This window comes from Streptomyces sp. NPDC054872, assembly GCF_053610705.1.
In genome coordinates this window covers 57,672-112,665 of record NZ_JBSGYY010000003.1, presented here as the reverse complement: position 1 = coordinate 112,665, position 54,994 = coordinate 57,672, and the positions used below count along the sequence as shown (strand labels likewise).

The window sequence follows — 54,994 nt, the reverse complement described above, 5'->3', positions numbered from 1 at the left end:
CACCGCTTTCGGTGTCGTCTTCCAGCAGCCACGCCTCTCCGCCGACCCGCGCCTCACCCTCACGGACCTGATCGCCGAGCCACTGCGAGCGACCGGGCGTGGCGGCGAGGCCGCTGTACGCGTAAGGGAGTTGGCGGCCACGGTCGGCCTCGGCGAGGACCTGCTCGGCCGCAGGCCGCACGAGGTCAGCGACGGTCAGTTGCAGCGTGCCTGCCTGGCCCGCGCCCTCGTGCTCCGCCCGCGCTGGCTGATCTGCGACGAGATGACGGCGATGCTCGACGCCTCGACGACGGCGGCACTCGTGCACGCCGTGGAGGAGTACCGGCGGGAGAGCGGCGCCGGGCTGCTCGCGGTCGGCCACGACCGGGTGCTCCTCGAGCGGTGGTGCGAGCGGACCGTCCACTGGACCGAACTGGCGGGAGAGGCCCTCGGGACGCGTGACGCGTCCGCAATGAACGAGGGGCGTCGATAGCGCCAACTCCCGTCTCCGAGGGGTTTCTTGACGCGTGCATGGCCTCATACTCACTGAGGCCCGCCCGTCGTCCCCTCGTCCCTCCGGGAGTCTCCGTGGCACTTGTCACCCGTCGTAGAGCCCTCACCATCGGTGCCGCACTGGCCGGCACCGCCGCCGTCCCCGCGTACGCCCGGGCAAGCGAGCGAGGACACCATCCCCGACCTCTCGTCCGCGCCCACGCGCACAACGACTACGAGCACCCCCGGCCGCTGCTCGACGCGCTCGACCACCGCTTCGGCAGCGTCGAGGCAGACATCTACCTCGTCGACGGACAGCTCCTGGTCGCGCACGACCCGATCGACCTCGACCCCACCCGCACCCTCGAATCGCTCTACCTGGACCCCCTGGCGGCCCGCGTCCGCGCCCACCACGGCTCCGTGTACCGCGGCTACCACCGCACCCCCTTCCAGCTCCTGATCGACATCAAGACCGAGGGCGCGGCGACGTACCTGGAACTCGACCGGCACCTGCGGCGCTACCGGCACCTGTTCACCACGTACTCCCACGGCAAGGTGCGCCGCGGTCCCGTGACCGCGGTGATCTCCGGCGACCGGGCCGCCCGCGCGCCCATGGAGGCCCAGCGCGTGCGCCGCGCCTTCTACGACGGCCGTCTCGCCGATCTGGGAAGCGCGGCGCCGGCCTCGCTCATCCCGCTGATCAGCGACAACTGGACGCTCAACTTCAGATGGCAGGGCGTGGGCGCGATCCCCGCAGTCGAGCGCGACAAGCTGCGCGGCATCGTCGGAGCCGCGCACAAGCGTGGGCAGCGCGTCCGCTTCTGGGCGACGCCCGACCTGGCGGGTCCGGCGCGCGAGGCGGTGTGGGGCGAGCTCCTCGCCGCCGGCGTCGACCACTTGAACACGGACGACCTGGCGGGGCTCGAGGCCTTCCTCGACACCCGCGAGCGGTAGGCCCCGGCCCGGCCGAAGCAACGTCCCGGCACATAACACCCGTTCGGAGGACATGCCGGTCGCCCGGACGGTCCCTCCGCTGCGCCACACTCGGCCCAAAGCCGCGATGTTGACGTGGCGGAGGAGGTTGTCCCCATGGCCGTCTCGGTCTCTGTGGTGCTGCTGCTCGTGATCCTGGCAGTGGTCTTTCTGCGCAACGGCGCGCTGAAGTTCTCGCACGCGGTGGTCTGTGCGCTGCTCGGCTTCTATCTGGCCAGTTCGAGCATGGCGCCGACCATCCACAACGGGGTCACGGCGGCCGCGGACATCGTCAGCGGCCTGCAGCCATGATCGTTGCGTGTTCATGAACAACTGTCATGTTTCCATGGACACTTCAAGGCGCTGCCCCTAGCTTCGGCCCATGCCGCGTCGCAGAACCCTCAGCAGTGCCCTCGCCCTGACCGCTCTCACCCTCTCGGCCGCGTCCTTCGCGCCTGTCGCCCAGGCGGACGACATACCGAAGGCGCCGGGGCACCGGCTCGTCGACCAGTACACCGGAACAGCCGCCGACTCCCGCCCGCTGCCCGGCGAACAGCCGCCGCAGCACCCGTATCTGGCCGCCAACGGCCGCAGCGGCATGCACGCGGACGCGGCGGGCAGCGGAACGTACCCCTGGAACGGGCCGCTGGGGAAGAAGCCTCAGGTCAGCAGCGAGAAGATGGCGGCGCTCGGCGGTGAGTGCGCCACCGTCACCTTCGACAAGGCCGGCCGCATCGTCACCGTCTGCGGCACGTTCACCGGCTTCCTGGTCAAGCTGCTCGACCCGGACACGATGGCCACGCTCGCCGAGTACAAGCTCCCGCAGCGCCCCTCCACCGTCGAGGCCATCACACGCCTGGACTTCTCGAAGATCTTCAAGGACACCTCGGGCGGCGCCTACTCCTACCTCGACAACGAGGACCGGCTCGTCCTCGCCGACTCCCGGCAGCACATCGTGAGGCTCGCGCACGAGCAGGCGGCGGACGGCAGTTGGCGCTTCGTCGTCGACAAGGACTGGGATCTGACGGCGCACGTCCCGCACGACTGCGTGACCTGGTCGAATCTCTACCCGAGCGGCGAATGTGACCCGGTCACCTCGGTGATGCCCGACTGGGAGGGCCGCATCTGGTGGGTGACCCGGCAGGGCCGCGTCGGCACGGTGGACCCCACGTCCGGGGACGTCCGCTCCATCCGACTCGACGGCGAGGAGATCCAGAACTCCTTCTCCGTCGCCGAGGAAGGTGTGTCGATCGTCTCCGACCACGCGCTCCACAGCTTCCGCGCCGCCGCGGACGGCACCCCGAAAATCGTCTGGCGCCAGACGTACGACCGGGGGACGGGCACCAAGCCCGGCTCGGTGAACCAGGGTTCGGGCACCACCCCCGACCTCTTCGGCCAGGGCGGCGACGACTACGTGGCGATCACCGACAACGCCGACGACCGCATGAACGTCCCCGTCTTCCGCTCCGGCGCGTCCACCACCGACAACTCGCTGATCAGCTGGGGCAACAGCCTCGTCGTCGAGAACAACTACGGCTACGAGAACATCACCTCGCTCACCTTCGGGCGCACTGTCGTCGGCGGCGTCAGCAGGATCGACGTACGCGAGGACGGCAGCGGCTGCGACACGGTGTGGGAGAGCGACGTCCGCGCCCCGTCGAACGTGCCCAAGCTCTCCACCGCCAACGGACTGCTGTACTTCTACACGAAGGAGCCCAACAGCCTCGGCGTCGACGCCTGGTACCTGACGGCCGTCGACTTCCGCACCGGCGAGACCAAGTGGAAGCGCCTCGCCGGCACGGGCATCGCGTACGACAACAACTGGGCCCCGGTGACCCTCGGGCCGGACGGCACCGCGTACGTGGGCGTGTTCAACGGGCTGGTGGCGGTGCGGGACACCGAGTGAATAACCGGTGCCCCCGAAGGCTCAGCCGACGCGGTCGGCCGGGCCCACCTCCAGCCAGGTGTAGCGGTCCGCCGAGCCGTTCTTGCCGTGGTTCTTGTGGGTCGTCTCCAGGAGGAGGCCGGTGTCCGGGTCGACGACGTAGCGGTCCGTCATCCGGTACTTCACGTCCTTGCCGGGACCGGTCGAGAACCCGATGGTGGACCACCTGATCTCGAAGGCGACACCCGGGCGCCCCTTGCTGTCCCTGACGTCACCGATCAGCTTCACGCCGGGGGTGTCCGCGAGGATCTGGAAGAGGGTGGCACGCAGTTCGGGGCTCGCGGGTGAGTCCTCCAGCAGGGCGGTCACCTGGTGGCGGCGGCTCTCGGCGTCCCTCGGGAAGAGCGCGCTGAGCGCCTTCTGGCCCGTGGGCAGCTTGTCGAGCGCGGGCCAGGTCAGCCACTTGTTGCCCACGGGCCACTTCTTGGTCTTGCTCCCCTTGCCCGGCCCGTGGACCGTACCGCTCGCATCCACCGTCCAGATGCGGCCTGCCCGGTCGAAGCAGGTGGTCGTCGTCGCATCCCCGTCGTCCTGGTTCACCGTCTCCATACGGACCTTCCAGTACGGGGACTTCGCCGCCGGGGCGTCCGCCGCGACATCCGCCATGTCGTTCAGGAACTGGGCCGCCGACGCGGTGGCCGCCGGCTCGCCGCCCAGGTCCAGCACCGGATAGGCGACGGCGCCCGCGGCGATCGCGGCCACCGCGGCAGCGGCGACCAGGAACCTGCGGCGGCGCGGGACTGTCCGCCCGCGCAGCGGGACGACGGTCGTATCGCGCCGCGCGGCGTCCGCCACGGCGGCCTGTGCCGCCGCCACCGCCCCGGGTGCGGGCGGCGCCACGTCGCCCGCGGCGATCAGGTCCCCGGCACCGGGAAAGTCGAGCAGGTCGCTGCGTTCGGTCATGACAGGTCTCCGGTCAGCTTGAGGGGCGCGCTCGCGCGCAGCCGGGTACGGGCTCGGTGCAGCCGTGAGCGGGCCGTCCCCGCGGGGATGCCGACGGCCGCGGCGGCCTCGCCCGGCGTGAGCTGCTCCCAGGCGACCAGGAGAAGCAACTCCCGTTCCTCCGGCGGGAGTCCGGCAAGGAGTGCGCGCAGCTGCGGACCCACCGCGGCCGCGTCGAGCCGCGCGTCCACCGCCTCCCACGGGTCGTCGTCACCGTGCGAGCCCGGTGGGCCGGTGCGCTGCTGCGCGAGCCGGCGCCAGTGCGCCGACAGCACATTGCGGGCGACGCCGAACAGCCAGGCCCGCGCGGGCCCACGGGCGGCGTCGAAGCCGCGCCGGGCCGCGTAGGCCCGCAGCCAGAGTTCGGCGAGCAGATCGTCCGCGGCCGCGGGCGCCCGGCGCGCGAAGTAGCCGTGGAGGGCCGCCGAGTGGCGCACCACCAGCGGTTCGAAGGCTGCCGGGTCCCGCGCGGTGCGGGCCAGCAGCTCGTCGTCGTCCAGGTCCGTGGTCACGGGACCTCCGTATCCGTACCGCCGGTCGGCGGTCTCACCCCCTACTTGTCGAGAACCCGCGCACGCGTTCGCGCCCCGGCACGGGTCAGCCCGCGGAGAACACGCCGATGCCGTTCGGCACAGGGCGTTCCACGCCGCCGCTGGGGTGATTGCGTACGGTCACGGCTTCGGCGCCCGGAAGCTTCGCGACCAGCGTGGCGGACGAGACCAGGGTGGAGGAGCCGCCGCCGTCCAGGCTGAAGCCGTCTTGTGCGCCCAACCCCCGCAAGGTGTCGGCGACTTCGGCGATGGTCAGTCCCGTACGGAACTCGGGGGAGCCGTCCAGGGACAGGAGCAGGAGGCGCCGGCCGTCGTCGGAGATCCCGGCAGCCGTCCGCACGGCCGAGGTGGCGGTGTCCAGGCCGGGCAGCGGGGCGCCGTCGCGCAGGACGGGGAAGCCGCCGAGCGCGAAGCGGAACGGACTGCGCGACTCGGCCGCCACCAGTCGGTGCTTGACGCCGACCCGGTCGCCGACGGAGAGCTTGCGCAGGTGCTGGGCGCCCGCCTCGCGCCCGACGAGGACCGTGGTGCCGTGGGCCACCGGTCCGCTGCCGGGTGTCGGCGCTGACGCCACGACACGGCCGCCGCGCACCGTCACCTCATGGGTGTCCGTGCTGCAGGGAGCGCCGCGGCTGGTGTCGGTGCCGCAGGTGGAGCGCACCCGCGAGGTGCTGCCCCAGTCGCTGGTGAACGCGCCGACGGAACCCACGGGGAGGGCGTACTGGTTGAGCCCGCCGAGCGGCAGCCGGGCCTGCTGGGTGCGCACTTCACCCTCGAGGCGGAGGTTGTCCAGGCGGGCCCGCCGGTCATAGCCCACGCCGAGCACGGCCTCGGTGGTCACGCCCGGCGGCATCGCGGGGCCGAAGCGCTGCCCGTTCGGCACCGCCGCCTTGAGGGCCCGGCCGCGTGCGACGGCAGGGCCGACGGGCGCACCGGTGGCCTCGACGCCCGGATGCTGGGTCTCGGAAATGTTGAAGAAGTCGCCGTTGATGCCGCCGACGGCCCCCGCCCCGTCCGCGAGCGCGGAGACGACGGAGCGGGCGCCCACCGCGCCCGGATAGAGCAGGCCGACGCTCGTGTTCTTGTTGCTCAGGTCGACGTCCAGGACGTGCGCGCGAGCCTTGCCGTGCGAGGCCGCGATGTCGAACTGCCGGTACTCCACGCCCGGCGCGATCCGCGAGGCGACCGTCCTCCCGTCCGCCTCCACGCCGCCGGCCGGTGCCGCTCCCATCAGAGCCGCACCGGCCAGCGTGCCGAATGCCGTCATGGCCGAGAGCGCCGCTCTCGCCGTTCTGAACCGTCCCAAGATGTGCCTGCGCCGTGCTGCCACCCATGCCCCCTGAAGTCTCCTGCCGACCAATCGCACCAGTCTGAGGGTCGGTCAGAAAGTGCACCAGAGGGCAGCGCCGGACGGGTGCAGGGCCGGTGGCTAGGTGCCGACCAATCGGGAACGGATGAGGAAACGTACACCTTCGGGGGCTTCGAGGGAGAAGCCGCTGCCACGGCCCGGCACGACGTCCACGATCAGCCGAGTGTGGCTCCACACGTCGTACTGACTCCTCGACATCCAGAAGGCGACCGGTTCCGCCACGCCCTCGACGGCCAGCGAGGCCAGGCACACATCGGAGCCGCCGGTGCGGAACTCGCCCTCCGGATAGCACATGGGCGCACTGCCGTCGCAGCATCCGCCGGACTGATGGAACATCAGCGGACCGTGCAGGTCCCGCAGGCGTCGCACCAGATCGGCGGCGGCAGGGGTCAGCTCCACGCGTGGAGTATCGGTCATGGGCTGCCGCTCCTTGGTCACCGTCACCGTTGCCGGGCCGCCGTCGAGGCGGTGCCTCAGTCAACTCCGGGCGACGTTGCGAGGACGTTGCGGTCGCGGATGCGGATGCGTTCGCGGTCACGGATGCGGCGTGCGGCTGTGCCCGTCGCCGTTCCGGTCGGGCGCGTGACTCACGGCGTCGTCAGGCGAGAACCGCCCGGACGGCCTTGCCGCGCCTGCCGCTGCCCACGACCTCGAGGCGCGCGGCGAGGTGACGGACCATCGCGAGGCCACGCCCGCTGTCCCGTTCGGTGCTCGGCTTGAGCACGCGTGGGCCCTCGGGGCTCGAATCGTGCACCTCGACCGTCACATGGTCATCCGACACCTCCAGGCGCAGTCGGCATGGGCTGCGGCCGTGCTGGGTGGCGTTGGCGACGAGTTCGGACACGATCAGTGTGGCATCGTCCACACGTTCGGCGTCCACGCCCGTCAGCTGCCGCCGGGGCCTGGTGAGGAACGCGGAGGTCAGCCTCCGCGCCCGGCCGGCCGATGCGGCTTCCTGCGGCAATGTGTACTCGACGCGGGCGACGTGCCGATGGGCGCGCTGGTGCGCACGCATGGCAACTCACTTCCCTCCCCTGGGACAACCGGCGTACTCGCGGCGACTTCCGCCCGCCGGGGCCACGCCCTGTCATGCGCGGCCGGTGCTGTCCCACGCTCATGCCCGCCCCTGCTGATCGCCAACCAAGTGCCTGGGAGTGAGGCCGGCACCGGGCTCTTGGAGGGCTGCCGACGGGGCTGGTGCCGGGCTCTTGCCAGGGCTGTCGGCACTCCGCTGACGAACGTGTTCGCTCCGTACATGCTCGCTCCGAACATGCTCGTAACGAACATGTTCGTTACACTGGTCGTATGACAGCTCATTCCGACGCCCCCCGAAGCCGCCGCGAGCGCCCCGCGAAGCCCGCCCTCACCCGGTCCGGGATCGTGGCCGCCGCGATGGGGATCATGCGCGTCGAGGGCCTGGGCAAGGTGACCATGCGCCGCCTCGCCCAGGAGCTCGACACCGGGCCCGCCTCCCTGTACGTCTACGTCCGCAACACCGCCGAGCTGCACGCGGCGATCCTGGACGAACTCCTCGCGGCGGTCGAGGCGCCGCAGGCGGGGGGCGACTGGCAGGAGCGTCTGGAGGGCGTTCTCACCTCCTACACCGCGGTGCTCTTCCGCCATCGCGGCCTGGCGAAGGCCGCGCTCGTGGCCCGGCCCCGGGGCGAGCACTATCTGCGCCTCATCGAGACCCTGCTCGCCCTGCTCGACGAGGGCGGGGTACCGCCCGGCCAGGCCGCATGGGGCGTCGACCTGCTGCTGCAGTACGCCACCGCGACCGCCGCCGAGCATTCCCCGGCCGATCAGGCCACTGGCGCCCAGGAGGAGTGGGACGCGCTCGCCGGAACCCTGCGGGACGCGTCTGGCCGGACGCACCCGCACGTCGCCCGGCTCGCCGCCGAGCTCGTGTCCGGCCGGCCGGAGGACCGGATCTCCTGGGGCTTCAGGACGCTGATCAACGGCATCCTGCGCACGCCCGTACCGGCTCCCGACGCCAAAGGGCTGAGCACGTCCCAAGGCTGAGCGCTTCAGGGGGGGTGAACCTCCCTGGAGCCGAGCGCAAGCCGAAAACCGGCACCCCTCCGCCCCCCCTCGGCACCACATCACCACGCCCAAGGAGCACCACCATGACCACACACCACTCCATAGCAATCATCGGCGCAGGTCTCGGAGGCCTCACTCTGGCCCGCGTTCTGCACGTCAACGGCATCGACGCCGCTGTGTACGACCTGGAGGCCTCACCGGCCGTCCGCGGCCAGGGCGGCATGCTCGACATCCACGAGGACTCCGGGCAGGCCGCCCTGCGCGCCGCCGGTCTGTACGAGGAGTTCCGCGCGCTCATCCACCCGGGCGGGGAGGCCATGCGCGTCCTCGACAAGGACGCCGTGGTCCGCATGGAGGAGGCGGACGACGGCGACGGCGGCCGCCCCGAGGTCGATCGCGGCCAACTGCGTGACCTGCTGCTCGGTTCGCTGCCCGACGGCGCCGTGCACTGGGGTGCGAAGATCACCGGGGCGCGTCCGCTCGGCGGCGGCCGCCACGAGGTGACCCTCGCCGACGGCTCCGCCTTCACCACCGACCTGCTGATCGGGGCGGACGGCGCCTGGTCACGGATCCGCCCGCTGGTCTCGGACGCCGTGCCCGCCTACACCGGCATCTCCTTCGTCGAGGTGGACCTCGTCGACGCCGACGTACGCCACCCGGACAGCGCCGCGGTCGTGGGCGGCGGCATGCTCCTCGCGCTCGGCGAGGACAAGGGCTTCCTCGCCCACCGCGAGTCCGACGGCAGCCTGCACGTCTACACCGCGCTCAGGGCTCCCGAGGACTGGATCTCGACCATCGACTTCACCGCCGACGACACCGGCCTCGCCAAGTCCTCCGTGCTGGAGCACTTCGCCGACTGGGACAAGAGTCTGCAGGCGCTGGTCGCCGACGCCGACGGAGCGCTGGTCCCCCGCCGGATCCACGCCCTGCCGATCGGCCACCGCTGGGACCGTGTCCCGGGCGTCACGCTGCTCGGCGACGCGGCGCACCTCATGTCCCCCTTCGCGGGGGAGGGCGCCAACCTCGCCATGCTCGACGGAGCCGAACTCGCGGCGGCCGTCGTGGCATGTCCCGGAGACGTCGAGGCGGCACTGGCCTCCTACGAAGAGGCGCTGTTCCCGCGCAGCGAGAAGACCGCCGCCGAGTCCGCCGACAGTCTCGTACGCTGCTTCCGCCACGACGCCCCACAGGGCTTGCTCGACCTGTTCGCCGGCAACTAGGGCCTTCTGTCAGCGGACGCGTGCCACTGCCGCGTAGATTCCGCTGTCCTCCGCCTCCGGCCGTTCGTCGCCCTTGAACCACTCCGTGGCCGTCACCAGGCCGGGGTCGACGAGGTCGAGGCCGTCGAAGAAACGGGCCACCTCGGCCCGGTTGCGGAAGCCGAGCTTGATGCCGCCCTTCGCGTACTCGGCGGTGACCTGCTCGGCCAGTTCCGGGAAGATGTCGGACGAGGCGTGCGAGAGCACCAGGTGGCTGCCGGAGGGCAGGGCATCCACCAGCGTGCGCACGATGCCGTACGGGTCCTGGTCGTCGGGCAGGAAGTGCATGAGCGCGATGAGGGAGAGGGCGATCGGGCGGTCGAAGTCGAGGAGGCCGCGGGCGTGCCCGAGGATCTCCAGCGGCTCGCGGACGTCCGCCTGGATGTAGTCGGTCAGCCCCTCGGGGCTGCTGACCAGGAGGGCCTCCGCATGGCGCAGCACGATGGGGTCGTTGTCGGTGTAGACGACCCGCGCCGACGGCACCTTCCCCTGGACGATCTGGTGCAGGTTCGGCGCGGTGGGGATACCGGTGCCGATGTCGAGGAATTGATCCACGCCTTCGCCGGCGAGCCAGGCGGTCGCACGATTCATGAACGCGCGGTTCTGCCGCGCGCCGTCCTTCGCCTCGGGCGGCAGCTTCTCGCCCACGGCCTCGTCGACGGGGTAGTTGTCCTTGCCGCCGAGCAACCAGTCGTAGACGCGCGCGGGATGCGGCTTGCTGGTGTCGATCGTCGGCTTGGGCGCACCTGCGGTCATGACGTTCTCCGTTGTTGCGAGACGCTTCGATCGCCGCAGTCTGCCACAGCAACATCACCTTGAGCATGGGGTGTTGGGGTCGGGTGCGCGAGGCGACGAGTCGGTCACACACTGTGCGGCCGTGACGGTCCGGCGCATCACCTGCGGTAGAGGTCGGACAGGAGCGCCACCGCGGCGTGCGTCATGGGGTGCGGGTCGTGGCGGCGCCAGATGAGATGGACGGCGATGGGCTCGGTGTCGCGCAGGGGGCGGAACACGATGCCGTCGCGGCGGTACTGGTTGGCGGTGCTCTCCGGGGTGAGGCCGACGCAGCGGCCCGACGCGATGATCGCCAGCCAGTCGTCGATGTCCTGGGTGTACTCCACCGGGGGGCGGGCCTCTTCGGGCCACAACTCCGCGGTGGTCGTGCCGGTGCGCCGGTCGATGAGGAGTGTGCGGTCCCGTATGTCGGCCAGGGGGACGGAGCGCCGCCTGGCCCACGGGTCGTCGCTCGCCAGGGCGCAGAAGCGCCGCTCATGACCGACGACGGCGCTGGCGAAACGGGTCTCGTCGAACGAGGTGCGGACGACGGAGAGGTCGCACAGGCCCTCGGCGAGGCCGCCTGTCGCGGAGTTCGTCCGGACCAGGTACAGCTCGACGTCGGGGTGTCCGGCGGCCCAGCGGCGCTGGAACTCCGCCGTGTGACGCCCCATCGCCGACCAGGCGTGGCCGATGCGCAGCCGCGTGTGTCCGGTGGTCGCCTCCCGGATGAGGTCGTCGGCCTCCGCGAGCAGATGTCTGGCCCTGGCCAGCACCTGGACTCCCGCGGTCGTGGGCGTGACGCTCCGGCTGGTGCGGTGCAGCAGGCGCACCCCGAGCACCTCCTCAAGGCCGCCCAGCGTGCGGGAGACGGCCGCTTGGGAGACACCCAGCTCGGCGGCGGCATCGGTGAAGCCGCCGGTGTCCACGATGGCGACCAGACAGCGCAGATGCCGCAGTTCCAGGTCCATGGCCCCAGTGTATGGATCACCTCAGTCCATGGATAACCAAAGCGTATGGATGAGTGCTCACATGCATTTTTCGTATGCGGGAAGGTGGCGCATCCTGCGGTGCATGCGAACGTCTCAGAGCCGGGCTGTGCCCGCCATGCCCGCCACGCACGCCGCCGCCGAGGGCGGCCAGGAGCATATCCGTGGCCCGAAGTATGTCGGTGGTCCGGCGAACAGCTCGCGGGGGCGCCTCTCGGGCATGGCGATGATGTTCGGCAGTGGCCTGTCCAACCAAGTCGGCGCCGCGACAGGCGCGTTGGCGTTCGGGGTCATCGGCCCTGCCGGTGTCGTGGCCGTACGGCAGTGGGTCGCGGGAGCCGTCCTGCTGGCGGTGGGCAGGCCCAAGGTGGGCGCCTTCACCTGGCGCCAGTGGTGGCCGCTGCTGTGCCTGGCGGCGGTCTTCGCCACCATGAACCTCTCCCTTTACACCGCGATCGACCGCGTGGGCCTCGGTCTCGCGGTGACCCTGGAGTTCCTGGGCCCACTGGCGGTCGTGTTGGCCGCGTCACGCCGTGCGGTGGACCTCGGGTGCGCGGTCATGGCGGGGGCGGCGGTGGTCGCGCTGGCCCGCCCGCAGCCCAGCACGGACTACGTCGGCATCGGGCTCGGGCTGCTCGCCGCCGCCTGCTGGGCCTCGTACATTCTGCTCAACCGCACGGTCGGAGCCCGCATCCCCGGTGTCGAGGGTTCGGCCACGGCGGCGGGAATCTCCGGACTCCTCTACCTGCCGGTCGGCATCGTGGTGCTCGCGCACCACCCGCCCACGGCCGCCGCCCTGGCCTGCGCGGCCACCGCCGGAATCCTCTCCTCCGCGGTCCCGTTCCTCTCCGACCTGCTCGCCCTGCGCCGGGTCGACGCCCGCTTCTTCGGCATTTTCATGAGCGTCAACCCGGTCCTCGCGGCATTGGTGGGGACGGCCGTCCTGGGGCAGTCGCTCGGCTGGACGGAGTGGCTGGCGATCACGGCGATCGTGACGGCGAACGGAATCAGCGTCCTGAAGCGGACGTGAGGCAGCCGGGGCCAGCGATTCCTCGTATGTAGCTCAGCTTAACGATGCTTCAAAACTTGTTGCTTGTCCTTTCAGGTCGGCGGCGGCATCGTTTCGTTCAGTGACAACGGCCCGGCCAGGACAGGGAGATCAACGGTGAATGGCGTCCCCGGAAGAACGTGGGCAGCGGCAAGGGTGGGCGTGCTCGCCCTCCTTTGGGGATCGACCTTCCTGTGGATCGAACTGGCCCTGGAAGGTCTGTCTCCCGTACAGGTCACGCTCCTGCGCTGCGCGCTCGGGGCAGCGACCTTGACGGTCCTGCTCTTCAGTACGCGCAACCGCCTGCCACGAGGCCGTGCGACGTGGAAGCACATCGTCGTCGCCGCCTTCTTCTGCAACGCCCTGCCCTTCGGGCTCTTCAGCGTCGGGCAGCAGACGGTCGACTCCGGGGTGGCCGGGGCGCTCAACGCGACGACTCCGCTGTGGTCCGTCCTGATCGGTCTCGGCATCGGCACGGAACGAGGGCTGCGCCCCGTCCGCCTCGCCGGACTCCTTCTCGGATTCGCGGGCACGTCGCTGATCTTCGCCCCGTGGGAGCAGTCGGGGCTGACGAGTTGGGGTGCCCTCGCGATCGTCGGAGCGGCGGCGAGCTACGCCGTGGGCTTCACGTACATGGGGCACCACCTCGTCGGCAAGGGCATGCCGACCCTGTCCCTGTCCGCCGCTCAGCTCATGGCGGCGACGGGCCTGACGGCGCTGGCCCTGCCGGTGGGCGGTCTGGAGACGGTCCACGTGAGCCCCACGACCCTGGTCGCCGTCACCATTCTGGGAATCTTCGCCACCGGCATCACCTTCCACCTCACCTACCGGATCATCGCGGACGAGGGCGCGACCAACGCCGCGACGGTCGGGTACCTGCTGCCGGTGGTCTCCGTGGCGCTGGGCGCCATCGTGCTGGACGAGGCCTTCAGCTTCCGGGTGGCCGCGGGGATGGCGGTCGTACTCATCGGGGTGAGCATGACGCGCCACCGGAAGCGGACTTCGGTCGCGCCGCCGACGAAGATCCCGGAAGCCTCGAGTCATCCGGCTGGCGCTCGGCATCCGTGGGTACATTCCCCGCATGACTGAAGCCGTGGACTCCGACGAACTGCTGCGCCGCATCCAGCGGGCCCGGGCCTGGGCGCAGCAGGAGGAGCAGCACTGGAAGACACAGTCCGACACAGCGGAGGCGAAAGACCCGGACGAAGCGTCGGCGGCGAGGATCTCCGCCACGGCGTACGAGGCAGTCCGCAAGGTTCTGGACGAGATCATCGAACCGGGGAGCCACGACGGCGACTAGCGCGTGCCCCCCGGCGGGCGGCGGCGACCCCCAACGCCTGCCGCCGGCGCGACGTCCGATTCCCGCCAGCACTCGCTTCCCTTCCACCCCACTGTTGGGGGTGGAAGGGAAGCGAAGTGAAGCAAGGCAGGGAAGAAGAGGGAGGTCGCCATGACCGTCTACGCCACCGTCGCCAGCCCGCTCGGCGAGCTGTTGCTCGTGGGTGAGCCACTTGACGAGCCGACACAGGAGCCGGCGTCGGGCGGAGTCTCGCTCACGTCGCTGTCCATGACCGGGCAGAAGAACGCCCCTGCCGTGCGCGATAGTTGGGTGCGTGACCCTCAACGCTTCTCCGGGATCACACGACAGCTCTCCGCCTACTTCGACGGTGAACTCACCACGTTCGACATCCAGTTCACCCCGACCGGCACCGACTTCCAGCGGCGCGTCTGGAGCGCCCTGGAGGAGATCCCGTACGGCACCACGACCACCTACGGCGAACTCGCCGGGCGGATCGGTGTGGAGCGGGGGAGGGTTCAGGCCCTGGGTGCCGCGATCGGTGCGAATCCACTGCTCCTGGTGCGCCCCTGCCACCGTGTGATCGGCGCGGACGGCTCCATGCGAGGTTACGCGGGCGGCGTGGAGCGCAAGGTCAAGATCCTCACCCATGAGGGCGCCCTGCAACCCGCCCTCCTCTGACCCGCGGGATCCGCACGACTCGCACGCCCCGCACGACCCGCCCGAACACGGAGGGCACCCATCATCATGATCGACACCACTCACGCGTCGGCAGCCACCCGCGTCGGCGAACGCGTCGCGGCCGGAAACTGGGAGGCGCTGGCCGCCGAGCTCGACGAGCACGGCCACGCCCTCACCGGTCAGCTCCTCACCCCCGAAGCCTGCCGCGACATCGCCGCCCTGTACGACGAGACCGACCGTTTCCGCAGCACCATCGACATGGCCCGGTACCGCTTCGGGTCCGGTCAGTACCGGTACTTCACCCATGAACTGCCCGATGTCGTACGGGAGTTGCGTGAGTCGTTCTATCCTCGGCTGCTTCCCGTCGCCCGCGACTGGGCCGCGAAACTCGGCAAGCCCGCCCCCTGGCCCGACAGCCTGGGGGAGTGGGTGGAGATGTGCCACGCGGCCGGACAGGCGAAGTCCGCCCAGATCCTGCTCCGCTACGGGCCCGGCGACTGGAACGCCCTGCACCGCGACGTCTTCGGCGACATGCTCTTCCCGCTCCAGGTCGTCGTCGGGCTCGACGCCCCGGGGGCCGATTTCACCGGCGGCGAGTTCCTCATGACCGAGCAGCGCCCCCGCGCCCAGTCACGCGGCTCGGCCACGACCCTGCCGCAGGGCCACGCGCTCGTCTTCACGACCCGCGACCGGCCCGTGGCCTCCCGGCGCGGCTGGTCGAACGGGCCGATGCGGCACGGCGTGAGCACCGTCCGCTCCGGACGCAGGCACACGCTCGGCCTGGTCTTCCACGAGGCGGCGTGAACCCCTCGCCGGCCGGGGAAGGGGCGGGCCCGCGGCCGTACAGGCTGTGCGGACCCGACGGAAGGCCGTACCCCAGCAACACACCCGGCACCTTGGGTGGACACCGTCGCGCACGCCTGTACGGCCGCCTCGACTGCCCCTCAGCGCTACGGGCCGTCGCCCGCGGCCCGTACGCCGCCCACCGGGTGTTCTTCCCCGACGAGGCCACCGCGATCGCGGCCGGCTACCGTCCCTGTGCGGTCTGCCTGCCCGCTCAGTACGCTCACTGGAAGGCAGACCCAGAAAGCACCGGCACACCATGAACATCCGCAAGGAGCGGGAAACCTCCCGCTCGCCCCTCGTTGACGCCACCGAGCTGGCCGTCCACGCCGACCTCCCCGCGCCCATCGCGCACACCGAAGCCGAACTCGACGCTCTCATCGGTCTGTTGACCCTGCCGAAGGCGCGGATCGAGACCGTCACGGTCGGCCACAGTCGCGACACGGCGTCCCGGACCGCCGCCGAAGCCCTCACCGCCGCGTGGACGGCCCGCGGCGGCACCGTCCTCGCCACGGTGAGCTGGCCGGAGGCCGCCGCGTCCTGGCTGCGCCCCGCGCACCGGCTGACCGCGGAGCTCCCGGATGCCTGGGTGATGGCCGCCGCGCCCGTCGGGTTCGCCCAGCTGGCCCGCCGCCTGCGCCACTCCACCGACTGGGACCCGGCCCGCACCTACGCCTTCGCCGCCCTGCGGGACTCCCGCGTTCCCGCGCTCGCCGGGGACGACGTACTCCACGGCCTGCGGGGCGCCACCGCCGACGGCGACACCTGGGAGGTACGCCACCGCTGGGTCACCACCCACCTGTCCGCGGAGGTGACGAGGTGAGCGCACTGATCCCCAGGCCCACCCAGGAGATCGCCCCGGGCGCCGTACATGTGCCGGAGTGGCTCACCCTGGGCCAGCAGCGCCAACTCGTCACGGCGTGCCGCGGGTGGGCCACCGGACCCGTGCCGATCCGCCACACCCAGCTGCCGCGCGGCGGGGTCATGTCCGTGCAGACGGTGTGCGTCGGCTGGCACTGGCAGCCGTACCGGTACACGCGGACCGCCGGTGACGTGAACGGCCGACGCGTCGCCGACTTTCCCGACTGGATGGTCGCGCTCGGCCGCCGGGCGCTCACGGCGGCGTACGCGGACGCGTCGGCCGCGGCCGACTACACGCCGGACACCGCACTGATCAACTTCTACGACGGGCAGGCCAGGATGGGCATGCACCAGGACAAGGACGAGCGGTCGTCGGCTCCGGTGGTGTCGCTGTCCATCGGCGACACCTGCGTGTTCCGCGTGGGCAACACGGAGACCCGTACCAAGCCCTACACCGACATCGAACTGGCCTCGGGCGACCTGTTCGTCTTCGGCGGTCCCTCGCGCCACATCTTCCACGGCGTGCCCAAGGTCCACGAAGGCACCGCGGACCCTGCCACCGGCCTGGCCTCGGGCCGCCTGAACATCACGATGCGGGTCACCGGCCTCACCGGCTGACCGGGCGGACCGGGCCGCGTGACTACTCGAAGCGCGAGGTGTCGCCCGCCCCTCGGCGCACGATCTCCGCCTCGCCGCCGGAGAAGTCGATGACCGTGGTCGGGCTCGTGCCGCAGTCGCCGGAGTCGACCACCGCGTCCACCACATGGTCGAGGCGTTCCTTGATCTCCCAGCCCTGGGTCAGCGGCTCCTCCTCGTCGGGCAGGAGCAGAGTGCTGGAGAGCAGCGGCTCACCGAGCTCGGTGAGCAGGGCCTGCGTGACGACATGGTCGGGAATCCGGACGCCGACCGTCTTCTTCTTCGGGTGCAGGAGCTGGCGCGGCACTTCCTTCGTCGCGGGCAGGATGAAGGTGTAGCTGCCCGGCGTGGCCGCCTTGATCGCGCGGAACACATCATTGTCGACGTGCACGAACTGACCCAGCTGCGCGAAGTTCTGGCACACCAGGGTGAAGTGGTGGCGATCGTCGAGGTTGCGGATCCTGCGGATCCGGTCCAGACCGTCGCGGTTGCCCAGCTGGCATCCGAGCGCGAAGCAGGAGTCCGTCGGATACGCGATCAACGCACCGGAGCGGATGCTGTCGGCCACGGTGCTGATGCTGCGCGGCTGGGGATTGTCGGGGTGCACGTCAAAATACTTCGCCATCCGCCGAGCCTACGTGATCGCCTCAGCAGCCCCCGGATCCTCAGCCGCCCCAGGGTGACTCCTGGGCGCCGCGCGTGGCTGCGTCAGTCGTCGTCGACGACCGTGATCAGCGCGAGCGTGATGTTGTCCGGTCCGCCGGCGTCGATGGCGGCCTTCCACAGCTCGAAGACCGCCCGGCCTCCGTCGTGCGCCGCGAGCAGCTCGGCCAGGGTCTCCTCGGGCACGGGGTCGGTCAGGCCGTCGGAGCACACCAAGAAACGTTCACCCCCGACGAGCGGCACCGTGCTGACGTGCGGTGTGATCGCGCTGAACCGGAGGGCGCCGCCGAGCGCCTGCGTGACGATCGACGTGGTGCGCCGGCCGGGCGCGGGCGGCGGGCTGTCGTCGACGCTCACCTGGCGCAGCGTGGCGCTCGCGCCGCCGCCGCTCACGTCGAGCACTCTGCTGTCGCCGACGTTGAAGACCAGCAGCTCCTGTCCGAGGAGCACGACGCCCGCGACCGTCGTCCCCATCGTCGTCAGCTCCGGGTCGCGTTCGGCGGCCTCGTACACGGCGTGATTGCAGGCGTTCAGCGCGTCGTGCACGGCCTGCTCGCCGTCCAGCGAGGGGCCGAGCGCCGCCAGCTGCCGCACGACGAGGCCGCTGGCCACCTCGCCGCCGGGCTGACCGCCGATGCCGTCGGCGACCGCGACGACGAGGGGGTTGCCGAGCGGGAACCCCAGGGTCTGCGGGTTCTCGGTCATCGTCCCGCACAGCGTCCATGGGCCGACGGCCAGACTGTCCTCGTTGTGGTCGCGTACGAGCCCGGGGTGGCTCAGTGCGGTGACGGTGATGTAGGGCATGTGTGGGTCGCCTCTCCGCAACGGCGGGCGTGTTCCGCAAGACCATTGTCACGCCGTGAGCCGCTCCCGGCTCAGCGGCGGACCGTGGCCGCCCCCTGCCCGGCGGAGGGCGCGCGTGCCATGGTGGGGGGTCGGCTGGTCTGGACCAGTCTCCGGTCGTGGTGAGGAGCGTACGCATGCGCGGCACAACGGTTCTGCCCGGCGAGGGGAACAGCGGGTTACCCGGGGAGGAGGGCATGCCGACGCACCGCCTGGAAGTGCCCATGCCCAACGCGCTGCCGTTCGCCATCGGCACCTTCGACACCATCGGTCCGATGGCGCGGGCGTCGTTCCCGCACCGGCACACCTTCCACGAGATCGTGCACGTCACCGGCGGCACCGGCGCGCACGTCGTCGACCTGACCCGCTTCGCCCTGCGGCCGCCGAACCTGTGCTTCGTCGCCCCCGGCCAGGTCCACCACTGGGAGAACGTCACCGGTCTGGAGGGGAGCGTCATCCTCTTCACCGACGACTTTCTCCTGGACCATCCCGCCGACCTTCACGCGCTGCGCGGCCTCGGGCAGTGCTCCTGGGCCGAACTCCCCGACGAGGAGGCCGACCGGACCGCGCGCCTCGTCGCCGACCTCGACGGTGAGTACCGTGCGGGCGCCGACGGATTCCAAGGCGTGCTGCGGGCCCTGCTGCACGTCCTGGTGGTGCGGGCGGCGCGGCTGCCCGCGCGCCGGCCCGCTGCGGCCCCGCCCGCCCCGCGCACTCGGCCGGGCTCCGTGGCCGCGCGGTTCCTGACCTTGCTCGGCAGCCCCGATGGCTCCCTGCGGTCGGTGCGCGCGTGCGCACGGCACCTGGGCGTCTCCGAGGGCTACCTCAGCGAGGCGGTCAAGGCGTCCACCGGCCGCACGCCCGGCGAACTGATCCGGCAGACGCGGGTGCACGAGGCCAAACGCCTGCTGCTGCGTACGGAGTTGTCGGTACGTCAGGTCGCGGCCCGGGTCGGCTTCGGTGACCCCGCCTACTTCTGCCGTTTCTTCCGCCGCGAGACCGGCGCGAGCCCCGGGGACTTCCGGCGCGGCGTCGGCGATATTCACCACGACCACCGACTTGAGTCCATCGCCCGGGCCCGGCCGCCCGCATAGCTTCGGAGCCGATCCGGAACCCACCCCACCCCCCTTCAGGAGGAGCGATGGAGAGCGAGATCGGCACGGCAGGGGACGGCATGCGTGACGACGACGGAGCCGGCCCGGCCAAGGAACAGCGCGACGGCGGCGGCCCAAGCCGCAAGACCGTCCTGAGAGCGGCAGCCGCGGTCGGCATGGCCCTGCCGGTGGCCCTGATGGGGGTCCCCGCCCTGGCCAGGACCGCGGGCGAACGCGGAGTGGCGCCGGAGGCGACCCCGGCCTGCGACGACGGTGACGACCCGACGCCCCCGCAGATGGAGGGACCGTACTTCAAACCCAACTCGCCCCGGCGCACCTCACTCCTCCAGCCCGGCACCCCGGGTGTGCGGCTCACCGTCACCGGCTACGTCTTCGGGAGCGCCTGCCGGCCCATACCCAGGGTCCTGCTGGACTTCTGGCAGGCCGACACCTACGGAACGTACGACAACAGGGGCTTCCGCTTCCGGGGCCACCAATTCACCGACGAGAACGGTGCGTTCAGGCTCACCACGATCGTGCCCGGCCTCTATCCGGGCCGCACCCGGCACCTGCACGTCAAGGTCCAGGCCCCGGGGCGCCCGGTCCTCACGACCCAGCTGTACTTCCCCGGTGAACCGCGCAACAACACCGACCCGATCTTCGACGCGCGGCTGCTCATGAACGTACGCACCGTCGGCAACACGAAGGAGGCGGACTTCGACTTCGTCCTGAACGTGCCGCAGCAGCCCTGACCGCGCGACGGCTGAGCGGCAAGAAGTGGCGCAGGGCGCGGAGGGGCACCGTGGCGTGCAGTGGGGCGCCGTACAACCTTTGGTGCACGTGAGGGGTCAAGTGTTCGGCCGGCATGAACCGGCGGTGAAATCCGCCGGGCAGCCACCCAACCGCACTCCGAACCAAGGGAATCCGTATGTCGCGAGCCAACCAGCACGCCGTCGGTCGCCGCGCCCGCCGCGCCCTGCCCCTGATGGCCGCCTCCCTGCTCGTGGGCAGCGGCCTCTCGGCCCTGGCCATCGGGCAGGGCAGCGCCTGGGCGGCCGCACCGGACGCCGACACGGGCCGTGCGAGCGCCGCCGCGAAGGTGACGGACGACCTCAACGGCGACGGCTATGACGACCTCGTCGTCGGCGCCCCGGGCGGCACCGTCTCCGGCAAGGCCAAGGCCGGGTACGTCGTCGTGACCTACGGCTCCAAGGACGGTCTCGACCCCGCCGACAAGAAGGTCATCAGCCGCTCCACGAGCGGCGTGCCCGGCGCGGCCACCGCGAAGCAGGAGTTCGGCAGGCACTTCACCAAGGCCGACCTGGACCAGGACGGGTACGCGGACCTGGTCGTCGGCACCGGTGTCGCCGGTGGGGGTTCGGTGATCCTGTGGGGCTCCGAGAGCGGCCCGACGAGCGCCACCGCGGTCAGCACCTTCGGATTCGCCCCGCAGGCCGGGGACTTCGACGGTGACGGCACCACCGACCTGGCGCTGTTCGACCTGGTGGGGTCGCACGGCGACGACCCGGTGACGCAGAAGGCCCGGCTGTGGAAGGGGCCCATCGCGCGCACCGGCGCCCCGGCCGCCACCCTCGACTTCATGGACAAGTCCCACTGGTGGACTTACGAGAGCGAGGAGCGCCCCTACCCGGGCTGCCGCGAGCAGCCCGAGATCTGCGTCGACGGACCGCTCTCCGTCAAGGGCCCGGTGATCCCGAAGGCCGTCGGCGACATCAACGGCGACGGCCGCTCCGACATCGCCGTCAACGACTACTCCGGCGACGGCACCTGGACCAACAGCATCCTGTACGGCAGCCCCACCGGCTTCAAGCGCGGTGATGCCACGGGGGCAAGGGGGCAGCTCGGCATCGGCGACATCAACGGCGACGACTACGACGACCTGGTCGTCGGCGAGAGCGGCTACGGCGAGGCCGAGTCCAAGGTCACGGTCACCTACGGCTCGGCGGACGGACTGAGGCCCGAGGTCCAGGAGTTCGACCAGGGCCTGCCCGGCATTCCCGGAGCCGAGGAGGAAGGCGACCGCTTCGGCAGCTCCGTCTCCGTCGGTGACGTGACGGGCGACGGCTTCGCGGACATCGCGATCGGTGTCGTGGGCGAGGACGTCAAGACCGTCAGCGACGCGGGCGCCGTCGTGCTGGTGCGGGGAAGCGCGAACGGCGTGACCGGCACCGGCGCCCAGGCCTTCCACCAGGACACCGCGGACATCCCCGGAGTCGCCGAGGCCGACGACCAGTTCGGCGCGGCCTCGGCGCTCCTCGACGTCACGGGAGACGGACACCGCGACCTCGCGGCGTCATCCGCACGGGAGAACGCCCAAGCGGGTGCGATCTGGTCACTGCGCGGCACCTCGACCGGCCTGACCGCCACGGGATCCGTCGCCTTCGGCCCCAAGGACGTCGGGGCCCCGGACGCCGCGGCGATCTTCGGCAGCACCCTGCGCTAGGTGTGTCGTACTGACACAAAGAAAATCTTGGGTGCATGGGGCTCAAGTGAGCCCCCGCGTGCGGTGGATGACAGGTCGTCATCCATCGTGCGCGGGCCCGTCCCGTCCGTTGCTAACCTCGCTAGTCGCCACCCCCACCGCCCCCGCCCCCGCAGCCGGAGTCCGCGTGATCGGAGCCCGCATCGCGGTCCAGGGCGTTGCCCATGCGGATCATGGCCCGGCCGAGGCCGGACGGAACGAACTGCGCCTCCGTGACGGCGCGTCGGACCGTGCCGTGCGGGAGAACCTCGGGCCCGGCGAACACGTGGCCGGGGAGGGTTCCCTCCTCCTCGGCCGTCTGGAGCCGCTGCTTGCCGACCCGGGTCAGCTGGTGCCGGGACCGGGTCACCAGGCCCCACTCCGCGAGCCGGTCGCCGATCTCCGCCACCTCCGGGGACCCGCGCAACTCCGCGCACACCGAGGCGGAACCCCGACTGGTGGGGCACGCCGCCAACAGGGCGCGCTCGACCGGATGCTCGGGTGTCTCGTCGCCCACGGCGCACACGCGTGACGCCCTGAGCCTGAGCAGCCCGCGCTCGGCGAGCCCGATCATCGCGCACTCCACCACGCGTCGTGGCCCACCCGCCAGATAGGCGATCTCGTACGCGTCAAGGGCCCTTCGTGCTGCCACCGCCGTCGTGGCCCGCTTGAAATACACCCGCATGCCCCCACCCCCTCCGGACACCCCGTCTTGCGCCTGTGGTGCCCGACGCCGGGAGCGCGCACCCCTCTCCCGCGCCCCTTCAGAGCAAAACTTGAGGGTCGCGGCACCATCCGTCTCCCTTGACAGCAACCGCCCCACGGAGATGGCCTTGAGCCCTGCCGCGCGGCGACGCGGCGGCCACGGAACCGGGCACGGGGCACAGGGGGAGAGGGCCATTGCTGCGGGTGTACTTCACGGCCGAGGACCTGGCACGGGTGCGGGTCGCGTCGGGGCCGGACTTCCTCTGGGAGATCAGCAACAGTGTCCAGACGCTGCAACGGCGTGACGGGGCACGGGTGTTCGGGGACTGGCGCCGCTGGGCGAGGCCGCGCCTCTCGGACAGTTGCCGCCTCCTGTCGCCCCTCCTGCCGCCGCACGGCTCCTCCCCGGACTTCCTCACCCCCACCCAGGGTGAAGGCGAGACGCTCCAGGCGGCGGTCGACACCCTCGTGCGCACACCTCGCCCACGCCTGCGCACCGATCTGACGCGGGTGGCCGCCTCGCGTCGGCTGCCGGACTGGACGGAGTCGCTCGCGCAAGGAGATGCCGCCGCCTTGCGGCAGTTGGGGCGAGCTCTGCACACGTACCATCTGGAAGCGCTCGCGCCGTTCTGGCCCCGCATCCATGGCCAGATCGACGCGGACCGCATCATCCGCCTGCACAGCCTCCTCGACGGCGGGACCGACGGCCTGCTCGCGGGCCTCGGGCCGCAACTGCGCTGGCGCCCACCGGTGTTGGAGGCCGACTATCCGGTGGATCAAGAGCTGCGTCTCGACGGCCGGGGGATCACCCTGCAGCCCTCGTTCTTCTGCTGGCCCACGCCCGTCACGCTCGCCGACGGCGAACTGCCGCCCGTCCTGGTGTATCCCATCGACCACGCGCTCGACTGGACCCACCCCACACCCGCCGACCGCCCGGACGACGGCGCCCTCGGGCCGCTCGTCGGGCACACACGCGCCGCTGTCCTCAAGGCGGCGCGCACCGGCTCCTCCACGGTCGAGCTCGCCCGTCTGCTGGCGGTCACCCACCCGGCGATAAGCCAGCACGTCAAGGTGTTGCGCGCGGCCGGCCTGCTGACCACCGTCCGCAGGGCGGGGCGGACGCTTCATGTCGCCACCGCGGAGGGACGCGCGCTGCTGCGCAGTTGCGGGGCGTAAGTCTGGGCTTTCATTGATTGCTTCTGGCATGGGCATGCAAGGAAGCTGACCGGGCTGTTGCACACGCATCCCCCCACCGCGTTGCGCCCCGACACCCTGCTTGCGCGCCGTTCAACGCGCGTCCACATGTGAATTTCCGCGCACGGAACGCGCACGGCACGCGCACGGCAGCCGGGACGCCTCGACGATCCGATGAAGGAGTGGCGTTGCGCACTACTCGTACCCTCCCCCTCACCCGTCGCGCCGCCGTGGCCGCGTCGCTCGCCCTGGCCGGCACCCTCTGCGCCGTGCCCGGCATCGCGCAGGCCGCCGCGTCTCCCACGGCGCCCGCGGCGGCATCCTCCGGGCACGGCCTGAAGTGGTTCCAGGAGCGCCATGGCCTGCCCCGCACCGGCGCGGTCGACGACGCGACCGCCAGAGCCCTGCGGCAGGCACCCGACGCCGAACTGCGCCGCACGTTCCGGACGGCCGCCGACCTCGGGCCCGAGGAACTCGCCAACGCACGCACCGTCATCGGTGTCGGCAAGGGGGCGCAGATCCCCGAACAGGGCCTGGTCATCGCCCTGATGACGGCCATGCAGGAATCGAAGTTCGTCAACTACCTGACACCGGTGGACCACGACTCCCTGGGAATCTTCCAGCAGCGCCCGAGCACCGGCTGGGGCACTCCGGAGCAGATCACCGATGTCGCCACCTCGTCCAAGTCCTTCTACGGAGTGGCCCCCTTCGGCAGCAACCCGGGCCTGATCCAGATCGCCGGCTGGCAGACGATGCCGCCGGGTGACGTCTGCCAGGCGGTCCAGGTCTCCGCCTACCCCGACCGCTACGCGCAGTGGGAGCAGTTCGCCCGCGATCTGCTCGCCCAGGAAGGGCCCACGGTCCCGCCGATTCCCTGACCCTGCCCCGCATGCGGTCGGCAGGGCTTGCACCTCGCCCCCCCGCCCCCATACGCCACCGCGCCCGCCCCCCCTCACGCCGTTCACACCCCTCGCACCCCCACACCCCTCACGCCAGGAGTCCGTATGCGCAAGAGACTTGTCTCCACAGCGATCGCCGTTGCCGCCGTCGGCGCGCTCGTCACCCCGGCCGCCGCCCAGGCGCAACCCGCGCACCCGCACAGCGTGTCCGTCCTCGCCGAAGGCTCCGAGGCCGGGACCGCGGTCGTCAGCGGACGGAACGAACCCGGCACCCGGCTGAGCATCGGCGGTGCGCGGACCAAGAGCGCACACACGCTCCCGGTCGACTACCAGGTTCAGGAGACCGGCTACTGGTGCGGCCCCGCCGCCACCCGCATCGCCCTGTCCGCGCGGATCGCCCCGCCGAGCCAGGGCGCTCTGGCGGCCCAGCTCGGCACCACCGAGGCGGGCACCGATCACATCAGTCAGGTGACCGGCGTGCTCAACGCCAACCTCGGCACCGGCTGGTACGAGACCAAGGAGATGCCGAACGATCCGCCCACGCAGGCCCAGAAGGACCTGTTGTGGAACGACATCGTCCTGGACATAGACAACAACTACCCGCTGGTGACCAACATCGTGGCCCCGCCCGGCAACCAGCCGCCCGGCTATCCCTCGGACCAGACGATCTACCACTACTTCACCGTCATCGGCTACGACGACGCGAACCGCACCGTCCTCATCGCCGACCCCGCCTCCTTCGGCGGCAACCAGATCTACTGGCTCTCCTTCGAACAGCTCGCCACCCTCATCCCGCCGAAGGGGTACGCCGCCTGATCCGTGAGCCGAGTGCGGTGAGCGGAGTGCCGTGAGCCGGATGCCGCGAGCCGGCGACTGTGGGTGGCGCCACCGACACATGCGCCACCCACAGCCCGCTCGGTCGCCGTCTCGGGGGTGACGGCGACAGCCTCAGCGGCACCGACTCCGCTGAGGCCGAACAGGAAGCAGGGTCCGGGCGGTCCTGCCGACCTCAGGCACAATGACGGTCACGACGAGCTACCCACTGCTTCCGTCGCGAGCGGGCGCTTGGATGCACCCCGGGGCAAGATTCTTCAGCGGTCCTCCCGCACGTCCTCCAGGCGCAGGCGCAGACTGTTGATGCCGCGCCGGGCATGGCTCTTGACCGTGCCGAGCGGCCAGCCGGTGCGTTCCGCGATCTGCGGGTGGGTCAGGTCCTCGTAGAACGACAGGCGCAACACCGTTCGCTGTGGGCCCGGGAGCCTTGCCAACTCCTGGGCAAGGAGCGTCCGGTCGACCGTCGAGTCCATGCCCTCGTGGACGCCGTGATCCATCGTGGCGAACTGGGCCACCGCACCCTCGACGAGCGCCGCCCGCCGGGTGCGCGCGCTGAGCGCATCCGCGATCGTGTGCCGGGTGATGCCCGTCAACCAGGCGGTCACCGTGCCGAGTTCGGGACGGTAGCCCGCCCGGCCGCGCCATGCCGCGAAGAACACCTGCTGCGTGATGTCCTCCGCCTCGCGGCTGTCGCCGAGCGCGCGCTGGGCGAGGGCGTGCACCAGCGGCCCCCACCGGCGGTAGACCGCCGCGAGACTCGCCTCGTCTCCACCGGCGAGGCCTCGGGCCAGGTCTGTGGTCCGCTCCCTGACGGGGGCTCGCACCGGCTGTGGCACCAGTGTGCTCATCGGCGTGTCGTCAGCTCCTTCCGGCGATCGCAATCGCCGTACGAACGAACGGAATCGGGCAGTCGCGCCGTCGCTCCGGCCGCGATCCGGTCATCCTGGAAACAGCTGCTCCGGCACGGCAACTCGCATCGGTTGTGCGTCGTATCGTGGCCGGATGAGCCAGGGGAAACGCGGCGATCAGGGCAGCGAATCGGTCGGCACCGGAGTCACCACCGGCGCTCTGGCACGGCGGCTGGGGGTGTCACCGACGACGCTACGGACCTGGGACCGCAGGTACGGCCTCGGTCCTGCCCGGCGCGATCCGGGTCACCATCGCCGCTGGTCCGAGCGGGACGTCGCCATGGTGGAGGAGATGGGCCGCCTCACGTCCTCGGGGGTGCCGCCTGCCGAGGCCGCTCATCTGGCGCTGAAACTGCTCGATCCCGGCGTGGACTCGGGAACTCCGCCCGGCCCGGCCGCCGTACCGCGGCCGAGGCGGCGGGCACGTCAGGCGGCGTCGTCCCCCGACGCGTTCGTCCGCCGCCGGCGGGGCCTGTCGCGTGCGGCCGTGCGGCTCGACGCGCCCACCATGCAGGAGCTGCTGAACGACGCGGTGGAGAGCCACAGTCTGGTCACCGCGTGGCAGGAGGTGATGGTGCCGACGCTGCACGCGGTGGGCCGCAAGTGGGAAGAGGCCGGTGACCGCTACGTGGAGGTCGAGCATCTGCTCTCCTGGCACGTCTCGCGTACCCTGCACCGCTGGTCCATGGCGCCCACGGCTCCGGCCCCGCCGAGCGGGCCCGCCGCGAACGCGCCGCTGGTGCTGGCCTGCGTACCGGGCGAACAGCATTCGCTCCCGCTGGAGGCGCTCAGCGCGGCGCTGGGTGAACTCGGCGTCCCGCAGCGGATGTTCGGCGCCGCCGTGCCGGTCGAGGCGGTCTCGTCCGCCGTGCGCAGGACGGGCCCGGCCGTCGTGGTCCTGTGGGCACAGGCCCGCTCGACCGCGAGCGTCCCGCTGGCCCGCCACATCGCCGAGACCCGCTGGGGGGTACGAGGCGCCCGCGGACGCCCCGCGGTCATGCTGGCGGGCCCCGGCTGGGCGGGCCCGGCGGTACGCGGCGCGCTACGACCCAACAGCCTGCCCGAGGCGTTGACCCAGATCGGCAGGGTGCGTGGCGAGGCCGCGGCTGACCGTGGGAGGGCGCCGGTCCGGGGGTGACGGGCTGCGGCTGTCGGCGGGGCTGCGGCTGACCGTGGGAGGGCGCCAGTCCGAGTGACGGCCTGCTGCTGTCGGCGGCGTTGCGGGCCATCTGCTTGCGTGAGGCGTTGGCGCAGATCGGCAGGTGTGCGGGCGGGGCTGGGGCTGATGGTGGGGCGGCGTGAGTCGGGGGTGACGGCCTGCTGCTGTCGGCGGGGCTGCGGTCCATCTGCCTGCGCGAGGCGCTGGCTCAGATCGGCAGGTGTGCGGCTGCCCGCGATGGGCGTGAGTTGGGGTGGGGTGTCAGGTTGCTGTTGTCGGCGGCACACTGCGGCCTGGCTGCTTATGCGAGGCGTTGGGTCGGACTGGCAGGGTGCGCGGCGAGGCCGCGGTTGGCCGTGAGGCAGCGGGAGGTCGGGCGTGTCAGGCTGCTGTCGTCTGCGGCGCTGGGGCCTGACTGCTTGCGTGAGGCGTTTGTTCGGTTCGGCGGGGTGCGCTGCGCGGCCGCGACCGACCGTATGACGGCATGAGCCGGGGGTGACGGCCTGCTGCCGTCGGGGGCGTTGCGGGCCACCTGCCTGCGCGAGGCGCTGGCTCGGAGCGGCCGGGTGTGTACCCGGCCGCGGCCGACCGTGGCGTGGCCTGAGGCCTCGGGGGCGTCAGCTCGGCAGGCTGGGGGCGCCTTAGGCCGTGGCGCGCCCAGCCGTGGGGTGTCCCGGAGCCTCAGGCCGCGTGGTGGGGCGTTCCGGACCGTGCGGCGCGTGCCGGAGGATCAGGCCGTTGGCGTCAACGGTGTGCGCAGGGCGCTTCGGTCCTCGGGCCAGGCGGCCAGGAGTCGTGCGCCCAGGCGGTCCTCCAGGAAGTCCGTGGCCTCGATGCCGAAGACCACGTCGGACTCCAGGCCGGGTTCGCTCGCGAGCAGGCCGCCGATCACGTCGCGACGCACCACCTGCTCGTGCACGGCGTCAGCCTCCACGTGTTCGTCGTAGAACCGCTCGGCCGCCTTGCCGGCACCGCACTTGCGCATGGCCTTGGCGAGCCGTCGCGAGCCCGGGGACGACGTCACCTCCACGGCGGCGAAATGCCCGACAAGGGCTCCGCGCAGCGCCCGGTGCAGGCCGAGCAGGGACATCAGATTGACCGTCGCGAGCGCCTCCGCCGGGGCCGCGTCGAGGTAGTGGCCGTAGGCGGTCTCCAGGCCGAGGTCCCGCATGAGGTCGGCGTAGAGCCGTGCGTGGATGTCCTCGGCCCGGCCCGCGCCGAACTCGTCGAACTCGACGGCCACCATGCCCGCCTTGGCCCGGCCGTGCAGCCGGGGGATCACCCAGGCGTGCGGGTCGGCCTCCTTGAGGTGGTACAGCGAGCGCAACGCCGCGTACTCCCTGAGCTGCCACAGCTCGCCGTCGCGTTGCAGATGGTGGCTGACGCTGGTGGGAACGTGACCGACCGGCTCCAACTGCAGGTCGGCCAAGGCGCGTTCGGCGCTGTCGGTGGAGCGGCAGTTGGCCCGCAGCGCGCCGAGGAAGCGTCCCTCGAGCGCGCGGCGCAGCCCCAGCAGCTCGGGATCCCATTCGAGGTCCTCGCGGACCTCGTCGAAGCCCTGGTAGTGCAGCTCGTAGAGCGTGTAGAGAGCGAGCTGGAGGTCGTCCCCGTAAGGGTCGGCGTCATGCGTGTCGAGGGAGAGCGGCCCCGAACTGCCGCCCGCCCGCAGCGTGTTGATGACGAGCCCGGACAGCACACCGCGGGGCTCGGGCAGGGCGGGGCTCGTGTGGCGCGACTCGCGGAGACCGTCGAGGAGCGTCTGGTTCTCAGCGGGCATCGGGTGCTTCCTCCCCCTTGGTGTTCTCGTTGCCGGACGAGCCGGACGAGCCGGACGAGCCGTCGGAGTCGTCTCGTCGGTGGCAGTCGTCGGAGTCATCGGCGCGTCCGGCGTCCTCGGGCTTCACGCGGCGGCGGTGGCTCGTGTCGCACCACGGGTAGGCGCGGCTACGGCGACAGGTACAGATCGCGGTGGTGAAGCGCCGGGAAGCGATGACACTGCCGTCCTCGGCGACGACCTCCACAGGTCCCTCCACGAGCAGCGGCCCCTCGGGGTCGATCGTGACGCGGCGCGGCCGTGGGTCCCGCGACAGCCGGTCCTCCGCCCCGGCCGGCGCGGGTTCAGGTGCGTTCGGCACGGATGACCACCAGTTCTTCCATGTCCTCGTCGCCCAGCAGCCCCTGCCTGCGCAGGAAGGCCCGGCGTGAGCGCAGGACGGGCCCGAACGGAATGAGCGCGCGGTCGGAGACCGAGGCCTCAAGGCCGGCCTTGGAGAGCCGGGACAGTGTGGCGTCGGTGTCGCACAGCGCGGAATGGACCATGAGCAGCACACCTCCGGGGCGCAGCACCGCGGGCGCCGCGTCGCAGATGCGGTCGACCAGCGCGCGGCCGTCCTGTCCAGCGTCCCAGGAACGCGCCGCTCCGCGCCGCGGCAGCCGCCCCGAAGGAGAGGGCACATACGGGGGATTGCTCGCCACGAAGTCGTAGGACCGCCCCGGAACGGCGGATGTGAGGTCACCCCGCAGGACGGTGATGCGCTGCCGTGCCGCCAGCGCGTTGAGGCGGGCGGTCAGAACAGCACGCCGGGCGATGTCCACCGCCGTCACCCGGGCACCGAGCCGCGCCGCGTGGACGGCGAGCGCGCCGCTGCCGGTGCCGAGGTCCAGCAGGTCCGTGCCGGGGCCGATGGCCTCGCGGCACAGAGCGCGAGCGAGCAGACCCGTGTCGTCCTGCGGCGCGTAGACCCCGGGAAGGGTCATCAGGTGTCCCGGGGCCGCGCCGGCGGCTGTATCGGTGACCATCACGCACCTCCGGTGATCGCGGAGCCGGCCGGACGATGTCCCTCCTGGTCCGGCCCTCTCACCACACTCCGCTGTTCCCGCACCTGCCACCACTCGAGTGGTGACGCGCAGTGACGAGACGGACCGACCACGTGTCTCTCTGGCCTCATGGGTTCCTCGGCTGCTCGGGGCTCGCTCCCGCGACTGTCGATCTCCCAGGTGCCCAGCGAAGAAGGGTGCACACGTGCGGGCCGGCTGGAGCCGACGGCTCGGGATCCGAGGCCCGGCGTGGTGAGGAGAGGTCGCGATTGCGCCACTGTGACCTGGGTACGCGGCCATCCCAGCCATTCAGCGGACCAGCCGCCGGCACCCAGGACACGGAAAGGGCGCCATGCCACTCAACATCTTCGTACTCGGCCTGGACGAGGCCAATCTGCCGACGCTGCGCGCGGTCCCCGACGCGGCGGACTACGTCTTCCACCCCCTCCTGACAGTGGACGAGCTGCAGAGTGGCGAGGTGTCCGTCCCCGCATTGCTGGCCGAGGCGGAGCGGACACTCGACGCGTTCGACGGCCACATCGACGCGATCGTCGGCTACTGGGACTTCCCCGTCAGCACGCTCGTGCCGATCCTCAGCGAGCGCTACGGGACGCGAAGCACCAGTCTGGATTCCGTGGTCAAGTGCGAGCACAAGTACTGGAGCCGCCTGGAACAGCAGCGGGTCACCGACGCGCATCCGCCGTTCGGGCGGGTCGACATGGACAGCGCCGACCCCAAGCCTCCCGAGGGCATGGACTTCCCGATGTGGCTCAAGCCCGCGCTGTCGTATTCCTCGGAGCTCGCCTACGGGGTCGACGACCAGGCCGAGTTCACCGAAGCGGCCGACCGCATCCGGCAGGGGATGGGACGCATCGGCCGTCCGTTCGAGGACATACTCGCCCGCGTCGAGCTGCCCCCGGAGATGGCCGACGTGGGCGGCCAGGTGTGCCTCGCCGAAGGCACGCTGAAGGGCATCCAGGTCGCGGTCGAGGGGTACGTCCACGAGGGCGAGGTCACCGTCTACGGCATCCTCGACTCGATCCAGTACCCGGACTCGTCGTGCTTCCTGCGCCACCAGTACCCCTCCACCCTCCCCGGGCCCGTGCTCGAGCGGCTGCGGGACGTGTCGGAGCGGGTGATGCGGCAGATCGGCATGGACGCGGCGACCTTCAGCATCGAGTACTTCTACGATCCGCGGACCGACGCGATCAACCTCCTGGAGATCAACCCGCGACACTCCCAGTCGCACGCGGAGATGTTCGAGTACGTCGACGGCGTGCCCAACCACCACTGCATGCTGAGCCTCGCCCTCGGCAAGGACCCCCAACTGCCTTACCGTCAGGGCCAGTACGCCACGGCAGCCAAGTGGTACTACCGCTGGTTCGCCGACGCCACCGTGCACAACGTCCCCTCCCGCAAGGACATCGAGAGCATCGAGCGCCGCATCCCGGGCGTGCGCATCGACGTGGTGGTCGAGGAAGGGCAGCGGCTGTCCGACGCGTCCGAACAGGACAGCTACAGCTACGAGTTGGCCCACATCTTCACGGGCGGGGAGAGCGAGGAGGACATGCGGGCCAAGTACGACCAGTGCGTGGCGGCCCTGGGCCTGACCTTCGACGAGGCAGAGCCCGGCGGCCGCGACACGACGAACGACTGAACGGCGAACACCCCCGCAACACGAAGGAGCGTCTCGGCTTGCGCTACGTGAGCGACCTTCCGTACGAGACCAAGGAAGAGGAGAACGTCACCATCCCCGTGGCGGACGGCACACTCCTCTCGGCCCGCATCTGGCGGCCGACGAACTCCGACCAGGAACCCGTCCCCGCGGTCCTGGAGTACATCCCCTACCGGCAGCACGATCTGACCGCCGAGCGCGACTCCATCCATCACCCGTACATCGCCGGGCACGGATACGCGTGCGTCCGTGTCGACATTCGCGGCACCGGCGACTCCGAGGGCGTGCTCAAGGACGAGTACCTGGAGCAGGAGCAGACCGACGCCGAGGACGTCCTGGCCTGGCTCGCCGACCAGCCCTGGTGCGACGGCACCACCGGCATGATGGGGATCTCCTGGGGCGCCTTCGCCGCGCTCCAGGTCGCCGCGCGGCAGCCGGAGAGCCTGCGCGCCATCGTCATCGCGTCCTTCACCGACGACCGGTACGCCGACGACATGCACTACATGGGCGGCGCCCTCCTGTCGGACAACCTCGCCGAGGCGGGCACGATGTTCGCCTACGGCACCATGCCCCCGGACCCGGCGACGGTGGGGGACCGGTGGCGCGACATGTGGCACGAGCGGATGGAGGGCACCCGCCCCTGGGTGCTCGAGTGGCTCAAGCACCAGCGCCGCGACGACTACTGGCGGCACGCCTCGGTCTGCGAGGACTACCAGGCCGTACGCTGCCCCGTCCTCGCGTCGAGCGGCTGGGCGGATGGCTACTCGAACGCGGTGACGCGTCTGCTCGGCAATCTGGACGTGCCGCGCAAGGGTCTGATCGGCCCCTGGTCCCACAAGTTCCCGCACCTCGGTGAGCCGGGCCCCGCCATCGGCTACCTCCAGGAAGTGGTGCGGTGGTGGGACCACTGGCTGAAGGGCGTCGACAACGGCGTCATGGAAGGGCCGATGCTGCGGACGTGGATGCAGGACAGCGTGCCGCCCTCCACGTCGTACGAGGAACGTCCCGGACGCTGGGTGGGGGAGCCGTCCTGGCCGTCCCCGCACATCACTCCCGTCAAGCGTCGCCTCACGCGCCACGGGCTCTCCGCGCCGCTCACGGCTGAGGAGGCTTCGGCCGGCGATGCGGGTCCGGACGAGGGTCTTTCCGTCCAATCACCGCTGTCCGTAGGCCAGTTCGGCGGGAAGTGGGCCTCCTACAACGCACCCCCCGACCTGCCCTACGACCAGCGTGAGGAGGACGGCGGCTCGCTGGTCTTCCAGACCGACCCGCTGACCGAGCGCACGGAAATCCTCGGCTCACCCAGCGTCGAACTCGACCTGAGCGTCAACCAACCCGTGGCCATGGTCGCGGTCCGGCTGTCCGACGTGGCGCCCGACGGCAGCGCCACCCGTGTCAGCTACGGCCTGCTCAACCTCACCCGCAGCGAGGCCCACGGTGATCCGCGTCCCCTCGAACCCGGGCGCCGTTACCGCGCGACCATTCCGCTCAACGGCGTCGCCCAGGCCTTCCCGCCGGGGCACCGCATCCGTGTGTCCCTGTCCACCTCGTACTGGCCGCTGGCCTGGCCGCCGCCCAAGCCGGTGCTCCTGACCGTGTACGAGACGTCGAGCACCCTGACGCTCCCGGTCCGCCCGATGTCGGAGCCCGATGCCCTGCCGGAGGAGCCGTTCGACGAACCGGAAGGCACGCGGCCGCGGTCTCCCGTCCAGTTGTCCGCCCCCGAGGAGCGCTGGCAGGTCAAGCGTGACCTGGTCGACTACTCCGCGGAGCTGGAGATCGTCAAGGACCGGGGGACGGTGCGTCTCGAGGACATCGGCCTCGACGTCGGCCGCCGGGCCTACGAGCGCTACACCTCCAAGGCCGAGGACTTCACCTCGGCGGCCGGCGAGTCGGCCTGGACGATGTCCTTCCGGCGCGACGACTGGGACGTACGGGTGGAGACCCGCACGGTCCTGAGCTGCGACGAGGAGCACTTCCGGGTGGACGCCACCCTGGACGGTTACGAGGGTGAGCGGAGGGTTTTCTCGCGCACCTGGAACGAAACCGTGCCCCGCGACTTTCTGTGACACCGCGGCGGAATGAGCTGGGGTGAGACGGCCGGAAGTTTCTGTTTGGCCTCCACGCGGCAGGGCACCCGTTGCGATGGAGGTTGATCATCTCCTCCCGCCATGTGAATCCCCGTTGTTCGGGGAAAACGAATTGAGGAGTTCTCGATGAGCAACGAAATCTGGAGCTACGCTCCCACCGCCGGGCATGGCCCGGACGCCGATCTGACCGGTTACAAGGTCGAGGCCGCCGACGGCCACATCGGCAAGGTCGACAAGCACTCGAACGAGGTCGCCAACCAGTACATCGTGGTCGACACCGGAGTGTGGATCTTCGGCAAGGAGGTGCTGCTGCCCGCGAGCACCGTCACCGCCATCGACCACGAGGCGCGGAAGATCCTCGTCTCGCGCACCAAGGAGCAGATCAAGGACGCTCCGGAGTTCGACAAGGAAAAGCACCTGGGTGACCCCTCCTACCGTGACCAGCTCGGCGGATATTACGGCGGTCTTGGTCCGGGGCATTGACCTTGTCGGTGGCGTGAACATTCCGCCCCATTGACACCGGTGGCGTCCGAGGCAGCACCTGCCTCGGACGCCACATGCGTTTATGCGGGCTTTCGTGGATGAACCGGTTCGGCGCAATTCATGTCCGCCGGTGTTTTCGCTCGGCGGACGCGGGCGGCGATGGCCCGGGCGCATTCCAGGGATTCGGTGTGCGTCGTGTCCACTTCCATGTCGTAGAGCACGCCGTGGTGGACCAATTCGGCCTGGGACGCGGCCATCCCGGCGACTCGGTCGCCCCGTGCCGTCTCCCGGCCCGCGGCGACCGTGCTGTCGCAGCGGACGCCGACCCACAGCACCCCGACATCACCGAGGGCCTTCCGCCATCGATCCTGGGACGCCGGACCGCCGAGGAAGACCTCGTCGACGATGATCCGGGCTCCGGCGCGGGCCATCGACGCGATCCCCTCGATCCACGCCGCCTCCAGCGTCCGGAACTCGGGGCCGACGGCCACCGTGCCGTCATCGGCGAACTCGATTCCCTCTGCACCGGTCCGCATGGACGCGGGCATGGCGTCCACCAGCGTGTCGCAGCCGAAGGCCAGCCACGGATCAGGCAGCACTGCCTGCAGGCACCGCGCGATGCCGGATTTCCCGGAGCTGGACCCGCCGTTGAGAACGATCACTTGAGTGGTCACGGCGCCAGAGTAGGAGCCTCACCGCGACACCGGAAACGGATTTCGTCGGCCCCGTCCCGGGTGTTGTTCGCGACCCGGCCGGTCAGCGGATGCAGTGGGCGATCCGCCCGGTCAGCCTGTGCCGTCGTACGGGCTGACGCGTCGGTATGCGGCCCGCGCGTGGAGCACCCGGCCCGCCGTCGTGCCGACAAGGGCCGCGGCCAGCAGGCACGTGATCCACTCGGGGTCCCGGTGTCCGGCCCAGGAGATCTCACCGATGGGATGCGCGGCGAAGAAGTTCAGGAGCATCCAGCACAACAGGGCCGTCCCCGGCGCCGCGACGAAACGGCCCCGCACCCCGAGGAGCGCGGCCAGCACCGAGAGGGCCGCGAGCGCGATCCCCGTCCGGTCGAGCGCACCGAGCAGATCGAGCACCGTCACCAGCACGAAGGCGCCCGCATAGGCGCCCGTCCAGATGAAGGGCGTGGCCACGGGTTCGGGAACGACCCGCGCGCCTTGGGCGATGTACCGCCACTCCATCACCATCGTTTCCTCCCCACCGCCGGCCCGCCGGGGCGCCGCTGCCCCGGGGACGTCCGTGACCGGCGCCTCCCGCAACGAGACGACGCGCCGGAGATCGGGCACGGGCGTGGTCCCGGGCAGATTGTCGCACCACATCCGATGACCGCCGCCCGGCCGGGCGCCCGACCGGTGGTCTCCCGCTCGTCGTGTCCGCGTCATAATTTCCGGATGAACCTCGCCTCGGCTCCCCAGCCCTCGGCTCCCCAGACCCCCGCGCCCCGACGGCGTGCCCGCGTCGTCGTCGTGGGAGCCGGACCGGCGGGCCTCACCGTCGCCAACATCCTCCGTGCCGCCTCCGTCGACTGCGTGGTCCTGGAGACGGAGAGCAGGGAGTTCATCGAGCAGCGGCCCCGCGCGGGCTTCATCGAGGAATGGGCCGTACGCGCCCTGGAACAACGGGGCCTTGCCGACCGATTGCTGGCCCACGCGCGGACGCACGGCGAGTGCGAGTTCCGCTGGGCGGGGCAGCGCCACCGGTTCGCGTACGGAGAGCTCTCCGGGCACCGCCACTTCGTCTACCCCCAGCCCCTGTTGGTGACGGATCTCGTGGCCGCCTACGCCGACCGGGCGGGCGGTGACATCCGCTTCGGCGTACGCGACGTGGAACTGCACGGCGTCGACACGGACCAGCCCTCGGTGTCGTACACCGACCCGGAGACGGGCCGGCGCCTGCACATCGAGTGCGACGCCATCGCGGGCTGCGACGGCGCGCGCGGCGTGACGCGTACCTACGCCGCGGCCGAGCGGGCCACGGTCGCCCGGCACGACTACGGCATCGGCTGGCTCGCGCTCCTGGCACAGGCGCCGCCGTCCTCGGACTGCGTCGTCTTCGGCCTGCATCCGCGCGGCTTCGCGGCCCACATGGCCCGAAGCCCCCAGGTCACCCGCTACTACCTGGAGTGCCCGCCCGGCGACGACCCCGAGAACTGGCCGCACGAGCGCGTCTGGTCCGAGCTGCACGCCCGTCTCACGGTGGCGGGTGCGCCGCCGCTCACCGAGGGGCCACTGATCGAGAAACGCGTCCTCGACATGCACAACTACGTGGTGGAACCCATGGCGTTCGGGCGGCTGTACCTGGCGGGCGATGCCGCGCACCTCGCCGCGCCGATCGCGGCGAAGGGCATGAACCTGGCCCTCCACGACGCCTTGGTGCTCGGTGACGCACTCGTCGCCTACTGCGCGGAAGGGGACGACAGCGCTCTGAGCGGCTACTCGGAGGCCTGCCTGCCGAAGGTGTGGCAATACCAGGAGTTCTCCCGGTGGCTCTCGGAGCTGCTGCACGGGGCATCGTCGGGTGACCCCTTCCAGGCGGGCATCGCTACCGCCCGGCTGCGCAGGATCCTCGGCTCACCGGCGGCCGCGGCCGCGTTCGCCGAGCTCTACATCGGTAAGGGCGCCGACGGCTGAGGCCCGGAGCGGGACAGGTGCGCGCGCAACGTCGCGGCGAACTCCTCGGCCCGCACCAGCCGCGTACGCAGGTCCCGCACCGCCACCGGTTCCTCGCGATCCGCACCCGACGCGGGACATTTGTACCGGGAGACCGGCGACATCCGGATCTGCCCCGCGCCCCGCACGGCAAGCACGCTGAGGGGAGTACCGCGGGGTGTCCGAGCCACCGTGGACGGCAGCAGAGGGAGGCGGCTGAGGTCATGGTCCTGTCGAGTCCGACAGAGCAGAGCGTGCCGAGGAGCGGTACGTACGAGATCGACGCGGCGGCTTCGACGGTGCGATTCCGGACACGCACGGTCTTCGGCCTCTTCCCGGTCCGGGGCACCTTCGGCATCAGCCGGGGGCAGATCACCGTGACCGACCCCGTCGGCGCGTCCTCGGTGGACGTCACGGTCGCGGCGGCCTCGTTCGACTCCGGCCTGGAGCGCCGCGACCGGCACGTCACGTCCGCCGACTACCTCGACGCGGCCACGCACCCGGAGATCGCGTTCCGCAGCCGACAGGTGACGCGGTCCGCGACGGGCACGGCGGTGCTCCAGGGAGAGTTGACGGTACGAGGCGTCACGCGGCCCGTGGCCGTCACGGTCGGGACGGTCGAGCTGGAAGGACGACGCCTGACCGTCGAGGGCACGGCCACCGTCGACCGCTACGCGTTCGGCGTGACCACGGCGAAGGGCATGACCGGCCGCCGCCTGGACATCCACCTCGCGGTCGAAGCGGTCGCCGGCTGATCAGCCGGCCCCGGTGAGGCCGTGCGGCAGGCGCGAGTGCGCTCCAGGGCGGGGCGTCCGTGGATACGGATGCGGCGCGTGATGGACTCGGAGCATGGCTGTAGAGGCTCTCATCGTCATCGACATGATCAACATGTACGACCACCCCGATGCGGAAATCCTCCGTAAGTCGGTCGAGGAAGTCCTGCCCAACGTCCGCAGACTGATCGAACGGGCGCGGGAGGAGGACGTCGTGGTGATCTACGCCAACGACAATTTCGGGCAGTGGCGCTCGCACCACGACGAGCTGCTCGACATCGTCCTGAGCGGCCCGCACGCCGATCTGGTCGCGCCGATCCGGCCCGCGGACGACTCGCTCTTCGTGGTGAAGGCCCGGCACTCGATCTTCTACGACACCCCTCTGGAGTACCTGCTCCGCCAGCGCGGCATCGAGTCCGTGCTCCTGTGCGGTCAGGTGACCGAGCAGTGCGTCCTCTACTCGGCGCTCGACGCGCACATCAGGCACCTGGGCGTCATGGTGGCCGAGGACGCCTGCGCGAGCATCCACGGTGACCTCGCCGCGGCCGCGCTGCAGATGATGGAACGGAACATGCAGGCACGCCTGGTCCGCTCCACCGACGAGGCGCTGTTCGGGTCCGCATGAACCCGCTGGACGAACTGGACGCACGTGTCACGGGGTGCTCCGCCTGCCCCCGCCTCGTCGAGTGGCGGGAGGAGGTGGGGCGGGTCAAACGGGCCGCCTTCATGGACTGGACGTACTGGGCCCGGCCGGTGCCCGGCTTCGGGCCGCCCGATGCCTCCATGCTCGTCATCGGTCTCGCGCCCGCGGCGCACGGCGGGAACCGGACCGGCCGGATGTTCACGGGCGACCGTTCCGGAGACGTCCTCTACCGGGCGATGTACGACCTGGGCCTCGCGTCGAGCCCGCTCGCGGTGTCCGTCGACGACGGCCTGACGCTGCGCGGGGTGCGGGTGACCTCTCCGGTGCACTGTGCGCCGCCCGAGAACAAGCCGACCCCCGGCGAGCGCGACACGTGCAGGCCGTGGCTCGTACGGGAGATGGAGTTGCTGGGGCCGCGGCTGCGGTCCGCCGTGATCCTGGGGGCGTTCGGCTGGCAGGCCGCCCTCCCGGCGTTCACGGCGGCGGGCTGGCGCGTGCCGAAGCCCCGGCCGCGGTTCGCGCACGGAGCGCGGGTGACGCTGGAACGTGAGGACACGGAGAAGACCGGAGGGCGCTCAACGGCTGTCGCATCCGGGGAAGCCCCGCCGGGCCCTGTCACCCTGTACGGCTGCTTCCACGTCAGCCAGCGGAACACGTTCACCGGCCGGTTGACCCCGGACATGCTCAAGGACGTCCTGCGGGAGGCGGCGGGCGAGGCGGGCATCGCGCCGTACGCACCGGCGGACGGGCAGGGCTGACCGGCGCGGCAGTCGCCACCGGTTGCCTCGGCCGCCTTCGACGTGGAACGGCGGAAGCCCCCGCACGGGAGTGGGCGGGGGCTTCAGCGGAGTCTGGTCAGGCGTCGCGGTCGCGGTGCTTCATGGAGTCGCGCGCGTCCTCGGCACGGTCACGGGCGCCGCCCATGGCCTTCTTGGCCTCGCCCTTCGCCTGGTCCATCTTGCCCTCGGCCTGCTTGCCGCGGTCGCCGGTGACCTTGCCGGTCATCTCCTTGGCCTTGCCCTTCATCTTGTCCATGCCGCCCTTGTCAGCCATGACCACTCCTTTGTCGGTACAGCGCCCACCGATGTCACACACGGTGTGGGCCTCTGCTTTCAACGTAAGCGGGACATGGACACCTCGCCCGTCCAGCCGTCACACACCGTGACGCCGGGGCTCAGTCCAGGCAGAACTCATTGCCCTCGGGGTCGGTCATCACCAGGTAACCGGCGCTCATCGGGGGAGCGGGCTCGTCGCGACGCACCCGCTTCGCCCCCAGCGCGACAAGACGGTCGCACTCGGTCTCGAGCGCCGCCATGCGCTCCTCGCCCTCGAGGCCGGGGGCCGCACGGACGTCGAGGTGGACGCGGTTCTTGGCGACCTTGTCCTCGGGGACCTGCTGGAAGAACACCCGCGGCCCGTCCCCTTCCGGGTCCTCGATGGCCGACTTCGTGTTGCGCTGATCCTCCGGTACGCCGATCCGTGCGAGGAACTCGTCCCACGCCGCGAGCGCGTCGGCGCCCTCGGGCAGGTCGACCCCGGGCGGGCCGGGGTGGACGTAGCCCAGCGCGTCGCGCCAGAAGGAGGACAGGGCCCGCGGGTCGTGGGCGTCGAAGGTGATCTGGATGTGGCGGCTCATCGGACTGCTCCGTTCGTGGCGGGACTCATGACAGTCACCCTGTCAGGGATGGCGGACAGGATCGGTCCGCCATCCCTGACAGGGTGACCCTCATGGACGAGGCACTCGACGACGAACTGGGTACGACCGAGCGCGTACTCACCCTGCTCGGTCTGCTGCAGCAACGCCAGGTATGGACCGGACCCGAGCTCGCCGAGCGCCTCGGGGTCACGACGCGCACCGTGCGGCGCGATGTGGAGCGACTGCGCACGCTCGGCTACCCGGTGTACGCGGGCCAGGGCGTCGGTGGCGGATACCGGCTCGGCCCGGGGCGGGAACTGCCGCCGCTGCTTCTCGACGACCAGGAGGCGATCGCCACCGCGGTCTCCCTGCTCGCGGGGGCGGGCGGTGCGGTCGCCGGGGCCGGTGACGCCGCGCTGCGGGCCTTGTCGAAGCTCGACCAGGTGCTGCCCGCGCGGCTGCGGCACGAGGTGCGCGCGCTCTCCGACTCGGTGGAGTTCTTCGGGGGCGGCCGCGCGCCGGTCGATCCCGGGGTGCTCATGACGCTGGCCAGGGCGTGCCGCGACGAGGTCGAGGCCGGTTTCGACTACCCGTCCAAGGGCCGGGTGAGACGGCGGCGGGTCGAGCCCTATCGCCTGGTCGCCTCCGACCGGCGCTGGTATCTCCTCGCCTATGACCTCGACCGCGACGACTGGCGCAGCTTCCGCGTCGACCGGATGACGGACGCGTCCGCGCGCACCTTCCGCTTCAGCCCGCGCGAGGCGCCCGACGCCGCGGCGTACGTGCAAGAGGGAGTGGCCAGCCGGGTCTATACCCATCAGGCGCGCTTCCTCGTGCACGCGCCGGCCGAGACGGTGCGCGCGCAGATTCCGGCGTCGGCGGCGGTCGTACGGCCGCGGGGGAGCGGGCGCTGCGAGGTGCTCAGCGGTGCCGAGCGCCTCGACGCCGTGCTCATGCATGTCCTCCTGCTGGGGCACGACTTCGAGGTGCTCGATCCACCGGAGCTCGGCGAACGCTGTCGCGCGCTGGCGGAGAGACTCCTCTCGGCCGGCTCAACGGCCCCGCCGTCGCCGGACGTCGAGATGCCCTGAGCCGTGAGCCTCCCGGCAAACACGACTTCCGTTCGATGAACGCAACTCTCGTCGCACCCGTATCTAGGACCGGACATGTCCCCGGCTCCGGCCGGTGAGCGTATTCGGAATCCCCCACAGGAGGCGACGAGTTGAGGCACAAGCGAATACCCAAGCGAAAGGCCGTGCTGGCAGGGGCTGCGGCATTGGGCATGGTCGCGACGGCCGTCCTGCTGCAGCAGGCCAACGCCTCGCAGTCCGGGTCGGAGACCGATCCAGGGGCCGCTGCCAAGAGGCTCAGCGCGGCATCGGCGACGAAGCTGGTCGAGCCGTTGGCCTCGCAGCTGGGTGACGCCTACGCCGGGGCGTACTACGACGAGGAGAAGCAGCAGCTCGTCGTCAACGTCGTGGGCAACAACAACGAGGTCGACGTGCGGGTGAAGAGGGCTGGAGCGGTGGCGCGCAACGTCGACAACAGCTCCGGTGAACTGGGCTCGGCCACCAAGACGCTGGCCAGTCGGGCCACCATGTCCGGCACCGCGTGGGCCACCGACCCCAGGACCAACCAGATCGTCGTCACGGCCGACCGCACCGTCACCGGGGAACGCTGGGACAAGCTCGAGGCGACCGTCGACTCACTCGGCTCGGGCATGGCCCGCATCCAGAAGTCCGCCGGGGAGTTCAAGACCTTCGCCGCGGGCGGCGACGCCATCTTCGGAGGTGGCGCACGCTGCTCGCTCGGCTTCAACGTGACGACCGAGGACGGCAGTCCCGGCTTCCTCACGGCCGGGCACTGCGGGGTGGCCGCCGAAAGCTGGTCCGACGCCCAGGACGGTGCGGCCATCGGAACCGTCCAGGCCGCCACCTTCCCCGGAGACGGCGACTTCGCGCTGGTCACGTACGACGACCCGGCGACCGAGGCACCGAGCACGGTCGACACCGGCGACGGCCAGACCACGGAGATCGTGCAGGCAGCCGAGGCGGCGGTCGGGCAGGAGGTGTCCCGCATGGGCAGCACCACCGGCCTCCAGTCCGGCGCGGTCACGGGCCTCAACGCCACGGTGAACTATCCGGAGGGCACCGTCAGCGGGCTCATCCAGACCGACGTCTGCGCCGAACCCGGGGACAGCGGGGGCTCGTTGTTCACCGCCGACGGCAGCGCGATCGGCCTCACCTCGGGCGGCAGCGGCGACTGCACCGCGGGCGGCGAGACCTTCTTCCAGCCCGTGACCACCGCGCTGGCGGCGGTCGGTGCCGAGATCGGCGCGGGTGGCAACTGAGGGACGTACGGGCCCTGATGGAGGGGCCCATGACTGTCGCGGCGCCGATCGCCTCCGGGCGTGAGGCGTCGCGACGAACGCGGACGGGAGCGGCGCCCTTCAGTCGACCGGCTTGCCGGGCTGATCGTGGGTGGAGCAGTGGATGCCGCCCCCGCCGGAGGCGATGGTGTCGATCCGGACGGGCACCACGTCGCGCTTGGGGAAGTGCTCGCGCAGGATGCCCCGCGCGTTCTTGTCGGCCTTCCGGTCTCCGAACTCGGGCAGGAACACCGCGTCGTTGGCGACGTAGAAGTTGGCGTACGTCGAGACGAAGTCGTCTCCCTCACCCCTGATCCTGTCCGGATCGGGCTGCGGCAGATCGATGACCTCGAAGGGCCGGCCCCTGGCGTCCGTGGCCTCGTTCAGCACGGCCTTCGCCTGGTCGGCCGCCCGCGACCAGGAGTCGGCGGGCATGCCGGGGAGAGCGCGGTCGAGAAGCACCACACCGGGCGCGGTGAACCGCACGAGGCTGTCCACGTGTGCGTCGGTGATGTCCTCGCCGCGCACGCCGGCCAGCCAGATCACCTTCTTGATGCCCAGCGTCCGCTTGAGCTCGGACTCGATCTGGTCCCGGCTCTTTCCCCGGTTGCGGTTGTCGTTGACGATCGAGCTCTCGGTGATGAGGAGAGTGCCCTCGCCGTCGGTCTCCAAGGAACCGCCCTCGGCGACCAGCGGAGCCTTCCTGCGCGGGATGTCGTACTCCGGCAGGAGGGTGCGGCCCACGCGGGCGTCGTTCGTGTGCTCCTGCTTGTTTCCCCACCCGTTGAAGTTGAGGTCGACGCCGATCACATCACCGTCCTGCTCCACGAACACGGGCACCGTGTCACGTGCCCACAGGTCGTCGACGGCCAGGGGAATGACCTCGACGTCGCGCCCGCAGGCCCTCTGGGCGGCTTTCCGCTGCCCGGGCCCGGCCAGCATCACGACGTACTCGTACTCCGCGATGGCACGGGCGACACGCGCGATGTCCTCGCGAACGTAAGGGAGGTCCTCACCCCACACCGACTCCAGGGCGGGCCACGCCATGAACGTGCGCGCGTGACTCTCCCACTCGGCACCCATGCGCACCCCCTTGCCCGCCGTGGCCTGGGCGTCTGGTCCGCACGCGGAGGCCCCGAGGGCGGCGGTGCCGATTCCGGCGAGCGCCCGGAGGGCTGTGCGGCGGGCGGGGAAGAGGGGGGACACGGTGCGCTCCGGACGTTGCGGGGGGTCACACGGCTGACAATTCTCGACTCTGACACAGACTGAAAATTCAGTCAAACAACGGAGCGCATCCCCGGGCGCCGTGTCCGCAAGGGCCCGATAGGGTTCGGATCCATGGCGTCTCGCACCACTCAGATCCTCGAAGCGGCCGCACGGCTCATCGCCCGTCGCGGCGTCCGCGGCCTGCGCGTCGAAGAACTCGCAGCCGAGGCGGGGGTGTCGACCGGGTTGATCTACTACCACTTCAAGGACCGCACCGGGATCCTGCGCCACACGCTGGAGTTCATCAACGACCGCGCCGAGCGCTACACCACCGAGCGCGCGACGGACGCCGAACCGCTGTCCCCCCGCGCGGAACTGGACGCGTCCCTCCTGCTGGAACTGCAGGACACCCAGGTGGTCAGGGAGAACAGCGCCGCGTGGGGCGAGCTGCGGGCGAGCGCCGTCTTCGACGAGGTGCTGCGGGAGGACCTCGCCAGGGCGACCCTGGTGTGGGTGCAGGAGGTGGCAGCACTCCTCGGCCAGGTTCAGCCGACAGCCCCGGCGCCCGCCCTGGCCGCGGCGGCGGAGCGGCTCACCGCCTTGCTCGAAGGGCTCAGCATGCGCTGGCTCAGCGGCGGGCTGCGCATCGAGCACGCGCGTGACCTGATGCGCGGCGCCGTCGACGCCGAGCTGGCGCTGCTGCAGGAGAAATAGCGGCACCGACAGAGATTCTCGCCACTGAAAATTACGTCAGCCGCGCCTTCGTCGGCCCGCCCTCACGCCATGCTCTGCGCACCGTCCAGGGACTCGCGGATGATGTCGGCGTGGCCCGAGTGCTGAGCTGTCTCCGTGACGATGTGCATCAGGGCCTGCCGGGCCGACCATTGCGCGGTCTCCTGGAACCACGGAGCCTTCGGAAGCGGCCACGAGACGTCCAAGTCGGGCAGGGTGGCGACCACTTCGTCGGTCCGGCGGGCCACCTCGGCGTAGTCGGCCAGTACGCCTGCCAGCGTCTCGCCGGGCAGCAGTCGGAAGTCGTCCGTGTGGGCGGCCCAGTCGGCCTCGGTCATGGCCATGAAGTCCGGCATCGACGACGGGCCCTCCAGAATGAAGCCGGTCCAGGACTTCTCCACCGCGGTGACGTGCTTGATCAGGCCGCCGACGCACAGCTCACTGGCGGTCGTCCGCTGCCCGGCCTGCTCGTCGGTGAGGTCACGTGCGGTGAAGCGCAGGAAGTGGCGGTGCTTGGCGAGGGTCTCCAGCCACTCGGCGCGCTCGCCGGTGACGGCCGGGGCCTTCGTCTGGTCGGGGGTGCTGGTCGCTTCGTTCACGGTCATGGTGATGCGCCTTCCGGTGTTCCTGCCTGTCCAGCCGGTCGAGGAACACGTTAGGAGGCATCTAGGCCAGGCACTGTCCTAGATGACGTGCTGCCCTGAAGATCCTGGGGATATCCCTACCCGAGCCGGGCGGCCAGCAGGATCGTGCCGGGCCGCCGCCTGCGGAAATGCTGGGACCGGCAAATGCCGCTGGTTTCCCCATGAATCCGTAGGAGTTGGCGCGTGCGTGAGCAGGTATGGCAGAGGTCCCGTTCTTCCCGGCGGCAGAAAGGTCCGCGCGGAGCCCTCCCGGTCGCGGTCGCCGTGGTCGTCGGTGTCATGACGGCGGGCGCCCTTGCGCCACCCGCCGTATCCGCCGCCAGGCCGGACGCCGTGGACACCGTCCAACAGGGGTTGGACAGGCTGGTGCGCTCCGACGGGCTGCCCGCCGCGCTGGCCAGTGTGCGAAGCCGCGAGGACCACACCCGGAACTACACCGCGGGGGTCGGTGACGTGGCCACCGGCTCGAAGGTGCCGAGGGACGGCCGGGTGCGGATCGGCAGCAACACCAAGGCCTTCACCGCGGTGGTCGTGCTGCAACTGGTCGGCGAGGGGAAGATCGGCCTCGACACCCCGGTGGACACCTATCTGCCGGGCCTCGTCCGCGGGGAGGGCATCGACGGCGGCCGCATCACCGTCCGCCATCTCCTGCAGCAGACCAGCGGTCTTCCCAACTACAGCAACTACCTGGGGGAGGACGTCCGGTACTTCGCACCGCGTGAACTCCTCGACATCGCACTGAGGCACAAGGCCGACTTCGAGCCAGGGGAGAAGTGGGCGTACAGCAACACGAATTACGTGGTGGCCGGCCTGCTCGTCGAGAAGATCACCGGACACTCCCTCGCCGAGGAGATGGACCGGCGCGTCATCAAGCGCATCGGGTTGCGCCACACCTACTTCCCCGCCCCCGGTGACGCGAGCATCCGAGGCCCCCATCCCCACGGCTACTACCGGGAATCGCCCGACGCGCCACTACGGGACATCACCGAGATCGACCCCTCCTGGGGGTGGGCCGCGGGGCAGTTGATCTCCACCAACTCCGACCTCAACCGCTTCTACTCCGCACTTCTGGGCGGCCACCTCCTGCCACCGGCCCAGCTTGCCCAGATGCGCGGCTCCACCCGTCCCGCCGAAGCGACCTTCGGCCCGGGAGCCCGCTACGGCCTGGGCCTTGTGAGCAAGCCACTCCCTTGCGGCGACGGCCTCTACTGGGGTCATGGTGGCAGCTTCCCCGGCTATGAGACCCGAGGCGGAGCCACCGACGACGGCCGCGCGGTCAACGTCGCGGTGACCATGCAACTGGATGACGCGGCGGGCAGAGAGCGCGTCGACAAGGTTGTGGACGCGGCTCTGTGCCGGTGAACCCGGCTATGTATGTGTGACAGGCGACTTGACGTCACGTCAGTGGGTGACGTGGCGTCCCTGCCCGCGCGCGCTGCCCCTGCCGCCGCCCGCCGGGCCCCGCTCGGCGTGAACCGGGCGGGGCTTTCGCGCGATCGCCCGCTTCTGCACACCTCTTGAGTTGCCCACAGTGCTCGACCTAGGCTTGCCGGGCTCTGAATGAAACGTTTCATTCGGTATATCGGGCACTCGGATTCATCATCCAAGGGACGTGTGATGAGCGAAGAGCGAGAGACGACACGCGGCAGTGCGTGGAACCGGCGGGCCTTTCTGCGGACCTCAGCGGTCGGTGCCGGAGTGGGTGTCATCGGGCTGGGCCAGGGCCTGGACACCGCCGCCGCGGATGAGCGCGGGGGTCAGGGAGAGGGGGCGGGGGCGCTGAGAGTCGAGCGCACGACGGTCGAGTACGCGACGTCCCTCCTCGGTACGGACGTCGCCGAGCCGCGGCTGAGTTGGGAACTCTCGGCGCCCGGCCAGGGCGCCCGGCAGAGCGCGTATCAGATCCGGGTCTCGCTCGGCACGGGTGGGAAAGGCGCCGGGTTGGTATGGGATTCCGGGCGCGTCGCCTCTTCTCGGACCCTCGGAGTCCCGTACGGCGGGCCCTCGTTGAAGCCGCGTACGCGCTATCACTGGCAGGTGCGGGTCTGGGACGCCGACGGCCGGGCTTCCGCATGGAGCACCTCGCGCTGGTGGGAGACCGCGCTGGCGAAGGACGCCTGGCGGGGGCACTGGATCGGCGCGGACGCGGCGCCGAAACCGCCGGGCTTCGAAGGGGCCTCATGGATCTGGTCGCCCGGTTCCACCGTGGAGGACGCGCCGGCGGGGGCGAGGTGGTTCCGAGGCGTTCTGGAGCTGCCCGAGGGAAGCGATGCCTCCGCGGCCCGGGTCGTGGCCACCGCCGACGACGACTTCACCCTCTATGTGGATGGAGAGGAGGTCCTGCACGCCCCGGAGCAGACGGACGGCTGGCGGACCGCGCGGCTGGCCGACGTGACCGAGCGCGTGCGAGCCGCGGGCCGGCGTGTGGTGGTCGCCGCCCGAGCGACGAACCGCGGCAGCGCCTCGGTCAACCCCGGCGGCCTGCTCGTCCGGCTGCTGGTGCAATCCGGCGGCGGCTCCCACGAGTTGGTGACCGGGGCGGGGTGGAGGTGCGCCGAGTCGGAGCAGGAGGGCTGGCAGGAGGCCGACTTCGACGACAGCGGCTGGCCCGAGGCGAAGGTGCTCGCGCCGTACGGTGAAGGCCCCTGGGGCAGCGACGCACAGGTTCCGGCGACCGAGCAGCCCGCGCCGCTGCTGCGCCGCGAGTTCACCGTCCGCAAGCCCGTGAGCCGCGCCCGCCTCTACATCAGCGGGCTGGCCTACTACGAGGCGCACCTCAACGGCCGACGGGTCGGCCGACAGGTCCTCGACCCGGGGTTCACGGACTACGAGGAGACGGTGTTCTACGCCGTGCACGACGTGACGGACCAGATCCGTCGGGGCTCCAATGCCATCGGTGTCACGCTCGGCCGTGGCTTCTACGGCATGACGACGCCCAATGTGTGGAACTGGCACAAGCCGCCGTGGCACGGTGAGCCCCAACTCCTCGGCCAGCTGGAGATCGACCACCCGGACGGCTCCCGCACCACCGTCGCCACGGACGGCTCATGGCGGATCACGGAGGGCCCGACCCGCACCAACTCCCTCTACGCGGGGGAGACGTATGACGCCCGCGAGCATCCCGGCAAGTGGACCGAGCCGGGGTTCGACGACGGGCGCTGGCAGCGGTCCGTACGCCGTGATCCCCCGAAGGGCGAGCTGCGGGCGCAGCCCCACGACGCGATCGAGGTCATCGACACCGTGCGTCCTGTGGCGGTGAAGGCGCACGGAGAGGACTGGATCGTCGACATGGGACGCACCATGGCGGGGTGGACGCGCCTGCGCGTGCGCGCCGATGCGGGCACTCTCGTGCGGCTCGCGCACGGCGAGAAGCTCAAGGACGACGGAAGCGTGCACGCCGAGACGGGACATGTGCCCGGCCGGTTCCAGACCGACGAGTACATCTGTGCGGGCGGCGGTGCCGACGAGGTGTGGGAGCCCCGCTTCTCGTACAAGGGCTTCCGCTATGTGCAGATCAGCGGGCTGCCGGGCAAACCCGACCTGGACGACGTGCTCGGCCGGCTGGTGCACACGCCCGTCGACGACACCGGCACCTTCACCTGCTCCGAGCCGTTCTACGAGCGGCTCGAGAAGGCCATGCGGCGCACGATCCAGAACAACCTGCACGGCATCCCCACGGACACGCCGATGTACGAGAAGAACGGCTGGACCGGCGACGCGCAGGTGGGCGCGCCCGTCATGATGTACGCACTCGGCATGCACCGGTTCCTGGGCAAGTGGCTCGGCGACCTGCGGGACAGCCAGAACAAGGACGGCCAGTTGCCGGTGATCGTGCCGAGCGGAGGCTGGGGGTACGGGGACCTCGGCCCGTCGCCGGAGTGGACCACGGTCTACCCGTTCCTCGTGCGCGAGATGTACCGCGTCTACGGCGACGAGCGTGTCATCGAGCAGCATCTGCCCACCCTGGTCCGGTACTTGGAATGGGAGACCGGTCGGCTGAAGGACGGTCTGGCGGTCACGGCCCTCGGTGACTATCTCTCCCCCGGTTACGGGGGCAACCCGCCCGAGGACACCCGGCTCACCGCGACGGCGTATCTGCACCGGGCGCTCACCGACACCGCGGAGATGGCGCGCGTAGCGGGTGACAACGATGTCCGACGGCGCTTCCTCGATACCGCCGACGAACTGAGGAAGAACCTCAACGCGACGTTCCTTGCCCCCGAGGGCCACTACCGCACGGCCAAGGACCCCGAATACCGGCAGACCAACAACTGCGTCCCGCTGGCCTTCGGCCTGGTCCCGCCCGGCGCGCGGGCGAGCGTCACCGCTTCGCTCCTCGACGACATCGAGAAACGGGGCAACCACCTCAACACGGGCTGCCTCGGCACGAGCGTGCTGCTCCGCTGCCTCAGCGCGCAGGGCCACTCCGACGTGGCCCACGCCATCGCCACCCAGCGCACGTACCCGAGTTGGGGCCACTGGCTCGACAACGGCGCGGACACGATGTGGGAGATGTGGCCGCTCGACTCGCGCTCGCGCGACCACTACTTCCAGGGCACCGTGGTGCAGTGGCTGTACGAGAACGTGGCGGGGCTGCGTCCCGGCGACGAGGGGTACCGCACCTTCACCGTGCGGCCCGACGCGCGTACGGGAGTCACCTGGGCGCGCACCGAGTTGCACACCGTGCGCGGACCGGCGGAGGTGTCCTGGTCCCGCGTCGACGCGACCGTACGCCTCACGGTGCGGGTCCCGGTAGGCGCGACGGCCGAGGTCCACGTACCCGCCGCATCGCGCAAGGCGGCACAGGCACCCCGGGGCACTGAGTACGTGCGCACGGAACCGGGCTACGTGGTGTACCGCGCGCCGCACGGGACGTGGGGGTTCAGCGGGCGCCCCTGACGCTCCCGGACGTTTGTTCCCCCGCCTCGGTGTTCGGCGCCGAGGCGGGGGCTTTCCGGTGCCGTCGTGCTCCGCGAGCGAGCCCGGACCAGATCTGTCGCGTGAGTCGTGCGGGCAGCAGACGGGTCGTCAGGTGAGCCCGTCGTGCAGGTAGTCGGCGGCACGGACAGCGCGGCCACACCCGGAAGGATCAGCGCGGCCCCCATATGGAGGGGGCCTTCCTGATCGCCGCGCTTCCCCTCGATGAAGCCCCTCACCTCTGTCCCCCCGTGCGCGTGCGGCCCCAGCATCCCGCATCGGCGAGCAAGCCACCGGAGCTTCGCGCTGCGCTCCTCAGTAAGTCGGGTTAGTTTGTGCACGTTTTTCCGACTAATGCCTTTCGTGCTGCCTGCTGTGGGCCGAAAGGGGAGCCCTGCTGCGTGTAGGGGGAAGGCAGGCGATGGTCAAGACCTTGAGTGCCCCGCTCGTCGGAGTGCGGAGCCACGCCCCGACGCCGGTCGTCCGCACGCCACGACGCACCGCAGGTCACGGATGGCTTGCTGCCGTGGCGGTGGGTTTCACGCTGGCCCAATTGGCCCTCGTACGGCCCGGCATGGGGCTCGGCTGGGACGAGGCGGTGTACGTCAGCCAGGTCAGCGGTCACGCTCCGGCGGCGTTCTTCAGTGCGCCACGCTCCCGCGGGATCTCCCTGCTGGCCGCGCCGATCGCCTCCTGGTCGTCGTCCACCTCACTCCTGCGGGTATACATGGCCCTGCTGTCCGGCCTCGGCCTCTTCCTGGCGCTGCGCGTCTGGCGCGGGCTCTTCCCGCAGCGGGTGGTGGTCCTGGCCGGTGTCCTGTTCGCGACGCTCTGGGTGACCGTCTTCTACGGCCCCGAGGTCATGCCCAACTACTGGGTCGCGATCGGCGCCCTGGCCGTCGTCGGCTGCTTCCTGCGGGCCCAGGCCGACCGTCATGACCGGGCCGCGCTGTGGGCGGCGGGCGCCGGCGCGGCGCTGCTGGCCTGGATGCGGCCCACCGACGCCGTCTGGGTGGTCCTCCCGCTGTTCGTGCTGCTGGTGTGCGTACGCCGGTGGCGGCGGCCGCGGCTCCTGGCGGCGCTCGTCGTGGGGCTGGGGTCGGGAGCCGTCGGCTGGGTGGTCGAGGCGTACGCCGGCTTCGGCGGTCTTGGCGCGCGCCTGGCCGACGCCTCCCGGATCCAGGGTGGCCTCGGCTGGAACATCGCCGTCCTGGACCAGCTGCGCGGACTGGGCGGTCAGACCCTGTGCCGCCCGTGCGACAGCCCGCTTCCGGCCCCGGAGCTGATCGCGTGGTGGTTCGCCCTGCCGATGCTGGCCGCGCTGGGCCTCGCCGTCGCGGTCAGGGGGCGGCGCACCGCGCGCACGCTGCTGCCGCTGGCCTGCGCCACGACGGCGGGCATCCCGTACCTCTTCATGATCGGGTACGCCGCGCCGCGCTTCCTGCTGCCGTTCTACGCACTGCTCGCCATCCCGGTCGCCGACGCCCTCGTCCACCTGGTCACCGGCGTGCGCCGGACGTGGCGGCCGGTGGCGGTGACGTTGGCGGCGCTGGCCTTCGCCGGGCATCTGGCCATGCAGTACGTGGTCCTCGAGGACACCGTGGCCCGGTCGACCGCCGGTCGCCAGGAGTGGGCCCGCACGGCGGCCGAGCTGCACCGGCTCGGCGTACGGCCGCCCTGCGTGCTGAACGGTCACGAAGCTCTCCCGGTGGGCTTCTACGCCGGGTGCTCGTCCGCCCAGACCCAGGGGCACAACGCGAGCATCACGCAGGCGGACCTCCTCCGGACGGCGCAACGGACGCCGACGGCCACGCTTGTCCCGGAGAAGGAGGGCCCGCCGGGCTACGCGCGCGACTGGCCCTCCCACCGGTTCGGTGATCTGCGCATTCATCTGGGTCCCGCCGTACGGGCGGACACGCAGGGATGACGCGGGCCGGGAGACCGTCTTCCACCGTGGGCATACGCGCCCTTTTTGGCATATGAGCTGTTTGCGTCTTGCGGTGACGGGTACCCCGGGATGGGGCCGGAACGCAACGCTCCGCCCCATGTCCTCACTCGTCGCTCTGGAGAGTCCATGTCGGATCAGCGCAAAACGTCGTTCGCGACCGTGAGCCCGTACACGGGGGAGACCCTCGTGGAGTTCGCGGCCATCGAGGGCGAAGAAGTCGATGCAACGCTGGAGACCGCGGGCCACGCGTTCGACGCATGGCGCGAGCGCCCGATCGCGGAGCGCGCGGCCGTCGTCGCACGCGCGGCCGAGCTGATGAAGGAACGCAAGGAAGAGCTGGCCCAGCTCATCACCCTGGAGATGGGCAAGCTCATCTCCGAGGCGCGCGGCGAGGTCGACCTCGCCGCGTCGATTCTGGAGTACTACGCGCGGCGCGGTCCGGACTTCGCCGCCGCGGAGCCGCTGGACTTCGAGGGCGAGGGAGAGGCCTACCTCGTCAGCGAGCCCCTCGGTGTGCTCCTCGGCGTCATGCCGTGGAACTTCCCGCTCTACCAGGTGGTCCGTTTCGCGGGCCCCAACCTGGTGCTCGGCAACACCGTGCTGGTCAAGCACGCCGGCATCTGCCCGCAGTCCGCGCTCGCCCTGGAGACGCTCTTCCGCGACGCGCAGGCCCCGGAGGGTGTCTACACGAACCTCTTCGTGAGCCACGAGGAGATCTCCCGCATCATCGACAGCCCGGTGGTCCGCGGAGCCTCCCTGACCGGCAGCGAGGGAGCGGGGGCCAAGGTCGCCGAACGGGCCGGGCGGAACATGAAACCCAGCCTGCTGGAGCTCGGCGGCAGCGACGTCTTCATCGTCCTGGACGCCGAGAACCTCGAGCGCACGATCGGGGCGGCGGTGGCGGGCCGCATGGCGAACACCGGTCAGAGCTGCGTCGCCTCGAAGCGTTTCATCGTCGTCGAGGACGCGTACGACGACTTCGTCGAGGGGATGCGCCGCAAGTTCGAGGAGCTGCGCCCGGGTGACCCCGCGGACGAGTCGACCACCCTGGGCCCGCTCTCGTCCGAGCAGGCGGCCTCGGACCTGGCCGACCAGATCCGCGAGACGGTGGAGCAAGGCGCGGAACTCGTCACCGGCGGTCACCGGATCGACCGTCCGGGTGCCTTCGTCGAACCGACGGTCATCACCGGCGTCAAGCCGGGCATGCGCGCCTATGCCGAGGAGCTCTTCGGGCCTGCCGCGGTCATCTACCGCGTCGCCGACGAGGACGAGGCGATCGCCCTCGCCAACGACAGCCAGTACGGCCTCGGCGGATCCGTGTTCTGCGCGGACGTGGAGCGGGGCCGCCGGGTGGCGGAGCGCGTGGAGACCGGCATGGTCTGGGTGAACCACCCGACCTCGACCCAGCCCGACCTGCCGTTCGGTGGGATCAAGCGCTCGGGCTACGGGCGAGAGCTCTCGGAGCTCGGCATGCGGGAATTCGTGAACCGCAAGCTCGTCCGGATCCTGCCGCCCGACGCGGAGCTGCACGGCATCGCCGGCTGAGTGATCCGCCCCCGTACCGCCCCCACTGTCCGCACCGCTCTTCACAGCGGGACAAAAGCTGACCAGACATGTGTTTTGCGGCCGAGCGAACGGCAAGCCGTTCTGACAGACAGCCCATGGCGTCCTCCGCCCGCGAAACCAGCAAAGCAAGGAGCCACCGTGACCGCAGTACCCGCCATCACCCTCAACAACGCCGTGCAGATCCCCCAGCTCGGCTTCGGCACCTTCCAGATCGAGCCGGAGGAGACCCGGGAGACGACGCTGGCCGCGCTGGAGGCCGGCTACCGCCACATCGACACGGCACAGATGTACGGCAACGAGAAGGAGGTCGGCCAGGCGGTCCGTGACTCCGGCATCGACCGCGCCGACATCTTCGTCACCAGCAAGCTCAACAACGGCGCCCACGCGCACGACGACGCGCTCAAGGCGTTCGACCGGACGATGGACGATCTGGGCCTCGACTACCTGGACCTCTTCCTCATCCACTGGCCGCTGCCCGGCGAGGGCGACTTCGTGGAGACCTGGAAGGCCCTGGAGGAGATCTACCGCTCGGGACGTTCCAAGGCCATCGGGGTCTCCAACTTCCAGCCCCACCACCTGCGTCGGCTCCTTGAGAGCAGCGACGTGGTCCCCGCGGTCAACCAGATCGAGGTGCACCCCTACCTCACCCAGGACGACGTCAGGGCCTTCGGCGCCGAGCACGACATCGCCACCGAGGCCTGGTCGCCCATCGCGCAGGGCAAGGTCCTCGACGACCCGACGATCAACCGCATCGCGCAGCGCGTGGGCAAGACGCCCGCCCAGGTGACCCTGCGCTGGCACATCCAGCGCGGAGACATCGTCTTCCCCAAGTCGGCGACCCAGAAGCGCATCGAGGAGAACTTCGACCTCTTCGACTTCGAGCTCAGCCCGGGTGACATCGGTGAGATCTCCGCACTGAACCGCGACGAGCGGACCGGCCCAGACCCGGACCGCTTCAACGGCTGAGGGTGGGCCGGACTCACACCGTCGTGGGGAAGGCCTGTTCCGTCCAGATGGTCTTGCCGGAGCGGGTGTAGCGCGTCCCCCATCTCTGGACGAGCTGCGCGACGATGAACAGGCCGCGCCCGCCCTCGTCCTCCTCGCCGCTGTGGCGCAGGTGCGGTGAGGTGTGGCCCCGGTCCGCGACCTCGCACAGAAGCGTGCGGTCACGGATGAGCCGTACCTGGATCGGGCCTTCGGCGTACCTGACCGCGTTGGTGACCAGCTCGCTGACGACGAGCTCGGTCGCGAACGCCAGTTCCTCAAGGCCCCATTGGTGCAGTTGCTCGGTCGCAAGATCCCGGGCCTGCCCCGCGGCGACAGGCTCGGGCGGCAGCTCCCATTCGGTGACCTGCGCGGTGTCGAGTTCGCGCG

56 protein-coding genes and 1 pseudogene (2 of these 57 only partly in view) are annotated in these 54,994 nt (G+C 70.9%); 36 read left to right on the top strand and 21 right to left on the bottom strand.

Annotated features, from left to right (window positions below; translation table 11 throughout):
* From ACWGIH_RS04590 to ACWGIH_RS04575, 4 genes are all read left to right on the top strand, one after another.
* Positions 1-472, top strand: partial view of an ABC transporter ATP-binding protein gene (locus tag ACWGIH_RS04590; RefSeq protein ID WP_453443059.1) — the 3' portion only. The gene continues 233 nt to the left of window position 1, outside the view; 472 of the gene's 705 nt are visible here — the last part of the coding sequence; its start codon lies off the left edge, out of view; the stop codon is at positions 470-472.
* A 95-nt stretch (positions 473-567) separates the two neighbouring features.
* Positions 568-1,425 (top strand): phosphatidylinositol-specific phospholipase C/glycerophosphodiester phosphodiesterase family protein, encoded by an 858-nt coding sequence (locus ACWGIH_RS04585; RefSeq protein ID WP_453443057.1) that lies wholly within the window; start codon positions 568-570, stop codon positions 1,423-1,425.
* A 135-nt stretch (positions 1,426-1,560) separates the two neighbouring features.
* Positions 1,561-1,755, top strand: a complete 195-nt coding sequence (locus ACWGIH_RS04580; RefSeq protein WP_363206092.1) for a hypothetical protein — start codon at positions 1,561-1,563, stop codon at positions 1,753-1,755.
* A gap of 70 nt (positions 1,756-1,825) precedes the next feature.
* Entirely contained in the window at positions 1,826-3,349 is a 1,524-nt protein-coding gene (locus ACWGIH_RS04575; RefSeq protein WP_453443055.1) for a hypothetical protein, read from the top strand.
* Between the two features lie 21 nt (positions 3,350-3,370).
* On the opposite strand, the gene ACWGIH_RS04570 is transcribed toward ACWGIH_RS04575, so the two are convergent.
* The 5 genes from ACWGIH_RS04570 to ACWGIH_RS04550 all read right to left on the bottom strand — a co-directional run bounded on the left by ACWGIH_RS04570 (position 3,371) and on the right by ACWGIH_RS04550 (position 7,265).
* Positions 3,371-4,291 carry a hypothetical protein gene (locus ACWGIH_RS04570; protein WP_453443053.1) on the bottom strand — a complete coding sequence of 307 codons (921 nt, stop codon included), beginning with the start codon at positions 4,289-4,291 and terminating at the stop codon, positions 3,371-3,373.
* Positions 4,288-4,842, bottom strand: coding sequence for an RNA polymerase sigma factor (locus ACWGIH_RS04565; protein WP_453443052.1), 555 nt, complete (start codon positions 4,840-4,842; stop codon positions 4,288-4,290). The genes ACWGIH_RS04570 and ACWGIH_RS04565 overlap by 4 nt, the downstream gene beginning before the upstream one ends.
* 85 nt (positions 4,843-4,927) lie before the next feature.
* Positions 4,928-6,148, bottom strand: coding sequence for a phosphodiester glycosidase family protein (locus ACWGIH_RS04560; protein ID WP_453443050.1), 1,221 nt, complete (start codon positions 6,146-6,148; stop codon positions 4,928-4,930).
* Between the two features lie 162 nt (positions 6,149-6,310).
* The gene (locus tag ACWGIH_RS04555; protein WP_453443049.1) at positions 6,311-6,667 is read right to left on the bottom strand and encodes a DUF779 domain-containing protein; all 357 of its coding nucleotides are present in this window, start codon (positions 6,665-6,667) and stop codon (positions 6,311-6,313) included.
* Positions 6,668-6,848: 181 nt separating this feature from the next.
* Positions 6,849-7,265 (bottom strand): ATP-binding protein, encoded by a 417-nt coding sequence (locus tag ACWGIH_RS04550; protein ID WP_453443048.1) that lies wholly within the window; start codon positions 7,263-7,265, stop codon positions 6,849-6,851.
* Between the two features lie 290 nt (positions 7,266-7,555).
* On the opposite strand from ACWGIH_RS04550, the gene ACWGIH_RS04545 reads away from it, so the two are divergent.
* Together ACWGIH_RS04545 and ACWGIH_RS04540 are read left to right on the top strand one after the other, a co-directional pair.
* Positions 7,556-8,272 carry a TetR/AcrR family transcriptional regulator C-terminal domain-containing protein gene (locus ACWGIH_RS04545; protein WP_453443047.1) on the top strand — a complete coding sequence of 239 codons (717 nt, stop codon included), beginning with the start codon at positions 7,556-7,558 and terminating at the stop codon, positions 8,270-8,272.
* Positions 8,273-8,376: 104 nt separating this feature from the next.
* On the top strand, positions 8,377-9,513 hold the full coding sequence (locus tag ACWGIH_RS04540) for an FAD-dependent oxidoreductase (RefSeq protein WP_453443045.1): 1,137 nt from the start codon (positions 8,377-8,379) through the stop codon (positions 9,511-9,513).
* A 9-nt stretch (positions 9,514-9,522) separates the two neighbouring features.
* Here the strand turns inward: ACWGIH_RS04540 and ACWGIH_RS04535 are convergent, their stop codons facing one another.
* Together ACWGIH_RS04535 and ACWGIH_RS04530 are read right to left on the bottom strand one after the other, a co-directional pair.
* Positions 9,523-10,308: an SAM-dependent methyltransferase gene (locus ACWGIH_RS04535; RefSeq protein WP_453443044.1), complete on the bottom strand. Its 786-nt coding sequence runs from the start codon at positions 10,306-10,308 to the stop codon at positions 9,523-9,525.
* 137 nt (positions 10,309-10,445) lie between these two features.
* Positions 10,446-11,297: a LysR family transcriptional regulator gene (locus ACWGIH_RS04530; RefSeq protein WP_453443042.1), complete on the bottom strand. Its 852-nt coding sequence runs from the start codon at positions 11,295-11,297 to the stop codon at positions 10,446-10,448.
* Between the two features lie 238 nt (positions 11,298-11,535).
* Here ACWGIH_RS04530 and ACWGIH_RS04525 point away from each other — a divergent pair, with 238 nt between their 5' ends.
* From ACWGIH_RS04525 to ACWGIH_RS04490, 8 genes are all read left to right on the top strand, one after another.
* A complete protein-coding gene (locus tag ACWGIH_RS04525) occupies positions 11,536-12,345 on the top strand; it encodes an EamA family transporter (protein ID WP_453443207.1) in 810 nt (269 codons plus the stop codon).
* A gap of 174 nt (positions 12,346-12,519) precedes the next feature.
* A complete protein-coding gene (locus ACWGIH_RS04520) occupies positions 12,520-13,452 on the top strand; it encodes a DMT family transporter (RefSeq protein WP_453443205.1) in 933 nt (310 codons plus the stop codon).
* Positions 13,445-13,663, top strand: coding sequence for a hypothetical protein (locus tag ACWGIH_RS04515; RefSeq protein ID WP_453443040.1), 219 nt, complete (start codon positions 13,445-13,447; stop codon positions 13,661-13,663). Before ACWGIH_RS04520 ends, ACWGIH_RS04515 begins: the two co-directional genes overlap by 8 nt.
* 150 nt (positions 13,664-13,813) lie before the next feature.
* Positions 13,814-14,341 carry a methylated-DNA--[protein]-cysteine S-methyltransferase gene (locus ACWGIH_RS04510; protein WP_453443038.1) on the top strand — a complete coding sequence of 176 codons (528 nt, stop codon included), beginning with the start codon at positions 13,814-13,816 and terminating at the stop codon, positions 14,339-14,341.
* Positions 14,342-14,407: 66 nt separating this feature from the next.
* Positions 14,408-15,145 carry a 2OG-Fe(II) oxygenase gene (locus ACWGIH_RS04505; protein ID WP_453443036.1) on the top strand — a complete coding sequence of 246 codons (738 nt, stop codon included), beginning with the start codon at positions 14,408-14,410 and terminating at the stop codon, positions 15,143-15,145.
* On the top strand, positions 15,142-15,447 hold the full coding sequence (locus ACWGIH_RS04500) for an Ada metal-binding domain-containing protein (RefSeq protein WP_453443034.1): 306 nt from the start codon (positions 15,142-15,144) through the stop codon (positions 15,445-15,447). The genes ACWGIH_RS04505 and ACWGIH_RS04500 overlap by 4 nt, the downstream gene beginning before the upstream one ends.
* Entirely contained in the window at positions 15,444-16,007 is a 564-nt protein-coding gene (locus ACWGIH_RS04495; RefSeq protein WP_453443032.1) for a hypothetical protein, read from the top strand. Before ACWGIH_RS04500 ends, ACWGIH_RS04495 begins: the two co-directional genes overlap by 4 nt.
* Positions 16,004-16,663 (top strand): alpha-ketoglutarate-dependent dioxygenase AlkB family protein, encoded by a 660-nt coding sequence (locus ACWGIH_RS04490; protein WP_453443030.1) that lies wholly within the window; start codon positions 16,004-16,006, stop codon positions 16,661-16,663. The genes ACWGIH_RS04495 and ACWGIH_RS04490 overlap by 4 nt, the downstream gene beginning before the upstream one ends.
* 22 nt (positions 16,664-16,685) lie before the next feature.
* Here the strand turns inward: ACWGIH_RS04490 and ACWGIH_RS04485 are convergent, their stop codons facing one another.
* Together ACWGIH_RS04485 and ACWGIH_RS04480 are read right to left on the bottom strand one after the other, a co-directional pair.
* A complete protein-coding gene (locus tag ACWGIH_RS04485) occupies positions 16,686-17,306 on the bottom strand; it encodes an L-threonylcarbamoyladenylate synthase (protein ID WP_453443029.1) in 621 nt (206 codons plus the stop codon).
* A gap of 83 nt (positions 17,307-17,389) precedes the next feature.
* Positions 17,390-18,148: a PP2C family protein-serine/threonine phosphatase gene (locus ACWGIH_RS04480; protein ID WP_453443027.1), complete on the bottom strand. Its 759-nt coding sequence runs from the start codon at positions 18,146-18,148 to the stop codon at positions 17,390-17,392.
* A gap of 176 nt (positions 18,149-18,324) precedes the next feature.
* On the opposite strand from ACWGIH_RS04480, the gene ACWGIH_RS04475 reads away from it, so the two are divergent.
* From ACWGIH_RS04475 to ACWGIH_RS04465, 3 genes and pseudogenes are all read left to right on the top strand, one after another.
* Positions 18,325-19,281 carry an AraC family transcriptional regulator gene (locus ACWGIH_RS04475; RefSeq protein WP_453443025.1) on the top strand — a complete coding sequence of 319 codons (957 nt, stop codon included), beginning with the start codon at positions 18,325-18,327 and terminating at the stop codon, positions 19,279-19,281.
* A gap of 80 nt (positions 19,282-19,361) precedes the next feature.
* Positions 19,362-20,030, top strand: a pseudogene (locus ACWGIH_RS04470) (dioxygenase family protein); the annotation flags it as partial.
* Between the two features lie 179 nt (positions 20,031-20,209).
* Entirely contained in the window at positions 20,210-21,745 is a 1,536-nt protein-coding gene (locus tag ACWGIH_RS04465; protein WP_453443023.1) for an FG-GAP-like repeat-containing protein, read from the top strand.
* 121 nt (positions 21,746-21,866) lie between these two features.
* Here the strand turns inward: ACWGIH_RS04465 and ACWGIH_RS04460 are convergent, their stop codons facing one another.
* Complete coding sequence (locus ACWGIH_RS04460; protein WP_453443022.1) at positions 21,867-22,448, bottom strand: TIGR04222 domain-containing membrane protein; 582 nt, start codon at positions 22,446-22,448, stop codon at positions 21,867-21,869.
* A 215-nt stretch (positions 22,449-22,663) separates the two neighbouring features.
* Between ACWGIH_RS04460 and ACWGIH_RS04455 the strand changes: the two genes are divergently transcribed.
* From ACWGIH_RS04455 to ACWGIH_RS04445, 3 genes are all read left to right on the top strand, one after another.
* A complete protein-coding gene (locus ACWGIH_RS04455; protein WP_453443021.1) occupies positions 22,664-23,644 on the top strand; it encodes an ArsR/SmtB family transcription factor in 981 nt (326 codons plus the stop codon).
* Between the two features lie 266 nt (positions 23,645-23,910).
* Positions 23,911-24,540, top strand: a complete 630-nt coding sequence (locus tag ACWGIH_RS04450; protein WP_453443203.1) for a peptidoglycan-binding domain-containing protein — start codon at positions 23,911-23,913, stop codon at positions 24,538-24,540.
* 126 nt (positions 24,541-24,666) lie between these two features.
* Positions 24,667-25,377, top strand: a complete 711-nt coding sequence (locus ACWGIH_RS04445; RefSeq protein ID WP_453443020.1) for a C39 family peptidase — start codon at positions 24,667-24,669, stop codon at positions 25,375-25,377.
* 275 nt (positions 25,378-25,652) lie between these two features.
* On the opposite strand, the gene ACWGIH_RS04440 is transcribed toward ACWGIH_RS04445, so the two are convergent.
* Positions 25,653-26,243 carry an RNA polymerase sigma factor gene (locus ACWGIH_RS04440; RefSeq protein WP_453443018.1) on the bottom strand — a complete coding sequence of 197 codons (591 nt, stop codon included), beginning with the start codon at positions 26,241-26,243 and terminating at the stop codon, positions 25,653-25,655.
* Positions 26,244-26,397: 154 nt separating this feature from the next.
* Between ACWGIH_RS04440 and ACWGIH_RS04435 the strand changes: the two genes are divergently transcribed.
* Positions 26,398-27,441 (top strand): MerR family transcriptional regulator, encoded by a 1,044-nt coding sequence (locus ACWGIH_RS04435; protein ID WP_453443017.1) that lies wholly within the window; start codon positions 26,398-26,400, stop codon positions 27,439-27,441.
* Between the two features lie 751 nt (positions 27,442-28,192).
* Here the strand turns inward: ACWGIH_RS04435 and ACWGIH_RS04430 are convergent.
* The 3 genes from ACWGIH_RS04430 to ACWGIH_RS04420 are packed head-to-tail and all read right to left on the bottom strand — an operon-like array spanning position 28,193 to position 30,261.
* Positions 28,193-29,239: an iron-containing redox enzyme family protein gene (locus ACWGIH_RS04430; protein WP_453443016.1), complete on the bottom strand. Its 1,047-nt coding sequence runs from the start codon at positions 29,237-29,239 to the stop codon at positions 28,193-28,195.
* Positions 29,229-29,597: a CDGSH iron-sulfur domain-containing protein gene (locus tag ACWGIH_RS04425; RefSeq protein ID WP_453443014.1), complete on the bottom strand. Its 369-nt coding sequence runs from the start codon at positions 29,595-29,597 to the stop codon at positions 29,229-29,231. Before ACWGIH_RS04425 ends, ACWGIH_RS04430 begins: the two co-directional genes overlap by 11 nt.
* Positions 29,581-30,261: a HemK2/MTQ2 family protein methyltransferase gene (locus ACWGIH_RS04420; protein ID WP_453443012.1), complete on the bottom strand. Its 681-nt coding sequence runs from the start codon at positions 30,259-30,261 to the stop codon at positions 29,581-29,583. The genes ACWGIH_RS04425 and ACWGIH_RS04420 overlap by 17 nt, the downstream gene beginning before the upstream one ends.
* Before the next feature lie 370 nt (positions 30,262-30,631).
* On the opposite strand from ACWGIH_RS04420, the gene ACWGIH_RS04415 reads away from it, so the two are divergent.
* The 3 genes from ACWGIH_RS04415 (at position 30,632) to ACWGIH_RS04405 (ending at position 34,527) form a co-directional block, all read left to right on the top strand.
* A complete protein-coding gene (locus ACWGIH_RS04415; RefSeq protein WP_453443010.1) occupies positions 30,632-31,936 on the top strand; it encodes an ATP-grasp domain-containing protein in 1,305 nt (434 codons plus the stop codon).
* A 38-nt stretch (positions 31,937-31,974) separates the two neighbouring features.
* A complete protein-coding gene (locus ACWGIH_RS04410; protein ID WP_453443009.1) occupies positions 31,975-34,023 on the top strand; it encodes a CocE/NonD family hydrolase in 2,049 nt (682 codons plus the stop codon).
* Positions 34,024-34,170: 147 nt separating this feature from the next.
* Positions 34,171-34,527, top strand: coding sequence for a PRC-barrel domain-containing protein (locus ACWGIH_RS04405; RefSeq protein ID WP_453443008.1), 357 nt, complete (start codon positions 34,171-34,173; stop codon positions 34,525-34,527).
* A gap of 80 nt (positions 34,528-34,607) precedes the next feature.
* Here the strand turns inward: ACWGIH_RS04405 and cpt are convergent, their stop codons facing one another.
* Both cpt and ACWGIH_RS04395 read right to left on the bottom strand, forming a co-directional pair.
* Positions 34,608-35,201, bottom strand: a complete 594-nt coding sequence (gene cpt / locus ACWGIH_RS04400; RefSeq protein WP_453443007.1) for a chloramphenicol phosphotransferase CPT — start codon at positions 35,199-35,201, stop codon at positions 34,608-34,610.
* A 111-nt stretch (positions 35,202-35,312) separates the two neighbouring features.
* Entirely contained in the window at positions 35,313-35,825 is a 513-nt protein-coding gene (locus tag ACWGIH_RS04395) for a hypothetical protein (protein WP_453443006.1), read from the bottom strand.
* 105 nt (positions 35,826-35,930) lie between these two features.
* Between ACWGIH_RS04395 and ACWGIH_RS04390 the strand changes: the two genes are divergently transcribed.
* The 4 genes from ACWGIH_RS04390 (at position 35,931) to ACWGIH_RS04375 (ending at position 39,361) form a co-directional block, all read left to right on the top strand.
* Positions 35,931-37,169, top strand: a complete 1,239-nt coding sequence (locus ACWGIH_RS04390; RefSeq protein ID WP_453443004.1) for a 4-hydroxybenzoate 3-monooxygenase — start codon at positions 35,931-35,933, stop codon at positions 37,167-37,169.
* A gap of 242 nt (positions 37,170-37,411) precedes the next feature.
* Entirely contained in the window at positions 37,412-37,942 is a 531-nt protein-coding gene (locus tag ACWGIH_RS04385; RefSeq protein WP_453443003.1) for a YceI family protein, read from the top strand.
* 94 nt (positions 37,943-38,036) lie between these two features.
* Complete coding sequence (locus ACWGIH_RS04380) at positions 38,037-38,585, top strand: isochorismatase family cysteine hydrolase (protein ID WP_453443001.1); 549 nt, start codon at positions 38,037-38,039, stop codon at positions 38,583-38,585.
* On the top strand, positions 38,582-39,361 hold the full coding sequence (locus tag ACWGIH_RS04375) for a uracil-DNA glycosylase (protein ID WP_453443000.1): 780 nt from the start codon (positions 38,582-38,584) through the stop codon (positions 39,359-39,361). The genes ACWGIH_RS04380 and ACWGIH_RS04375 overlap by 4 nt, the downstream gene beginning before the upstream one ends.
* A gap of 97 nt (positions 39,362-39,458) precedes the next feature.
* Here ACWGIH_RS04375 and ACWGIH_RS04370 read toward each other — a convergent pair whose 3' ends face one another.
* Complete coding sequence (locus ACWGIH_RS04370; protein WP_453442998.1) at positions 39,459-39,656, bottom strand: CsbD family protein; 198 nt, start codon at positions 39,654-39,656, stop codon at positions 39,459-39,461.
* 121 nt (positions 39,657-39,777) lie between these two features.
* Positions 39,778-40,239, bottom strand: coding sequence for a VOC family protein (locus ACWGIH_RS04365; RefSeq protein ID WP_453442996.1), 462 nt, complete (start codon positions 40,237-40,239; stop codon positions 39,778-39,780).
* A 92-nt stretch (positions 40,240-40,331) separates the two neighbouring features.
* Here ACWGIH_RS04365 and ACWGIH_RS04360 point away from each other — a divergent pair, with 92 nt between their 5' ends.
* Both ACWGIH_RS04360 and ACWGIH_RS04355 read left to right on the top strand, forming a co-directional pair.
* Positions 40,332-41,330: a helix-turn-helix transcriptional regulator gene (locus ACWGIH_RS04360; protein WP_453442994.1), complete on the top strand. Its 999-nt coding sequence runs from the start codon at positions 40,332-40,334 to the stop codon at positions 41,328-41,330.
* A 191-nt stretch (positions 41,331-41,521) separates the two neighbouring features.
* Positions 41,522-42,589 carry a S1 family peptidase gene (locus ACWGIH_RS04355; RefSeq protein WP_453442992.1) on the top strand — a complete coding sequence of 356 codons (1,068 nt, stop codon included), beginning with the start codon at positions 41,522-41,524 and terminating at the stop codon, positions 42,587-42,589.
* Between the two features lie 99 nt (positions 42,590-42,688).
* On the opposite strand, the gene ACWGIH_RS04350 is transcribed toward ACWGIH_RS04355, so the two are convergent.
* A complete protein-coding gene (locus ACWGIH_RS04350; RefSeq protein ID WP_453442991.1) occupies positions 42,689-43,813 on the bottom strand; it encodes an agmatine deiminase family protein in 1,125 nt (374 codons plus the stop codon).
* 132 nt (positions 43,814-43,945) lie between these two features.
* Here ACWGIH_RS04350 and ACWGIH_RS04345 point away from each other — a divergent pair, with 132 nt between their 5' ends.
* Positions 43,946-44,527 carry a TetR/AcrR family transcriptional regulator gene (locus ACWGIH_RS04345; RefSeq protein WP_453442989.1) on the top strand — a complete coding sequence of 194 codons (582 nt, stop codon included), beginning with the start codon at positions 43,946-43,948 and terminating at the stop codon, positions 44,525-44,527.
* Positions 44,528-44,589: 62 nt separating this feature from the next.
* Here the strand turns inward: ACWGIH_RS04345 and ACWGIH_RS04340 are convergent, their stop codons facing one another.
* On the bottom strand, positions 44,590-45,150 hold the full coding sequence (locus ACWGIH_RS04340; RefSeq protein WP_453442987.1) for a DinB family protein: 561 nt from the start codon (positions 45,148-45,150) through the stop codon (positions 44,590-44,592).
* Between the two features lie 222 nt (positions 45,151-45,372).
* On the opposite strand from ACWGIH_RS04340, the gene ACWGIH_RS04335 reads away from it, so the two are divergent.
* From ACWGIH_RS04335 to ACWGIH_RS04315, 5 genes are all read left to right on the top strand, one after another.
* Entirely contained in the window at positions 45,373-46,551 is a 1,179-nt protein-coding gene (locus ACWGIH_RS04335) for a serine hydrolase domain-containing protein (RefSeq protein WP_453442985.1), read from the top strand.
* A gap of 255 nt (positions 46,552-46,806) precedes the next feature.
* Positions 46,807-50,088, top strand: a complete 3,282-nt coding sequence (locus ACWGIH_RS04330) for a family 78 glycoside hydrolase catalytic domain (RefSeq protein ID WP_453442983.1) — start codon at positions 46,807-46,809, stop codon at positions 50,086-50,088.
* 439 nt (positions 50,089-50,527) lie between these two features.
* On the top strand, positions 50,528-52,033 hold the full coding sequence (locus ACWGIH_RS04325; RefSeq protein ID WP_453442982.1) for a hypothetical protein: 1,506 nt from the start codon (positions 50,528-50,530) through the stop codon (positions 52,031-52,033).
* 147 nt (positions 52,034-52,180) lie between these two features.
* Positions 52,181-53,599: an NAD-dependent succinate-semialdehyde dehydrogenase gene (locus ACWGIH_RS04320; protein ID WP_453442980.1), complete on the top strand. Its 1,419-nt coding sequence runs from the start codon at positions 52,181-52,183 to the stop codon at positions 53,597-53,599.
* A gap of 159 nt (positions 53,600-53,758) precedes the next feature.
* On the top strand, positions 53,759-54,586 hold the full coding sequence (locus ACWGIH_RS04315) for an aldo/keto reductase (protein WP_453442978.1): 828 nt from the start codon (positions 53,759-53,761) through the stop codon (positions 54,584-54,586).
* A 13-nt stretch (positions 54,587-54,599) separates the two neighbouring features.
* On the opposite strand, the gene ACWGIH_RS04310 is transcribed toward ACWGIH_RS04315, so the two are convergent.
* Positions 54,600-54,994, bottom strand: the final stretch of a protein-coding gene (locus ACWGIH_RS04310) for a SpoIIE family protein phosphatase (protein WP_453442976.1). Its footprint extends 2,050 nt past the window's final position; the window shows 395 of its 2,445 coding nt (coding positions 2,051-2,445); its start codon lies off the right edge, out of view — the gene reads right to left on this strand; its stop codon occupies positions 54,600-54,602.

What these genes read in the sequence shown, in the direction of transcription:
- ACWGIH_RS04580 (WP_363206092.1), top strand. Translation starts at nt 1,561, where the DNA reads ATGGCCGTCTCGGTCTCTGTGGTGCTGCTGCTCGTGATCCTGGCAGTG.
- ACWGIH_RS04575 (WP_453443055.1), top strand. Translation starts at nt 1,826, where the DNA reads ATGCCGCGTCGCAGAACCCTCAGCAGTGCCCTCGCCCTGACCGCTCTC.
- ACWGIH_RS04570 (WP_453443053.1), bottom strand. Translation starts at nt 4,291, where the DNA reads ATGACCGAACGCAGCGACCTGCTCGACTTTCCCGGTGCCGGGGACCTG.
- ACWGIH_RS04560 (WP_453443050.1), bottom strand. Translation starts at nt 6,148, where the DNA reads ATGACGGCATTCGGCACGCTGGCCGGTGCGGCTCTGATGGGAGCGGCA.
- ACWGIH_RS04555 (WP_453443049.1), bottom strand. Translation starts at nt 6,667, where the DNA reads ATGACCGATACTCCACGCGTGGAGCTGACCCCTGCCGCCGCCGATCTG.
- ACWGIH_RS04550 (WP_453443048.1), bottom strand. Translation starts at nt 7,265, where the DNA reads ATGCGTGCGCACCAGCGCGCCCATCGGCACGTCGCCCGCGTCGAGTAC.
- ACWGIH_RS04545 (WP_453443047.1), top strand. Translation starts at nt 7,556, where the DNA reads ATGACAGCTCATTCCGACGCCCCCCGAAGCCGCCGCGAGCGCCCCGCG.
- ACWGIH_RS04540 (WP_453443045.1), top strand. Translation starts at nt 8,377, where the DNA reads ATGACCACACACCACTCCATAGCAATCATCGGCGCAGGTCTCGGAGGC.
- ACWGIH_RS04535 (WP_453443044.1), bottom strand. Translation starts at nt 10,308, where the DNA reads ATGACCGCAGGTGCGCCCAAGCCGACGATCGACACCAGCAAGCCGCAT.
- ACWGIH_RS04530 (WP_453443042.1), bottom strand. Translation starts at nt 11,297, where the DNA reads ATGGACCTGGAACTGCGGCATCTGCGCTGTCTGGTCGCCATCGTGGAC.
- ACWGIH_RS04525 (WP_453443207.1), top strand. Translation starts at nt 11,536, where the DNA reads ATGGCGATGATGTTCGGCAGTGGCCTGTCCAACCAAGTCGGCGCCGCG.
- ACWGIH_RS04515 (WP_453443040.1), top strand. Translation starts at nt 13,445, where the DNA reads ATGACTGAAGCCGTGGACTCCGACGAACTGCTGCGCCGCATCCAGCGG.
- ACWGIH_RS04510 (WP_453443038.1), top strand. Translation starts at nt 13,814, where the DNA reads ATGACCGTCTACGCCACCGTCGCCAGCCCGCTCGGCGAGCTGTTGCTC.
- ACWGIH_RS04505 (WP_453443036.1), top strand. Translation starts at nt 14,408, where the DNA reads ATGATCGACACCACTCACGCGTCGGCAGCCACCCGCGTCGGCGAACGC.
- ACWGIH_RS04495 (WP_453443032.1), top strand. Translation starts at nt 15,444, where the DNA reads ATGAACATCCGCAAGGAGCGGGAAACCTCCCGCTCGCCCCTCGTTGAC.
- ACWGIH_RS04485 (WP_453443029.1), bottom strand. Translation starts at nt 17,306, where the DNA reads ATGGCGAAGTATTTTGACGTGCACCCCGACAATCCCCAGCCGCGCAGC.
- ACWGIH_RS04480 (WP_453443027.1), bottom strand. Translation starts at nt 18,148, where the DNA reads ATGCCCTACATCACCGTCACCGCACTGAGCCACCCCGGGCTCGTACGC.
- ACWGIH_RS04475 (WP_453443025.1), top strand. Translation starts at nt 18,325, where the DNA reads ATGCGCGGCACAACGGTTCTGCCCGGCGAGGGGAACAGCGGGTTACCC.
- ACWGIH_RS04465 (WP_453443023.1), top strand. Translation starts at nt 20,210, where the DNA reads ATGTCGCGAGCCAACCAGCACGCCGTCGGTCGCCGCGCCCGCCGCGCC.
- ACWGIH_RS04460 (WP_453443022.1), bottom strand. Translation starts at nt 22,448, where the DNA reads ATGCGGGTGTATTTCAAGCGGGCCACGACGGCGGTGGCAGCACGAAGG.
- ACWGIH_RS04445 (WP_453443020.1), top strand. Translation starts at nt 24,667, where the DNA reads ATGCGCAAGAGACTTGTCTCCACAGCGATCGCCGTTGCCGCCGTCGGC.
- ACWGIH_RS04440 (WP_453443018.1), bottom strand. Translation starts at nt 26,243, where the DNA reads ATGAGCACACTGGTGCCACAGCCGGTGCGAGCCCCCGTCAGGGAGCGG.
- ACWGIH_RS04435 (WP_453443017.1), top strand. Translation starts at nt 26,398, where the DNA reads ATGAGCCAGGGGAAACGCGGCGATCAGGGCAGCGAATCGGTCGGCACC.
- ACWGIH_RS04430 (WP_453443016.1), bottom strand. Translation starts at nt 29,239, where the DNA reads ATGCCCGCTGAGAACCAGACGCTCCTCGACGGTCTCCGCGAGTCGCGC.
- ACWGIH_RS04420 (WP_453443012.1), bottom strand. Translation starts at nt 30,261, where the DNA reads ATGGTCACCGATACAGCCGCCGGCGCGGCCCCGGGACACCTGATGACC.
- ACWGIH_RS04415 (WP_453443010.1), top strand. Translation starts at nt 30,632, where the DNA reads ATGCCACTCAACATCTTCGTACTCGGCCTGGACGAGGCCAATCTGCCG.
- ACWGIH_RS04405 (WP_453443008.1), top strand. Translation starts at nt 34,171, where the DNA reads ATGAGCAACGAAATCTGGAGCTACGCTCCCACCGCCGGGCATGGCCCG.
- ACWGIH_RS04390 (WP_453443004.1), top strand. Translation starts at nt 35,931, where the DNA reads ATGAACCTCGCCTCGGCTCCCCAGCCCTCGGCTCCCCAGACCCCCGCG.
- ACWGIH_RS04385 (WP_453443003.1), top strand. Translation starts at nt 37,412, where the DNA reads ATGGTCCTGTCGAGTCCGACAGAGCAGAGCGTGCCGAGGAGCGGTACG.
- ACWGIH_RS04380 (WP_453443001.1), top strand. Translation starts at nt 38,037, where the DNA reads ATGGCTGTAGAGGCTCTCATCGTCATCGACATGATCAACATGTACGAC.
- ACWGIH_RS04375 (WP_453443000.1), top strand. Translation starts at nt 38,582, where the DNA reads ATGAACCCGCTGGACGAACTGGACGCACGTGTCACGGGGTGCTCCGCC.
- ACWGIH_RS04370 (WP_453442998.1), bottom strand. Translation starts at nt 39,656, where the DNA reads ATGGCTGACAAGGGCGGCATGGACAAGATGAAGGGCAAGGCCAAGGAG.
- ACWGIH_RS04365 (WP_453442996.1), bottom strand. Translation starts at nt 40,239, where the DNA reads ATGAGCCGCCACATCCAGATCACCTTCGACGCCCACGACCCGCGGGCC.
- ACWGIH_RS04360 (WP_453442994.1), top strand. Translation starts at nt 40,332, where the DNA reads ATGGACGAGGCACTCGACGACGAACTGGGTACGACCGAGCGCGTACTC.
- ACWGIH_RS04355 (WP_453442992.1), top strand. Translation starts at nt 41,522, where the DNA reads ATGGTCGCGACGGCCGTCCTGCTGCAGCAGGCCAACGCCTCGCAGTCC.
- ACWGIH_RS04345 (WP_453442989.1), top strand. Translation starts at nt 43,946, where the DNA reads ATGGCGTCTCGCACCACTCAGATCCTCGAAGCGGCCGCACGGCTCATC.
- ACWGIH_RS04340 (WP_453442987.1), bottom strand. Translation starts at nt 45,150, where the DNA reads ATGACCGTGAACGAAGCGACCAGCACCCCCGACCAGACGAAGGCCCCG.
- ACWGIH_RS04330 (WP_453442983.1), top strand. Translation starts at nt 46,807, where the DNA reads ATGAGCGAAGAGCGAGAGACGACACGCGGCAGTGCGTGGAACCGGCGG.
- ACWGIH_RS04325 (WP_453442982.1), top strand. Translation starts at nt 50,528, where the DNA reads ATGGTCAAGACCTTGAGTGCCCCGCTCGTCGGAGTGCGGAGCCACGCC.
- ACWGIH_RS04320 (WP_453442980.1), top strand. Translation starts at nt 52,181, where the DNA reads ATGTCGGATCAGCGCAAAACGTCGTTCGCGACCGTGAGCCCGTACACG.